This is a genomic window from Streptomyces sp. MBT53, from assembly GCF_016654115.1.
In the GTDB taxonomy this organism is placed as follows: Bacteria; Actinomycetota; Actinomycetes; order Streptomycetales; family Streptomycetaceae; genus Streptomyces.
Window position 1 is genome coordinate 1 of the sequence record NZ_JAEQAZ010000160.1, and the last position, 43101, is coordinate 43101.

General features: G+C 68.1%; 34 protein-coding genes and 1 pseudogene. 23 read left to right on the plus strand and 12 right to left on the minus strand.

All coding sequences use genetic code 11. From position 1 onward, the window contains the following. The coding region (locus JHN45_RS38850; RefSeq protein ID WP_236584594.1) for a hypothetical protein at nucleotides 1-1040 on the plus strand (1040 nt) is incomplete at its 5' end. 44 nt (nucleotides 1041-1084) lie between these two features. On the opposite strand, the gene JHN45_RS38855 is transcribed toward JHN45_RS38850, so the two are convergent. Continuing rightward, entirely contained in the window at nucleotides 1085-1609 is a 525-nt protein-coding gene (locus JHN45_RS38855; protein WP_201054259.1) for a sigma-70 family RNA polymerase sigma factor, read from the minus strand. A 434-nt stretch (nucleotides 1610-2043) separates the two neighbouring features. Between JHN45_RS38855 and JHN45_RS38860 the strand changes: the two genes are divergently transcribed. The 5 genes from JHN45_RS38860 (at nucleotide 2044) to JHN45_RS38880 (ending at nucleotide 5492) form a co-directional block, all read left to right on the plus strand. Continuing rightward, complete coding sequence (locus tag JHN45_RS38860) at nucleotides 2044-2589, plus strand: DUF4232 domain-containing protein (RefSeq protein WP_200713312.1); 546 nt, start codon at nucleotides 2044-2046, stop codon at nucleotides 2587-2589. Nucleotides 2590-2731: 142 nt separating this feature from the next. Next, nucleotides 2732-3208 carry an FAD-dependent oxidoreductase gene (locus JHN45_RS38865; protein WP_201054260.1) on the plus strand — a complete coding sequence of 159 codons (477 nt, stop codon included), beginning with the start codon at nucleotides 2732-2734 and terminating at the stop codon, nucleotides 3206-3208. Then, nucleotides 3193-4149, plus strand: a complete 957-nt coding sequence (locus tag JHN45_RS38870) for an NAD(P)/FAD-dependent oxidoreductase (RefSeq protein WP_201054261.1) — start codon at nucleotides 3193-3195, stop codon at nucleotides 4147-4149. Before JHN45_RS38865 ends, JHN45_RS38870 begins: the two co-directional genes overlap by 16 nt. Before the next feature lie 101 nt (nucleotides 4150-4250). Further along, entirely contained in the window at nucleotides 4251-5042 is a 792-nt protein-coding gene (locus tag JHN45_RS38875) for a hypothetical protein (RefSeq protein WP_201054262.1), read from the plus strand. A gap of 171 nt (nucleotides 5043-5213) precedes the next feature. Next, entirely contained in the window at nucleotides 5214-5492 is a 279-nt protein-coding gene (locus JHN45_RS38880) for a hypothetical protein (protein WP_201054263.1), read from the plus strand. A 10-nt stretch (nucleotides 5493-5502) separates the two neighbouring features. Here the strand turns inward: JHN45_RS38880 and JHN45_RS38885 are convergent, their stop codons facing one another. Genes JHN45_RS38885 through JHN45_RS38900 form a run of 4 tightly spaced genes read right to left on the minus strand, consistent with a single transcriptional unit; the run spans nucleotide 5503 to nucleotide 9343 of the window. Continuing rightward, nucleotides 5503-6273: a succinate dehydrogenase/fumarate reductase iron-sulfur subunit gene (locus JHN45_RS38885; protein ID WP_201054264.1), complete on the minus strand. Its 771-nt coding sequence runs from the start codon at nucleotides 6271-6273 to the stop codon at nucleotides 5503-5505. Then, nucleotides 6270-8213, minus strand: coding sequence for a fumarate reductase/succinate dehydrogenase flavoprotein subunit (locus JHN45_RS38890; RefSeq protein ID WP_200713307.1), 1944 nt, complete (start codon nucleotides 8211-8213; stop codon nucleotides 6270-6272). Before JHN45_RS38890 ends, JHN45_RS38885 begins: the two co-directional genes overlap by 4 nt. Then, a complete protein-coding gene (locus tag JHN45_RS38895) occupies nucleotides 8213-9034 on the minus strand; it encodes a hypothetical protein (protein WP_200713306.1) in 822 nt (273 codons plus the stop codon). The genes JHN45_RS38890 and JHN45_RS38895 overlap by 1 nt, the downstream gene beginning before the upstream one ends. Before the next feature lie 18 nt (nucleotides 9035-9052). Then, a complete protein-coding gene (locus tag JHN45_RS38900) occupies nucleotides 9053-9343 on the minus strand; it encodes a hypothetical protein (RefSeq protein ID WP_019058435.1) in 291 nt (96 codons plus the stop codon). A 292-nt stretch (nucleotides 9344-9635) separates the two neighbouring features. Here JHN45_RS38900 and JHN45_RS38905 point away from each other — a divergent pair, with 292 nt between their 5' ends. From JHN45_RS38905 to JHN45_RS38940, 8 genes and pseudogenes are all read left to right on the plus strand, one after another. Next, the gene (locus tag JHN45_RS38905; protein WP_201054265.1) at nucleotides 9636-11819 is read left to right on the plus strand and encodes an ABC transporter family substrate-binding protein; all 2184 of its coding nucleotides are present in this window, start codon (nucleotides 9636-9638) and stop codon (nucleotides 11817-11819) included. 76 nt (nucleotides 11820-11895) lie between these two features. Further along, nucleotides 11896-12501, plus strand: a complete 606-nt coding sequence (locus JHN45_RS38910; protein ID WP_307783320.1) for a hypothetical protein — start codon at nucleotides 11896-11898, stop codon at nucleotides 12499-12501. A gap of 153 nt (nucleotides 12502-12654) precedes the next feature. After that, on the plus strand, nucleotides 12655-14562 hold the full coding sequence (gene typA / locus JHN45_RS38915) for a translational GTPase TypA (RefSeq protein WP_200713303.1): 1908 nt from the start codon (nucleotides 12655-12657) through the stop codon (nucleotides 14560-14562). A gap of 836 nt (nucleotides 14563-15398) precedes the next feature. Beyond that, nucleotides 15399-16433: an ABC transporter permease gene (locus tag JHN45_RS38920; RefSeq protein WP_200713302.1), complete on the plus strand. Its 1035-nt coding sequence runs from the start codon at nucleotides 15399-15401 to the stop codon at nucleotides 16431-16433. 125 nt (nucleotides 16434-16558) lie between these two features. Next, nucleotides 16559-18364 (plus strand): ABC transporter substrate-binding protein, encoded by a 1806-nt coding sequence (locus tag JHN45_RS38925; RefSeq protein ID WP_200713301.1) that lies wholly within the window; start codon nucleotides 16559-16561, stop codon nucleotides 18362-18364. 93 nt (nucleotides 18365-18457) lie between these two features. Beyond that, nucleotides 18458-19438, plus strand: a complete 981-nt coding sequence (locus JHN45_RS38930; RefSeq protein WP_200713300.1) for an ABC transporter permease — start codon at nucleotides 18458-18460, stop codon at nucleotides 19436-19438. Between the two features lie 8 nt (nucleotides 19439-19446). Then, nucleotides 19447-20508: an ABC transporter ATP-binding protein gene (locus tag JHN45_RS38935; RefSeq protein ID WP_200713299.1), complete on the plus strand. Its 1062-nt coding sequence runs from the start codon at nucleotides 19447-19449 to the stop codon at nucleotides 20506-20508. A gap of 11 nt (nucleotides 20509-20519) precedes the next feature. Beyond that, a pseudogene (locus JHN45_RS38940) lies at nucleotides 20520-21640 on the plus strand (ABC transporter ATP-binding protein). Between the two features lie 51 nt (nucleotides 21641-21691). Here JHN45_RS38940 and JHN45_RS38945 read toward each other — a convergent pair. Next, the gene (locus JHN45_RS38945; protein ID WP_307783321.1) at nucleotides 21692-22453 is read right to left on the minus strand and encodes a class I SAM-dependent methyltransferase; all 762 of its coding nucleotides are present in this window, start codon (nucleotides 22451-22453) and stop codon (nucleotides 21692-21694) included. A 138-nt stretch (nucleotides 22454-22591) separates the two neighbouring features. On the opposite strand from JHN45_RS38945, the gene JHN45_RS38950 reads away from it, so the two are divergent. Then, entirely contained in the window at nucleotides 22592-22978 is a 387-nt protein-coding gene (locus JHN45_RS38950) for a VOC family protein (protein WP_201054267.1), read from the plus strand. Between the two features lie 134 nt (nucleotides 22979-23112). Here the strand turns inward: JHN45_RS38950 and JHN45_RS38955 are convergent, their stop codons facing one another. The 5 genes from JHN45_RS38955 to JHN45_RS38975 form a co-directional block, all read right to left on the minus strand. Continuing rightward, the gene (locus JHN45_RS38955; RefSeq protein WP_201054268.1) at nucleotides 23113-24159 is read right to left on the minus strand and encodes an ABC transporter ATP-binding protein; all 1047 of its coding nucleotides are present in this window, start codon (nucleotides 24157-24159) and stop codon (nucleotides 23113-23115) included. Between the two features lie 25 nt (nucleotides 24160-24184). Further along, nucleotides 24185-25225: an ABC transporter ATP-binding protein gene (locus JHN45_RS38960; RefSeq protein WP_201054269.1), complete on the minus strand. Its 1041-nt coding sequence runs from the start codon at nucleotides 25223-25225 to the stop codon at nucleotides 24185-24187. Nucleotides 25226-25275: 50 nt separating this feature from the next. Next, complete coding sequence (locus JHN45_RS38965) at nucleotides 25276-26256, minus strand: ABC transporter permease (protein WP_200714019.1); 981 nt, start codon at nucleotides 26254-26256, stop codon at nucleotides 25276-25278. Nucleotides 26257-26358: 102 nt separating this feature from the next. Continuing rightward, the gene (locus JHN45_RS38970) at nucleotides 26359-28089 is read right to left on the minus strand and encodes an ABC transporter substrate-binding protein (protein ID WP_234468901.1); all 1731 of its coding nucleotides are present in this window, start codon (nucleotides 28087-28089) and stop codon (nucleotides 26359-26361) included. A gap of 94 nt (nucleotides 28090-28183) precedes the next feature. Next, nucleotides 28184-29209, minus strand: a complete 1026-nt coding sequence (locus tag JHN45_RS38975) for an ABC transporter permease (RefSeq protein WP_200714017.1) — start codon at nucleotides 29207-29209, stop codon at nucleotides 28184-28186. 450 nt (nucleotides 29210-29659) lie between these two features. On the opposite strand from JHN45_RS38975, the gene JHN45_RS38980 reads away from it, so the two are divergent. The 5 genes from JHN45_RS38980 to JHN45_RS39000 are packed head-to-tail and all read left to right on the plus strand — an operon-like array spanning nucleotide 29660 to nucleotide 35253. Then, the gene (locus tag JHN45_RS38980; RefSeq protein ID WP_201054270.1) at nucleotides 29660-31300 is read left to right on the plus strand and encodes an ABC transporter substrate-binding protein; all 1641 of its coding nucleotides are present in this window, start codon (nucleotides 29660-29662) and stop codon (nucleotides 31298-31300) included. 6 nt (nucleotides 31301-31306) lie between these two features. Beyond that, a complete protein-coding gene (locus JHN45_RS38985; protein ID WP_200714015.1) occupies nucleotides 31307-32230 on the plus strand; it encodes an ABC transporter permease in 924 nt (307 codons plus the stop codon). After that, nucleotides 32223-33203, plus strand: a complete 981-nt coding sequence (locus tag JHN45_RS38990; protein ID WP_200714014.1) for an ABC transporter permease — start codon at nucleotides 32223-32225, stop codon at nucleotides 33201-33203. The genes JHN45_RS38985 and JHN45_RS38990 overlap by 8 nt, the downstream gene beginning before the upstream one ends. Nucleotides 33204-33212: 9 nt before the next feature. Further along, complete coding sequence (locus tag JHN45_RS38995; RefSeq protein WP_201054271.1) at nucleotides 33213-34199, plus strand: ABC transporter ATP-binding protein; 987 nt, start codon at nucleotides 33213-33215, stop codon at nucleotides 34197-34199. Beyond that, nucleotides 34180-35253 carry an ABC transporter ATP-binding protein gene (locus JHN45_RS39000; protein WP_201054272.1) on the plus strand — a complete coding sequence of 358 codons (1074 nt, stop codon included), beginning with the start codon at nucleotides 34180-34182 and terminating at the stop codon, nucleotides 35251-35253. Before JHN45_RS38995 ends, JHN45_RS39000 begins: the two co-directional genes overlap by 20 nt. A gap of 151 nt (nucleotides 35254-35404) precedes the next feature. Here the strand turns inward: JHN45_RS39000 and JHN45_RS39005 are convergent, their stop codons facing one another. Continuing rightward, entirely contained in the window at nucleotides 35405-37528 is a 2124-nt protein-coding gene (locus JHN45_RS39005) for a prolyl oligopeptidase family serine peptidase (protein WP_201054273.1), read from the minus strand. A 202-nt stretch (nucleotides 37529-37730) separates the two neighbouring features. Between JHN45_RS39005 and JHN45_RS39010 the strand changes: the two genes are divergently transcribed. The 3 genes from JHN45_RS39010 to JHN45_RS39020 form a co-directional block, all read left to right on the plus strand. Beyond that, entirely contained in the window at nucleotides 37731-37925 is a 195-nt protein-coding gene (locus JHN45_RS39010) for a hypothetical protein (RefSeq protein ID WP_019058412.1), read from the plus strand. Nucleotides 37926-38052: 127 nt separating this feature from the next. Beyond that, nucleotides 38053-41655: a DEAD/DEAH box helicase family protein gene (locus tag JHN45_RS39015; protein WP_201054274.1), complete on the plus strand. Its 3603-nt coding sequence runs from the start codon at nucleotides 38053-38055 to the stop codon at nucleotides 41653-41655. A gap of 86 nt (nucleotides 41656-41741) precedes the next feature. Then, nucleotides 41742-43101 (plus strand): restriction endonuclease subunit S (locus tag JHN45_RS39020; RefSeq protein ID WP_374195667.1); only part of this gene is annotated, 1360 nt, incomplete at its 3' end.

The following is a 43101-nucleotide window of genomic DNA, read 5'->3' on the forward strand; positions in this document are numbered from 1 at the left end:
CCACCAAGCCCGCCAACCGCACCCCGTCCCCCCGGAAGTGGGCCCGCTGGACCCGCCGTACCGCCATCGCGCTTGTCCTCCTCCTGCTTCTTCCCACTCTCGCCGCCGAGGTCGCCCTCCGTGTGAACTACGCCGGTGACCCCGTGGCCGGTACCTACACCAGGAACCAGGACGCGATCTGGCTGGGGCATGCCTGGGTGGACGGGCGGAAGACCGATGCGGATGTTGCCGCGCTGGCGCGTCGGTTGAAGGGGACCGGTATTCGTGATCTGTACGTCCATTCGGGGCCCCTGGAGCACGACGGCACCCTCCCTGAGGCGGACTACCCCAGGGCTACCTGGCTGATCGAGTCCGTCCACCGTGCGCTGCCCGGCGTACGCGTGCAGGCCTGGCTGGGGGACAAGCTCGCCACCGAGAGTCCGGACGGTCTGCGGCTGGAGCGCGCGAAGACCCGTACCGCGATCGTCGCCTCCACCCGTCAGATCCTCGACGCCGGTTTCGAGGGCGCCCACTTCGACCTGGAACCCCTGCACTCCGGCGACCGCGACTACCTCGACCTGCTCGACCGGCTGCACGACGTCACCGAGTCCCGGAACGCCCAACTCTCCGTCGCCGCCCACCAGATCGACCCGCTCCCCGCCTTCCACTCCTTCTGGGGCACCCTCACCGACCACCCCAAGTGGTGGTCGCAGGCTTACTTCGGCCAGGTGGCCCGTCGCGTCGACCAGATCGCCGTCATGTCGTACGACACCATGCAGCCCCTGCAGAGCCTCTACGGCGGCTATGTCGCCCAGCAGACCTCGCTCGCCCTGGAGGTCACCCCGGACTCCACCGATCTCCTCATGGGCCTGCCCTTCTTCCACGAGAACCGGTTCGGCCACCGGGGTGCCGCCGAGACCGTTCCCGCCGCCGTCCGGGGCGTACGCCTCGGCCTGTCCCGTACGGACGCGGACCGCGCGAACTTCGGTGTGGCCCTGTACGTGGACTTCGCGGCGACGGAGGCGGACTGGACGGCGTACCGGGAGGGTTGGGTGCGCTGAGCCCACGCCCAACTCCCCCGAGTGCGAACAGATCTGACAGGGAGTCAGGGGTGGCGTACCCGGCCCGCCAGGGCCGTCCTGAGGGCGCGCAGGGCGTAGTGCGTGCGGGACTTGACCGTGCCCGGCGGGATGTCGAGCAGTTCGGCGATCTCCGCTATGGGGCAGCCCCGGTAGTAGGTCAGGGCGAGGATCTGCCGTTGCTGGGCGGTCAGCCGGGGCAGTGCGTCCAGGACCAGCTGGGTGTCGAGGATGCGGTCGGCGGCGTCCTGCACGGGCAGGTCGAGGTCGTCGACGCTGTCGGTCTCCCGGGGGCGGACGCGGCAGGCCCGGTGGTGGTCGATGACGAGGTTGCGTACGACCGTGAAGAGCCAGGGGCGCAGTTCGGCGGGCCGGCCGTCGATGTGGTCGTAGCGGGTCCAGGTGCGCAGGGTGGCCTCCTGGACGACGTCCTCGGCCGTGTGCCAGTCGCCGTCGAGGAGGCGGGCGGCGTAGCGCAGCAGGGCTGAGCCGTGATGGTGGTAGACGGCGCGGACGAAGTCCTCTTTGTCCGCGCGGGCGGTGGATTTCATGGAGTGGGGCACCTTGTCGGGTGTCGAGCGGTGGCTGGGGGCGTGGGTGGGGGCCCGCACACCACGGCATGCACGCGTCGGTCTTCCGACGCCTTCGGGAGGCCGAGCATCGTCGCGCCGACTGCTCACTTCCCAGACCATTCGCCGCTCACTTGACCGGCCCCGGTGCATAGGGACACGGCCCTCGTACGGCCTCACGTGCCCCGCACATGTGCCGCTGCCGCACCGCGTATTCCAGTCGGCGTTCCAGGCTTCGGGGGAATTCGCAGGTCAGGCGCCATTCCGGTGTTCCAGCGTCCCGTAATCGGCTGTCGGTCTCGCGTCCGGGACGACCGCGCCCACAGTCTTGGGCCGTCCGACCCGGCAGCACTCGCCGTACCCGGGCATCCACAGAGCCGGCACAGAACCGGCATCCACAGAAAAGGCAGTCCGTCATGCGTATCTTCAGCCGCCGCACCGCTCGTACCCTCGCCCCCTCCGCGCTCGTCGCCGTCCTCGCCGCGGCCGGTGTGCAGGCGGCGGCGCAGTCCGCCGACGCCGCTCCCCAGCGGGCCGCGGCGATCACGGCCTGCACCACGGCCCACATGAAGGTGACCGTCAGCCCGGTGACCCGGCCCATCAACCACCTGCTGCTGAAGGCCACCAACACCGGCACCAAGCCGTGCTACGCCTACGGCGCCCCGTACCTGAGGGCCGGCGCCGATGCCCAGGCCGCGGTGTTCTGGGACGAGGACTCCGTCCCGCAGGCGGTGGTCACCGTGAAGCCCGGCAAGTCCGCCTACGCGGGGATCACCACCTCCACGCCCGACGGCAACAGCGGCCACAAGGTCAGGACGCTCGGCGTGCTCTTCGCCAACCGGGCGCTCAACGGCTCGGTCGGCCCGGAGAAGACCCTGAAGCTGTCGCACAACGGGGTCTACTTCAACAGCGCCGCCACTGTCACCTTCTGGCAGAGCAGCATCGACAAGGCGCTCTACTGAGCCACTGAGCCGTGGCCGCCGCCGTCCCTGCTCGCCTCCGTCCCTGCTCCCCGTCGTTTCTGACCAGTCAATCGGTCTGGGAAGTGAGCAGTTCCGCTGCCGAATCTGGACGCCTTGCCCTGTTCGAGAAAGAGGAACGACGATGCGTACGTTGGTAGTGGGCGCGGGCCCGACGGGCCTGGTCACCGCGATGCTGCTCGCGGCGGAGGGTGTGGAGGTCACGGTGGTCGACCGTGACCCCGTGCCGCCGGAGGCCGACGCCGAGGCGGTCTGGCAGGGGTGGCGGCGGCCCGGGGTCAACCAGTTCCGGCAGACGCACTGTCTGCTGCCGGGCGGGCTGCGTCTGCTGCGGGACGAGCTTCCGGGCGTCGTCGACCGGCTGCTCGCCCTGGGCGGGCGCCCGGGCCACAACATGATCGCCGGCACCTGGGGCCTGGCGGGCCTCGGTGGACGGCGCCCGGAGGACGTCCGGTACGAGACCGTGGCGGTCCGGCGCCCGGTCCTGGAGGCGGCCCTGCTGGCGGAGGCGGAACGGACGCCCGGCGTCACCGTACGACGCGGGGTGCGGGTGACCGACTGCTCACCGGCGACGCCCGTACCGCCGTGTCCCCGCAGGTGACCGGTGTGCTCACGCGGGACGGCGAGTCCCTGACCGCGGATCTCGTGGTCGACGCGGGCGGCCGCAACTTGCCGGTCGCCGAACTGCTCGCCGGGATCGGCGCGGCCCCCGACGAGCAGCGGGCCGAGACCGGATTCCGCTACTACACCAGGTTCTTCCGCTCGGCCGACGGCGCACCGGGACCGCAGGCGCCGTGGCCACTGTGCCACCACGACAGCGTCAGCGTGCTCTCCGCCCCGGGCGACAACGGCACCTGGTCGGTGACGCTGGTGACCTCGGGGCGCGACCAGGAACTGCGCGCCCTGACGGACGCCGACGCCTGGCAGCGGGCGCTGAAGCTGTACCCGTGGTTCGCGCCGCTGGGGGAGGCGGAGCCGCTCACCGACGTGCAGGCGATGGGCGGCACCGAGAGCCGGCGGCTTCGCGCGGGGGTCGACGGCCGGCCCCTGGTCGCCGGGATCGTCCCGGTCGGCGATGCCTGGGCCACCGTCAATCCGCAGTTCGGCACCGGCATGACCATGGGATTCCGGCACGCGGCACTGCTGCGCGACGCCGTGCGCGCGGTGGGCCTCGACGATCCGGTGGACCTCGCCCTGAGGTTCGACCGGGTCACCGAGACCTTCCTCGCGCCGGTCTGGGACACCTTCGCGCTCTGGGACCGGCACCGGCTGGCCGAGATCGACGCCGAGATCCGGGGCGGGACGTACACGACGGCGGACGAGGCCTGGAATCTGCAGGTCGCCGTCGAGGCCGTCCGCTGGATGGATCCCGAGGTGCTCCGCGGACTCGCCGAGGTGGCCTGCCTCCTGGCCACTCCGGAGGAGGCCCTGCTCAAGACCGGCCTGGTGGAGAAGGTGCTCGCGCTCGCACCGGGCACTCCCCGCTACGCCGAACCCGGCCCCACCCGCCGCGCACTGCTCAGCGCCGTGCAAGGCGCCTGACGACGTAGCCGACGTAATCTACGGCCCGCATCCACGGAATCTACGGGCCCGCATCCACGGATCCATTTCCACGGCCCACCGGGGGCGCGGACGCCGACCCCGTGGTGGCCGCGGCCTGGGCGCACGCCCGCGCCAACGAACCCCTGCGCGCCGGGGAGCACCTGGCCCTGGCCCGGTTCACCGTCGACCCCGCGCACTACCAGCGGCCCGGCCCGGCCACGACCCTCACGCAGTGGCGGGCGATGGGCGAGATCTTCCGCGCCGACCGGCTCGCCTGGTCGTTCGTCGTGATGCGCGACGACGGCTTCTGGGACGGGCACCTGGGCCATTTCGACATGCTCCCGACCGACACCGACCCGGTGGTGGGCGGGCATTCCTACCGTCTCTTCGCCCACGACTGGCGTGCCCAGCCCGTCGTCCCCTGGCTGGCGGCGAAGGCGGACGTCGCGCTGTCCGGCACCGGCTGCCCCGAACCGGAACCGGCCGCCGCCGCGGGCACGGCACCGCGGCCGACGGAGCCGACCGAACTCGTCGTCCTGTCCCGCCCGGAGTTCGACGCGGCGGTACGGGACGCCCTGCGTGCCCTGCGCCACCCCGCGCGGCCCGCCGACAACCCCCTCAACCGCAGCCGGGTCGTCGTGGCCGACGGCGGCACTCTCGCCGACGTCCTCGCCCGCGCCATGGACGCCCTGCTGCTGGAGCGCGGCGGCGACAAACGCCACCGTGCCCTCACCACCACCTACTTGAAGGCCGCGCCGACGCAGGAGGCCGCGGCCGAGCGCCTGGGCCTGCCGTTCAGCACCTACCGCCGCCACCTCACCTCGGCGGTCGAACGCGTCAGCGACATCCTGTGGCGCCACGAACTCGACGGAGAACCTCTCACCCGCCCCTGAACACGTACGACGGTCACGCGGCCTCCCTTCCTCCCGTCCGTCCGAAGCGCGTACCGACACCATCCCCCCGAGAACTGCTCACTTCCCAGACCGGATGACTGCTCGATGTAAAACGGGTGCTGTTCACAGCCAGGGGTGCGATGATCCGTCGAGCCTTGAGGGGGGTGGGCCATGCTGTGGACGGTGCTCGGTGGGCTGGCGTGTGTGCTGGCGGCGATACCCGGAACGATGGCGCTGACGACCGGTTGGCTCCCGTCGGGGCTGCGGGACAGTGTCGTACGACCGTGGCTGTGGGGATGCGGCGGACTGCTGACGGCCGCGGGCCTGGGGACGGAATGGTCCCTGCTGTGGCTTGGGTCCATCGACTTCTTCGGACCCCTGGGCCTCGCCCTGATCGTCCTCGGCTTCGTGTGCCAGTCCCGCGCCCGCCGGCATCCCACGCTCCGGTAACCGGAAGGTCCTACGAAGAACGCCTCCTGATCTTCGACCCCAGCCACACCAGCGGGTCGTACTTGCGGTCAACTGCCCGTTCCTTCAAGGGAATCAGGGCGTTGTCCGTGATGTGGATGCCCTCGGGGCAGACCTCGGTGCAGCACTTGGTGATGTTGCAGTAGCCGAGGCCGTGTTCGTCCTGGGCGGTCTTCTTGCGGTCGAGGCCGCTCTCGGCCGCCGCGTCCAGCGGGTGCATGTCCAACTCCGCGACCCGCATGAGGAATCGGGGGCCCGCGAACGCCGTCTTGTTCTCCTCGTGGTCACGGACGACATGGCAGGTGTCCTGGCACAGGAAGCACTCGATGCACTTGCGGAACTCCTGCGAGCGGTCGACGTCCTCCTGCATCATCCGGTACTCGCCGGGCGCGACGCCCTGCGGCGGCACGAACGCCGGAACCTCCCTGGCCTTCTGGTAGTTGAAGCCCACGTCCGTGACCAGGTCGCGGACCACCGGGAAGGCGCGCAGCGGGGTGACCGTGATGGTCTCCTCACGCGTGAACACCGACATGCGGGTCATGCACATCAGCCGGGGCCGGCCGTTGATCTCCGCCGAGCACGAACCGCACTTGCCCGCCTTGCAGTTCCAGCGCACGGCGAGGTCGGAGGCCTGGGTGGCCTGGATGCGGTGGATGATGTCGAGGATCACCTCGCCGTCGTTGACCTCGACCTTGAAGTCCTCCAGGCCGCCGCCCTTGACGTCCCCCCGCCACACCTTGAAGCGGGCCTCGTAGCTGTTCACTCGTAGAGCTCCTCTTCGGCGAGGTACTTGACCAGCTCTTCCTTCTCGAAGAGGGCGAGCAGGTCGGCGCGGATGGGGTCGGTCGTCTCACGGGTCAGGGCGATCTGCGCCGCCACCGGGTCCGTCGCCCCCAACCCGCCTGTCGGGTCGGTGAGTTGGCAGATCAGGTTGATGCGGCGCCAGTCGCGGTTCATGCCGGGGTGGTCCTCGCGGGTGTGCCCGCCGCGCGACTCGGTGCGCTCCAGGGCGGCCCGCGCCACGCATTCGCTGACCAGCAGCATGTTGCGGAGGTCGAGCGCGAGGTGCCAGCCCGGGTTGAACTGCCGGTGGCCCTCGACTCCCGCCCGGCGGGCCCGTACTCGAAGATCCGCCAGTTTTTCCAGCGCCTGCTCCATCTCGCCCTCGCGGCGGATGATGCCGACGAGGTCGTTCATGGTCTGCTGGAGTTCCTGGTGGAGGGTGTACGGGTTCTCCGGCGGGCGCCCGTTCTCCTTGCCGGGTTCCGGCCCTTCGGCGGAGAAGGGACGCAGCGCCTCCGCTGCCGCCAAGTCGACCTCTGTGTCGTCGACCTGCGGGCGGCTGTCCGCCAGGTCGGCCGCGTGATCCGCCGCGTGCCAGCCCGCCCTGCGGCCGAACACCAGGAGATCGGAAAGGGAGTTGCCGCCCAGCCGGTTGGAGCCGTGCATGCCGCCGGCCACCTCGCCGGCCGCGAACAGCCCCGGTACCCCGCGTGCCGCCGCCGTGTCCGACTCGACCGCGATGCCGCCCATCACGTAGTGGCAGGTCGGCCCGACCTCCATCGCCTCCGCCGTGATGTCGACGTCGGCCAGCTCCTTGAACTGGTGGTACATGGAGGGGAGTCGGCGCCGGATGACCTCGGCGGGCATACGCGTCGACACGTCCAGGAAGACTCCGCCGTGCGGTGAGCCGCGGCCCGCCTTCACCTCGGAGTTGATGGCGCGGGCGACCTCGTCGCGGGGGAGCAGCTCGGGGGGACGGCGGTTGTGGTCCGGGTCCTCGTACCAGCGGTCGCCCTCGGCCTCCGACTCGGCGTACTTCTCCTTGAAGACGTCGGGGATGTAGTCGAACATGAACCGCTTGTTCTCGGAGTTGCGCAGCACCCCGCCGTCGCCGCGCACCGACTCGGTGACGAGGATGCCCTTCACGGACGGCGGCCAGACCATGCCGGTCGGGTGGAACTGCACGAACTCCATGTTGAGCAGGGGCGCGCCCGCCAGCAGTGCCAGCGCGTGGCCGTCGCCCGTGTACTCCCACGAGTTGGACGTCACCTTGAAGGACTTGCCGATGCCGCCGGTCGCGATCACCACGGAGGGCGCTTCCAGGACCAGGAAGCGGCCCGTCTCGCGCTCGTAGGCGAAGACCCCGGAGACGCGGCTCCCGTCCTTCAACACCCTTGTGACCGTGCACTCCTGATAGACCTTCAGACGCGACTCGTACTCGCCGGTCTCCTTGTGGTCCTCCTGCTGGAGCGACACGATCTTCTGCTGGAGCGTGCGGATCAGTTCGAGTCCCGTACGGTCGCCGACGTGGGCGAGGCGCGGGTACTCGTGGCCGCCGAAGTTGCGCTGGGAGATCCGGCCGTCCTGGGTGCGGTCGAAGAGGGCGCCCCAGGTCTCCAACTCCCAGACCCGGTCCGGGGCTTCCTTCGCGTGCAGCTCCGACATGCGCCACTGGTTGAGGAACTTGCCGCCGCGCAGGGTGTCGCGGAAGTGGACCTGCCAGTTGTCGCCGGAGTTGACGTTGCCCATCGCCGCGGCGATGCCGCCCTCGGCCATCACCGTGTGGGCCTTGCCGAACAGCGACTTGCAGATCACCGCCGTACGGGCTCCGCGCTCGCGCGCCTCGATGGCGGCCCGCAGACCGGCGCCACCGGCACCGACCACGACGACGTCCCACTCCTGTCGCTCGACCACGGACATCAGAAGAACCTCGGATCATCGAAAGCGCCGGAGGCGACCAGGTACACGTAGAAGTCCGCGAGCGCCACGCTGATCAACGACGCCCAGGCGAGCTGCATATGACGGTTGTTCAGCTTCCCGACGAACTTCCACGCCTTGTAGCGCACGGGATGCTTGGAGAAGTGCTTGAGCTTGCCGCCGACGATGTGCCGGCAGGAGTGGCAGGAGAGCGTGTACGCCCAGATCAGCACGATGTTGGCCACGAAGACGAGGGTGCCCAGGCCCATGTGGCCCCAGTGGTAGTGCTCGTCGCGGAAGGTCAGCACGGTGTCGTAGGTGAGCGTGCCCGCCACCAGGAGGGCCGCGTAGAAGAAGTACCGGTGGACGTTCTGGAGGATGAGAGGGAAGCGGGTCTCACCCGTGTACTTCTTGTGCGGCTCGGCCACCGCGCAGGCCGGGGGAGAGGCCCAGAAGCCGCGGTAGTAGGCCTTGCGGTAGTAGTAGCAGGTCAGGCGGAAGCCGAGCGGGAAGATCAGGATGATGATGGCGGGCGAGATGCCCCACCAGCTCCCGAAGAGGTCGGCGTTCGGGCCCGCGTGCATGGTGCTGCACCGCTCGGCCAGACAGGGCGAGTAGAACGGCGAGACATAGGGCGCCGAGTAGTAGTTGCTGTCCGCGAAGGCCCGCCAGGTCGAGTAGACGACGAAGGCGAGCAGTCCGGCGGCGGTGACGGCCGGGGCCAGCCACCAGCGGTCGGTCCGCAGATGTGGGGCGTCGATGGCGGCGCGCGTACCGGTGCGTACGCCGCCGCTGTTCGGATGGGGTTCCGTACCAGTGGCCAACTCAGGACTCCGGTCGGTTCAGGGTGCGTGGCGGTCGTGGGCGCCGAGTCCTTCGTCGTCCGAGTCCGTCCACAGGGTGTTGTCGTAGGGGGTGTCGGGGATGGAGACGAGATCGGGGCGCCGGGGGCGCTCGATCCCTGGTGCGGCGTCGCGCAGCAGCGCCACGCTCTCGCGCAGCCGGTCGGCGTCGGCCTTGACCCTGCGCATCTCCAGGCCGCCGCTGCCGAATTGGTTCTCCAGCCGTCCCACCGACCTGAACAGGTCGTCGAGACAGCGCTGGACTGACGTCAGTTCGTCGTGCACGGACATGACGTGACCTCGCTTCCGTGGGCGTCGGCCCTGGACGGCAACGTTCATGCGCCTGCGAGTGTTGCGCGCCACACCTGCCGGTGGGAAGCGGTGTGCACGGATTGGCCGGGGTGCGTTGGTGTGTACGGGGGCAGATTCGAACATTGCGCCGCACGGGTGGGCTTCCCGGCGCCCCTCGCCGTGTCGTCCCCTGAGGCCGAACCGTTTCCTCTTCAGTGGCCGCATAGATCTGATCAGCTCCATATACCACCAAAAGCGATCAGAAGCCCGCGGCTTACCGGAGGTAGCAGTGATGTCCCACGACGGCGTCAGACTGCGCGCGGTCATGCGCTCGGTCGCCTTCCTCACCGCGGGCGCGCTCGCGGTGCCCACCCTCTCGGCGTGCAGCTCGGACGACGAGTCGGGCAAGCCGCTGGCCGGACAGGACATCGCGCCCGTCGCGCGTGACCTGGTCGCCGACGGCGGCACCCTGCGCTGGGCCGTCGACGACGTGCCCGAGACCCTCAACGCCTTCCAGTCGGACGCCGACGACGCCACCACCCGCGTCGCCCAGGCCGTCCTGCCCGCCATGTTCCGGCTCGACGCGCAGGGCCGCCCGCAGCGCGACGCCGACTACCTGGAGTCCGCGAAGGTCGTCGACACCTCGCCCAAGCAGGTCGTCCTCTACAAGCTCGACCAGCAGGCCGTGTGGAGCGACGGCCGGGAGATCGGCGCCGCCGACTTCGCCGCCCAGTGGCGCGCCCTGTCCGGCAAGGACTCCGCGTACTGGACCGCCCGCAACGCCGGCTACGACCGCATCGAGAAGATCGAGCGGGGTGCCAACAGCCTCGAGGTCAAGGTCACCTTCAGCAGGCCCTACGCCGACTGGAAGTCACTGTTCTCGCCGCTGTACCCCAAGGACGTCATGGGCACCCCGGACGCCTTCAACGACGGGGCGCGCCGCAAGCTGAAGGTCACCGCCGGCGCGTTCTCGTTGCAGAAGGTCGACCGCAAGGACAAGGAGATCGTCCTCGCCCGCAACCCGCACTGGTGGGGCAGGCCCGCGAAGCTCTCCCAGATCGTGCTGGCCGCCGTACCGCTGGACAAGCGGGCCGCCGCGCTCGCCGACGGCACGGTCGACCTCGCCGCCGTCGACCCCGCCGACGCGAGCCGGATCGCGCTCGCGGGCCGTGCCAAGGGAACCGGCACCCCGCTCCAGGGTGCGAGCGCGAGCGCCACGGACGACACGGAGAGCAAGGACGAGAACAAGGGCGAGAGCCCCAAGGAGAAGAAGCTCAGCAAGAAGGAGCGCAAGGCGCTCGCCAAGTACCTGCGCCAGCAGGACGAGTTGAGGGCCTTCACCGTCCGCCGCTCCTTCGAGCCCGCCTACACCCAGCTCGCCCTCAACGGCTCCGAGGGCCCCCTCGCCGACGAACGCGTCCGGCGCGCCGTGGCCCGCGCGCTCGACCGGGAGGCCCTCGCCAAGGTCGTCCTCACCCCGCTGGGCCTGCCCGCCGTGCCGGTCGGCAGCCACCTCGCGCTCGCCGGACAGGCCGCGTACGCCGACAACAGCGGCGCGCTCGGCGACCACGACACCGCGGAGGCGCAGGCGCTGCTCACCGACGCCGGCTGGGTGGCCGGCGGACCGGTCAAGGAGAAGGGCGAGAAGGCGGCCGGCGCCGAGGGCAGGAAGAGCAAGAAGGCCGACGACGACGCCGCCTCGGAGGGCGGCTCCGACGGCCAGTACATCGTCGGCGAGGACAACAAGGACCCGCAGGACCACACCAAGAAGCACGGGCACGGCGACGAGGGCTCCAAGCACCTCGCCGACGGCAAGCAGTACGACGGCCGCAAGGTGAAGCAGGGCGGGGCGCCCGGCGCGTACGCCCCGAAGGGCACGGCGGCCCCGGCCGGTGCGAAGACCGGCACGCTCGCCAAGGACGGCAAGCCGCTCACCCTGCGCTTCGTGCTCCCCTCCGGCACCGGCTCGGAGTCGCTGAGCGCGGTCGCCGACAGCATCTCCCGCATGCTGGAGAAGGTCGGCATCCGCACCGAGATCACCAAGGTGTCCGACGACAGCTACTTCAAGGACCACATCGCGTCCGGCCAGTACGACCTCGCCCTCTACTCCTGGCCCGCGTCCGCCTACCCCGCCACCGACGCCCGCCCGATCTTCGCCAAGCCGGTCCCGGCCGCGGACGGCTCCCTGAACGTCGAGCAGAACTACACCCGCGTCGGCACCGACCAGGTCGACCAGCTCTTCGACCAGGCCGCCTCCACCCTCGACGAGGACGAGTCCGCCGCCCTCGTCCGCAAGGCCGACGCCCGCATCTGGGCGGCGGCCGGCTCCATCCCCCTCTACCAGCGCCCCCAGCTCACGGCCGCCCGCAGGACGATCGTCAACGCGGGCTCCTTCGGCTTCCAGACCCCGGTCTACGAGGACATGGGGTTCCTGAAGAAGGGGGCCCACCCCTCGGCGAGCCCGTCCAAGGGCTAGCATCACCGCAGATGACGAGCACGGCCGCCGTCCCGCAGGTAGTCGCGGGGCGGCGGTTGTCGTACGGGGGTGGGCTGTGCGGAGCTGGAGTGCGGCGCTGACCGCGGTGGTGCTGCTGGGCACGGCCGGCTGCGGAGCCGTGGCCACGGACGACGGCCGGGCCGCCGCCGGGGCGGCCACGATCTGTACGCACGGGACCTACACCTGGTCCGGCATCCGGCACGTGGAACGGCTGACCGGACTGCCCGACCGGATCACCTACGCCGACGGCGGGTACCAGGGCGTCATCGAACCCGTCTCCGACACCGTCTACCGCCCGACCGTGACCCACCCGCCCGAGGGCGTCACCCCGGCCCGCGTGATCGAGGCGCTGGGCGCCCACCTCAAGACGGAGGACCCGCTCGCCGGACCGTCCGAGACGGCCGGGCAGGAGAAGACGGACTTCTTCGACGAGCTCACCGGCCCCCGGCAGCGCTACTACACCTGGGAGTCGGTCGACCTGATTGAGGCCGACTTCACTTACGCCTGCGGACTGAACCAGCCGGTACACGGTCACGTGCAGACCTGGGACACCTACGGCGGCGGGTTCCTGCCCTGCTCCGAGCCCTCCGAGGGCGTCCCGGCCAGGGTCGCCGCCGTGAAGCTCTGCCCCGCCGGATCCCCGGCCGTGACGGGCGTCTGACCGCTCCCGCCCCCACCCGCACTGCCCTGCGGAGGCCCCGTCCCCGTACGCCACGTACGATGGGGTAAGGCCGTGGCGTGTCCAGCCCGGCAGGGTCCGCGTAACACAGACGTACGCGCAGGCCTTCCTCACTCTCCGGGAGTACGCCGCAATATGGCCACGCGCCACGACATCCGCAACGTCGCAATCGTCGCCCACGTCGACCACGGGAAGACGACCCTCGTCGACGCCATGCTGAAGCAGGCCGGTGCCTTCGCTGCGCACGCCGCCGAATCGCTCGACGACCGCATGATGGACTCGAACGATCTGGAGCGTGAGAAGGGCATCACGATCCTGGCCAAGAACACGGCCGTGAAGTACCACCCGAAGGATGGCAGCGATGTCATCACCATCAACATCATCGACACCCCGGGCCACGCCGACTTCGGTGGCGAGGTCGAGCGCGGTCTGTCGATGGTGGACGCGGTGGTGCTGCTCGTCGACGCCTCCGAGGGCCCGCTGCCGCAGACCCGCTTCGTGCTGCGCAAGGCGCTCCAGCAGCGCCTGCCCGTCATCCTCTGCATCAACAAGACGGACCGCCCCGACTCCCGGATCGACGAGGTCGTCAACGAGACCTACGACCTCTTCCTGGACCTCGACGCGGACGAGGAGCAGATCGAGTTCCCGATCGTCTACGCGTGTGCGCGTGACGGTGTCGCCTCGCTGACCAAGCCGGAGAACGGCACGGTCCCGCAGGACAGCGACAGCCTGGAGCCCTTCTTCTCCACGATCCTGTCCCACGTCCCGGCCCCCGAGTTCGACGAGGCGGCCCCGCTCCAGGCGCACGTCACCAACCTGGACGCCGACAACTTCCTCGGCCGTATCGCGCTGCTCCGCGTCGAGCAGGGCGAGCTGCGCAAGGGCCAGACCGTCACGTGGATCAAGCGCGACGGCACCATGTCCAACGTGCGCATCACCGAGCTGCTGATGACCGAGGCGCTCACCCGCAAGCCGGCCGAGATGGCGGGCCCCGGTGACATCTGCGCCGTGGCCGGTATCCCGGACATCATGATCGGCGAGACCCTCGCCGACCCGGAGAACCCGATCGCGCTGCCGCTCATCACGGTCGACGAGCCGGCGATCTCCATGACCATCGGTACGAACACCTCGCCGCTGGTCGGCCGCGGCGGCACCGGCAAGGGCGCCTCCGCGAAGGCGGCCGTCAAGGACCGCAAGGTGACGGCCCGTCAGGTCAAGGACCGTCTGGACCGCGAGCTGATCGGTAACGTCTCGCTGCGCGTCCTCGACACCGAGCGTCCCGACGCCTGGGAGGTGCAGGGCCGCGGTGAGCTGGCGCTGGCCATCCTGGTCGAGCAGATGCGCCGTGAGGGCTTCGAGCTGACCATCGGCAAGCCGCAGGTCGTCACGCAGATCATCGACGGCAAGGTGCACGAGCCGGTCGAGCGCATGACGATCGACGTGCCCGAGGAGCACATGGGCGCGGTCACGCAGCTCATGGGCGTCCGCAAGGGTCGGATGGACAACATGTCCAACCACGGCTCGGGCTGGGTCCGTCTGGAGTTCGTCGTCCCCTCGCGCGGTCTCATCGGCTTCCGTACCGAGTTCCTCACCGGGACGCGCGGCACGGGCATCGCCCACTCCATCCACGAGGGCCACGAGCCGTGGTTCGGTGTGCTGACGACCCGTAACAACGGCTCGCTGGTCGCCGACCGCGCCGGTGCCGTCACCGCGTTCGCGATGACGAACCTCCAGGAGCGCGGTGTGCTGTTCACCGACCCCGGCACCGAGGTGTACGAGGGCATGATCGTCGGCGAGAACTCGCGCGCCGACGACATGGACGTGAACATCACCAAGGAGAAGAAGCTCACCAACATGCGCTCGGCCGCCGCCGACTCCTTCGAGGCGATCGTGCCGCCGCGCAAGCTCTCCCTGGAGCAGTCCCTGGAGTTCTGCCGCGACGACGAGTGCGTCGAGGTGACCCCGGAGGCCGTCCGCATCCGCAAGGTCGTCCTGGACCAGAAGGAGCGCGGCCGCTCCGCGAGCCGCGCCAAGCACGGCTGACGCACCGCCACGGCCCGACCGAGCCCGGGCACCCCCTTGTCGGGGGTGCCCGGGCTCGGTGCGTTCGCCGCGCCCGGCGCACGCGCGCGACGGGCTACAGGGTTTTCCCTATGATTTCGCCGTGGTGACCCCCGGGCCTGTGCCCAAGGTTGTCTCTAGGTAAAGTCGTCCGAATGCGGACCGGCGTTTCCGGCCGTCCGACGCTCTTCCGGCCTGTGACGTGGAGGTTGATCCTCCGTCGCCGGAAGCAAGCGAATTTCCCCCTCCGTTCGTCCGCAATGCGGAGAGCCGTGTCCGAAAGTTGTGTAACAAGTCCGTTTCGCAGGCATCTTTCGCCAAACCCTTTGTCCGGATTTTGGAAGATGTGAGCGTCAGCTGTGACTGAATTGAGATTTAAAGACAGTGGTCGGCACCTGGCACATGGCAGATAGTTAGCCGCGTAACGCTCGGGTCAATGGGTCATCGCGCCGTGGGGACGGCGCCGACTCGCGAGCACCAGGGGGTGTCTGACCCTCCGTCAGGGGTGACGGGGGAAAGGCGTCAACCCCCTCCTGTTGGTGAACACGTGGAGTCATGAGGAGGAGCCCCATGCGTGGTGTCACGAACGCCAGGTGGGACACGCCGTCCGTCAGTAGCAACTTCGGCCGCCCATACGGAGATTGGCTCTGAGGAGTCGGCCGGCTGCCTAGTGCAGCCGCTCAACTACGCGCGTCCGGCTGCGGGATCTCCCGCCGCCCGGGACGTCTCGAACCTCTCTCCTGGAACCGACCGGCGATCGCGCACACCCTGCGCGGATCGCCCGCTCGGCACACCCACACCTGTGAAATGGGCGAACAGTGACAAGTCCTATCGACATTGAGGGCGGCGGAACCTCGGTCGTCGTCGACGGCGAACCAGGGCCGAAGACCGAACCCGAGGCCAAGAAGCTGGAGGGCCGGTCGCCCGGCCAGCTGATGTGGATCCGCTTCAAGCGCGACCGCACCGGCGTCGTCTCCGCCTACGTGGTGGGCTTCTTCTTCCTCGTCGGACTCCTCGCTCCGCTGATCTCGAAGCTGTACGGCAAGGACCCGTACACCGTGTACGCGGACGAACGCCCCGAGCTCTTCGACAGCGCGGGTGTGCCGCTGCAGCCCAACGGCGGGATCAGCAGCCAGTTCTGGTTCGGCCTCGAACCGGGCAACGGCTACGACGTGTTCACCAAGCTGATCTACGGCATCCGCACCTCGCTGATGATCTCCGTCTGCGTGACGGTCGCGACCGTGCTCACCGGCATCCTGCTCGGTGTCGCGTCCGGCTATCTCGGCGGCAAGCCCGACTACTTCATCAGCCGGGTCATCGACTTCCTGCTCGCCTTCCCGGCCCAGCTCTTCTTCATCGCCAGCATGCCGGTCGTGGTCTCCCTCTTCGTGAGCCCGACCGACGAGACACCGACCTACGTCCGGGTCGTGGCCCTCATCGCGGTGCAGTGGTTCCTGGGCTGGATGAGCCTCGCCCGGATCCTGCGCGGCACCAGTCTGGCGCTGCGCGAACGGGAGTTCATCGAGGCGGCCAGGGTCAGCGGAGCCTCGTCCTGGCGGATCATCAGCAAGGAGATCCTGCCGAACGTGGTCACGCCGATCCTCGTGCAGTCCACGTACATGCTTCCCGGCTTCGTGACCGCCGAGGCCGGACTGTCCTTCCTGGGCGTGGGCATCGTCGAACCGACGCCGGACTGGGGACAGATGTTCTCCAAGGCGTCCACCGAACTCGTGATGTCGAACGACATCACCTACATGTTCTTCCCGGGTGTCTCGATGATCATCTTCATCGTGGCCTTCAACCTGCTCGGGGACTCGGTCAGGGACGCCTTCGATCCCAAGACGGCACGCTGACCGTCCGTTGGTGGGCGTCCGCGCCCGGATACCGCACGGCAACACAGCACAGCAATCCAGCACGGCGATCCAGCACGGGAATTCCTTTGTGCACTGGTGACACACAGATGGGTGGAAACTGAGTGATGAGTAGGGGCGGACGCCACGTATACGCCGCGCTCTCCGTGCTCGCGGCCGGGGCTCTTGTGCTCACCGGTTGCAGCAAGGGCGGCAGCGACGCGAGCGACAACAACAAGCAGGACAAGGAGAACGCGGCAAGACAGCAGAAGTCGATCAAGTTCGGCAACGCCGCCGACTCCACCGGACCGGCCGCGGCCGTGCCGGGCGCCAAGGCGGGCGGCACGATGGAGGTGCTCCAGCGTGACAGCTACGCCCACCTCGACCCGGCCCAGATCTACGTCTCCGACGAGGGCTCGCTGGCGACCCTGATCCACCGGGGCCTGACGGGCTACAAGGCGAGCGACAACGGCAAGACGCACGAGGTCGTCGGTGACCTCGCCACCGACTCCGGCACCCCCTCGGACGGCGGCAAGACCTGGAAGTACACCCTCAAGGACGGCATAAAGTTCGCGGACGGCACGCCGATCACGTCGGCCGACTTCCGCCAGACCTTCGAGCGGCTCTTCGCGTCCTACATCAACCAGGGCCCGACCTACCTCCAGCAGTGGCTGGCCGACACCTCCGGCGTCGACTACCGCAAGCTCCTGCCGGACGGCCCGTACAAGGGCAAGCACCTGCCGAGCACCGTCCTGGACACCCCGGACGCCAAGACCGTCATCTTCCACTTCAAGTCCCCGCACGCCGACCTGCCGTACGCCCTCGCCATGGCGGGCTACGCCGTCGTGTCGGCCAAGGGTGACACCCAGGTCAAGTACGACAAGGCACCGGTCACGAGCGGCCCGTACAAGATCCAGTCGTTCAAGTCCGGCAAGTCGATGGTGCTCGTGAAGAACACCAACTGGGACCCGAAGACGGACCCGATCCGCAACCAGTACGTGGACCAGTTCAACTTCACGTTCAACCAGCAGTACGAGACGTCGACGAAGGCGCTCCTCGCCGACAGCGGCGCCGACCAGGCCGGCCTCAGCTTCAACAACCAGGTCGACGCGGGCAACCTGTCCAGCGTGCTCAAGGACCCGAAGCTGAAGTCCCGCACCATCTCCGGCTACCAGCCGTACGTGGGCCAGATGAACATCAACCTGAGCCACGCGGCCCTGAAGGACAAGACGGTCCGCGAGGCCATCGCCTACGCGCTGCCGGTCACGCCGTTCCTCCGCGCCTACGGCGGCACCGACGCCATGGAGACCGCCGGCGGCACGATCAGCCCGACCGTCTCCGGCTACAACGCCGCGTTCGACCCGTGGGGCAAGAAGAAGAACCCCGCAGGTGACCCGGCCAAGGCCAAGGCGCTGCTGAAGAAGGCCGGCAAGCTCAACATGAAGCTGACCTTCGGCTACATCAACACCCCCGAGGGCCAGCAGTACTCCACCGCCATGGCGGCGGGCCTGAAGAAGGCCGGCTTCGACGTCCAGCGCCAGGAGATCCCGGCCGAGACCTACTACGACCAGGTCAGCAAGCTCAACAACAACTACGACATCTTCCACAGCGCGTGGGGTGCCGACTGGCCGTCCGCCTCGACCGTCATCCCGCCGCTCTACGACGGACGCGTCATCGCCGACGGTGCGCAGAACTACCCGCAGGTCAACGACCCCAAGGTGAACGCCGACATCGACGCGGCGAACAAGATCACCGACCCGGTCAAGGCCGCGGCGGCCTGGGAGAAGATCGACGAGTACCTCGTGAAGGACGTCGTCGCCTTCGTCCCGACCGCGTACTACAAGCAGACCCAGATCGCCGGCTCCAAGGTCGGCGGCCTCGTCTACGACGACGTCATCGGCGGCGTCGACCCGCGTCGCCTGTTCGTCAAGTAACCGCCGTCCGTCCGGCACCCGGTGCTCCCGTCGCCTCCGGGGCGACGCACCGGGTGCCGGGCGGCCCGCCGACGTCAGAGAGCTGCCCCTGTCATGCTGCGCTTCCTCGTCCGCCGGTTCCTCGGCGCCGTCGTCATCCTGTTCCTGCTGAGCATCGTCACGTTCCTGCTGTTCTTCGGGATGCCACGGGACCCAGGACTGCTGATGTGCGGCAAGACCTGCAATCCGACCAGCCTCGCGAACATCCACCATGTGCTCGGTCTCGACAAGCCGATCACCACGCAGTACTGGATCTTCCTCAAGAACCTCGTCATGGGCAGCAACGGCTTCGCCCAAGGCCCCTGCCCCGCCCCGTGCTTCGGGTACTCGTACCACACCAACGACCCGGTCTGGGGCACGCTGACCGACCGGCTGCCGACCACCGTCTCGCTCACCCTCGGTGGCGCGTTCTTCTTCCTGGTCATCGGTCTCGGTACCGGTCTGCTCGCCGCCTGGAAGCGCGGCACGCTCATCGACAAGACGGCCACGGCCGGGGCGATGGTGCTCAGTTCGATGCAGATCTACTTCCTGGGACCACTGGCACTGGCGCTGCTCGTCTACCAGACCCACATCTTCGACAAACCGGCGTACAACGACTTCACCGCGAACCCGGTCACCTGGTTCACGGGGCTGATCATCCCCTGGGTGGTGCTGTCCACGATCTTCGCCGCGCAGTACACGCGTATGGCGCGCTCGGCGATGATCGAACAGCTCCAGGAGGAGCACGTCCGTACCGCCAAGGCGAAGGGGATGTCCCGCAGATACGTCTTCTTCCGCTACGCCTGGCGCGGGTCCCTGATCCCCATCGTCACCATCTTCGGCATCGACCTGGGTGCGCTGCTCGGCGGCGCCATCATCACCGAGTACACCTTCAGCCTGCCGGGCCTCGGCCAACTCGCCGTACAGGCCGTGTTCTACAGCGATCTGCCGCTGCTGCTGGGCGTGATGATCTTCTCCGCCACCATGATCCTTCTCTTCAACATCATCGTCGACGCCTGCTACGCCTTCATCGACCCGCGCGTGCGGCTGGCCTAGGAGCACTCGTGACCACATTGACCAAGGAAGCCGGTGCTCCCTCGCCGGCCGACGCGGGTGCCCTTCTCTCGGTGCGGGACCTCTACGTCAGCTTCAAGACCGAGGACGGCATCGTGCGCGCCGTCGACGGTCTCTCCTTCGACGTCCAACGCGGCAAGACCCTCGGCATCGTGGGGGAGTCGGGCTCCGGCAAGTCCGTCACCAACCTGACGATCCTCGGCCTGCACAACCCGATGTTCACCACCGTCGAGGGCGAAATCCTCCTGGACGGCCAGGAGTTGACGACCGCCCGCGAGCCCGACCTGGAGAAGATCCGCGGCAACAAGGCCGCCATGATCTTCCAGGACCCGCTCACCGCGCTCTCCCCGTACTACACGGTGGGCCGCCAGATCGCCGAGCCGTACATGAAACACATGGGCGCCTCCAAACGGACCGCGTGGGACCGCGCCGTGGAGATGCTCGGCAAGGTCGGCATCCCCAACCCGAAGGAACGGGCGAAGGACTACCCCCACCAGTTCTCCGGCGGTATGCGCCAGCGCGCGATGATCGCCATGGCCCTGGTCTGCGACCCCGACCTGCTGATCGCGGACGAACCCACGACCGCCCTCGACGTCACCGTCCAGGCCCAGATCCTCGACCTGCTGAAGGATCTGCAGCAGGAGTTCGGCTCGGGGATCGTCTTCATCACGCACGACCTCGGCGTGATCGCCGACATGGCCGACGACATCATGGTGATGTACGCGGGCGGCGCGGTGGAGTACGGCACCACGAACGAGGTGCTCCGCTCGCCCCAACACCCCTACACCTGGGGCCTGTTGAACTCCATGCCGCGGCTGGACTCGGACCTGAGCGAGCCCCTGGCGCCCATCCCGGGCACCCCGCCGTCCCTCCTGAACCCGCCCTCGGGCTGCCGCTTCCACCCCCGCTGCACCTTCCAGGACCGGGTCGGCGGCGCCCGCTGCGTGAACGAACGCCCTCTACTCGCCCCCGACCGCTCCTCGGCATGCCACCTCACGGCGGACCAGAAGCGGACCATCTTCATCGAAGAGATCAAGCCCCGACTGGGCTAGGAGGAGACGTCATGACAGAGGACCTCGTCCTGCCCGCACCGCGCGACGCGGTACCGGAAGCCCCCAGTGACCCGTTGCTGGTGGTGGAGGGCCTGACCAAACACTTCCCGATCAAGGGCGGCTTCCCGATCCGCCGTACGGTCGGCGCCGTGCAGGCCGTCGACGGCCTCGACCTGACCGTGCACGTGGGCGAGAGCTTCGGCCTGGTCGGTGAGTCGGGCTGCGGCAAGTCGACCACGGGCCGGCTGATCACCCGGCTGCTGGAGCCGACCCAGGGCAAGATCTCGTACCGCGGCCAGGACATCAGCCATGCCAGCCGAAAACAGCTGGCGCCGATCCGCTCCGAGATCCAGATGATCTTCCAGGACCCGTACTCCTCGCTGAACCCGCGGCAGACGGTCGGGAAGATCATCTCGGGCCCGATGGAGATCAACAACATCAACCCGTCCGGTGGCCGCGAGGGCCGCGTCCGCGAGCTGTTGGAGATCGTCGGTCTCAACCCCGAGCACTACAACCGCTTCCCGCACGAGTTCTCCGGCGGCCACGTCGACGCATCGGTGTCGCCCGCGCGTTGGCCCTCGAACCGAAGCTGATCGTCGCCGACGAGCCGGTCTCGGCCCTGGACGTCTCCATCCAGGCGCAGGTGGTGAACCTCCTCCAGGAGGTCCAGAAGGAACTCGGCATCGCCTTCCTCTTCATCGCCCACGACCTCGCGGTCGTACGCCACTTCTCGCACCGGGTCGCGGTGATGTACCTCGGCAAGATCATCGAGGTCGGCGACCGCGACTCCATCTACACCCGCCCCCGGCACCCCTACACCCACGCCCTGCTGTCCGCCGTCCCCGAGGTGAACCTCGGCGACGAGGACACGGCGGGCCGTGAACGCATCCGCCTCGCCGGTGACGTCCCCTCCCCGATCTCTCCCCCCTCCGGCTGCCGTTTCCGCACGCGTTGCTGGAAGGCGCAGGACAAGTGCGCGGCCGAGGAACCGCCACTGATCCAGATCGAGGGCAACCGTGCCGCCCACCTGACGGCCTGCCACTTCCCGGAGGAGCCGACGATCGAGGCCCGGGACGAGGACATCGTCCTGGACCCGGCGCTGGCCGCGCTGGAGGACTCGGCGGACGAGTAGCAGAGGCGCCGTCGGGCCGCTCGCCGCTCCGCCGGTGGCCCAACGGCGCTGTCACGGCGCCCAGTTGTGCCGGTCCGCGGGTTCGGCCACGGTGACGATCTCGGGGGCGGCGACGGTCAAGGGCCCCCGCCCCCAGTCGCCGTACCGCTCGACGACGACGAACCCGGCCCCGCGGAGGAAGCGGTCCAGGGCGTCGGCCCCGAGGAACCGCAGGGTGGTCCGGTCGACCTGCGGCCGTGCCCAGCGGGCACCCTCGAAGGTCTCGGTGAACGTCACCCGCTCCCCACCCGCCGCCACGGACTCGACCTCGTGCCATACCCGTACGACCCCACCGTCCCCGTCGGGGATCTCCCGCACCCGGTCCGGCGTCCACCGCTCCCAGGCCCGCGCCCCCGGATTCCGCGTCTCGAACACGAACCGCCCGCCGGGGGCGAGCGCGGCGCGTACGGCGGCCAGCGCCAGGCGCAACTCCTCGTCGCCGAGCAATACTTGGAAGGCGTGCCCGGTCATCACGGCGAGTTCGAACTCGCCGTGCCACTCCCGCGACCGCAGATCCCCGAGCACCCACTCGACCCCGGGTTCATGCGCCCGCGCCCGCACCAGCATCGCGGCGGCGGGATCGAGCCCCATGAGCCGCCCCCGGTGCCCTTCCCGCCGGGCCCGCCCGAGCAGGCGCCCCGTGCCGCACCCGATGTCGAGCACAGTGCCGGCAGACATCACCTGCCCGAGACAGAAGTCGTCGCCGGGCCCCCAAGGGTTGAGGCTGTCGTACAGCGCGGCGAGCGAAGGATCCGTGAACGAACGATCGACCACTGCGGCAGCTTGCCACACGGGAAGCGGCCGGACGGCGGACCCGTTCATTTCTTGCGGACTTCCGAACTCCCGCCGACCCCAGGGGCCCAGCGTTTTAGCCGTTCGACATCGGCGCCGCCCTCCGGGATGCTCGGCGCGATGACAAATGCCTTGAACCCCAGCATCCGTACCCTCACCTTCGACTGCACCGGCGACCCCTATGAACTCGGCCTGTTCTGGAGCGAGTTGCTGGGGCGGCCGTTGGCCGACGACGACAAGCCCGGGGATCCGGAGGCGGTGATCGTCGACCCGGGCGGCGGGCCGACGCTGCTCTTCGTGCGCGTACCCGAGGCCAAGGCCGCGAAGAACCGCGTCCACCTGGATCTGCAGCCGCACGGACGGACCCGCGCGCAGGAAGTCGAGCGGGCACTGGAACTCGGTGCCACGAAGGTCGCCGACCACACCCGTCCGGACGGCGGCGGCTGGGTCGTCCTCGCCGATCCCGAGGGCAATGAATTCTGTGTGGAGCGGGGCGAGTTGGGCTGAGCCCCCGGGTACGGCGAAGGCCCGCGCCTGGGTGGGCGCGGGCCTTCGTCCCCTGGAACCGGACGTTCATGGGCTCGGGTCAATGGGCCGGAGAAAGTCCGTTCCTGAAGGGGGCGGCTGACTAAAGGGGTGTGTCAGGCCGCCGCCTCGGGGTCTTTGGCGAGACGGGGTGCCGGAACCGTGTCCGCCGTCTCGGGGTAGTGGCACGCGGTCAGGTGGCCGGGCTTGTTGCCCTCGACCTGCACCAGCGGGGGAGCCTCCGTCGCGCACTTCTCCGTCGCCTTCCAGCAGCGGGTACGGAAACGGCAGCCGGTCGGCGGGTTGATCGGCGACGGCACATCGCCGACCAGCCGGATGCGGTCCCGGGCCGGCGTCTCGTCCACCGTGGCCTCGGGCACGGCCGACAACAGGGCCCGCGTATAGGGGTGGCGCGGGTTGCCGTACAGGTCGTCGCGGTCGGCGATCTCCACGATCTTGCCGAGGTACATTACCGCGACCCGCTGTGAGAAGTGCCGGACGATCGCCAGGTCGTGGGCGATGAACACGAACGCGATGCCGAGTTCCTTCTGCACCTTCTGGAGCAGGTTGACGACCTGTGCCTGGATGGAGACGTCCAGCGCGGAGACCGGTTCGTCGGCGACGATCAGCTTCGGTTCGAGGGCCAACGCGCGGGCGACACCGATGCGTTGGCGCTGGCCGCCGGAGAACTCGTGCGGGAAGCGGTTGTAGTGCTCGGGGTTGAGACCGACGATCTCCAACAGCTCCCGGACCCGGGCCTCGCGGCCACCGGGCGGGGTGATGTCGTTGATCTCCATCGGGCCGGACACGATCTTCCCGACCGTCTGGCGCGGGTTCAGGGAGGCGTACGGGTCCTGGAAGATCATCTGGATCTCGGACCGGATCGGCGCCAGCTGCTTGCGGCCCGCGTGGGTGATGTCCTGGCCGCGGTAGGTGATGTTGCCGGCGGTCGGCTCCAGCAGGCGGGTGATCAGCCGGCCCGTGGTCGATTTGCCGCAGCCGGACTCGCCGACCAGGCCCAGGCTCTCGCCCTCGCCGACCTGGAAGTCGAGCCCGTCGACGGCCTGCACGGCGCCGACCGTACGACGGATCGGGAAGCCGCCCTTGATCGGGAAGTGTTTGGTCAGCCCGCTGACGTCCAGGAGGGGGGTTGTGTCGCTCATGATGGGAAGTCCCGTTTCTAGTACGTCAGTTGTGCTGGGCTACGGCGGTGAGGTCGGCGAAGAGCTCCTGGCGCTGCTCGGTGGTGAGGTGGCAGGCGGAGCCCCGGCCGTCGACCACGTCCAGCACGGGCTGTTCGCTGGCGCAGCGTCCGCCGGGGACCTTCTCGGCGAAGGCGCACCGCGGGTGGAAGCGGCAGCCGGACGGCGGGTTGAGCAGCGAGGGCGGCGAGCCGGGGATCGGCATCAACGGCACGTCGACCGGTCCTTCGAGGCTCGGCATGGAGCTGAGCAGACCGAGCGTGTAGGGGTGCTGCGGGTCCGTCAGCACCTCCTTCTTGGTGCCGCGCTCCACGCACCGGCCGCCGTACATCACCAGGACGTCGTCGGCGATGTCGGCGATGACGCCGAGGTCGTGGGTGATGAACACGATGGCGGTGCCGAACTCCTGCTGGAGGTCCTTCAGCAGGTCCATGATCTGGGCCTGGACCGTCACGTCGAGGGCCGTCGTCGGCTCGTCGGCGATCAGCAGCTCCGGGTCGCAGACCAGCGCCATGGCGATCATCGCGCGCTGGCGCATACCGCCGGAGAAGAGGTGCGGGTAGTCGTCCACCCGGACCTCGGGCTGGGGGATCCCGACCCGCTTCAGCATCTCGATCGCGCGCTCCCGGCTCTCCTTCTTGGAGGCGCCGGTGTGCTTGCGGTACGTCTCCGAGATCTGCTTGCCGACCGTGTGGTACGGCGACAGGGAGGCCAGCGCGTCCTGGAAGATCATGGCCATCTTGTTGCCGCGCAGCCGCTCCAGCTCCCGCTCGGAGGCGGTGAGCAGCTCCTTGTCGTCGAGCAGGATCTCGCCCTCGATCGCCGTGCGGTCGCGGTCGTGGAGGCCCAGGATCGTCAGGTTGGTGACGGACTTGCCGGAGCCCGACTCACCGACGATGCCGAGCGTCCTGCCCTTGGCGAGATCGAAGGAGAGCCCGTCGACGGCCTTGACGATGCCGTCCTCGGTGGAGAAATGGACCTTCAGATCCCTGACGGAGAGGAAGGGCTGCTGATCGGTGCTCGTCACGGGGACGCTCCTGGGGGGTGATGCGGGGGGTAGGGGTTACGGGCGGAGGGTCAGGCGAGCCGGATCCGCGGGTCGATGAAGGCGTAGGCGGCGTCGACGATGATGTTGAAGAACACGATCGCCGCCGCGGAGAGGACGGTGACGCCGAGCAGCATGGGCAGGTCGCTCTGGATGACGGAGATCACCGCGAGACGGCCGATGCCCTGGAGGCTGAAGACCTGCTCGGTGATGATCGCGCCGCCGATCAGGGTGCCCAGGTCGATGCCGAACACCGTGACGATCGGGCCCATCGCGCCGCGCCAGGCGAAGCGCAGGAACACGTTGGCGCGGGAGAGGCCCTTGGCGCGGGCGGTGCGGACGTAGTCCTCGCTGAGCTGCTCGACGAGCTGGGAGCGGGCCATACGCGTGTAGTTGGCGGTGAAGATGATCGACAGCACCAGCCAGGGCAGCAGCAGACCCGAGAACCAGGCGGCGGGGTTGTCGGTCAGCGGCGTGTACGAGGGCTGGTCGAGGATGCCGGTCTTGAAGACCAGGAAGTACAGCGCGATGTAGCCGACGAAGTAGATCTGCAGCGAGGAGCCGAGCAGCGAGGCCGAGGTCGCGAACTTGTCCAGGAACTTGCCCTGCTTGAGCGCCGCGATCATGCCGGTGCCGACACCGAAGATCAGGAAGATGACGGCCGAGCCGAAGGCGAGCGAGAGGGTCAGCGGCAGCCGGTCCATGATCGTGCCGAAGACGGGCTCGTTGTTGGCGAAGGAGTAGCCGAGGCACGGCGCGTTGCAGTGTCCGAAGCCGCTGTACTCACGCCCGACGAAGATGCCCTTGAGCCAGTACCAGTACTGGACCGGTATCGGATGGTCGATGCCCAGGTTGTGCCGGATCTGCGCCAGCGAGGCCGGCGTGCAGTTCTTGCCGCAGGACATCATGGCCGGGTCACGCGGGACGGCGTAGAAGAGCCAGAACGTGATGGCGCTGATGATCAGCAGAATGACCAGCGCGCCGATCGTACGGCGGACAAGGAAGCGGAACATGGGGTCAGGACTTTCCGGACGAGGCGCCGTTGCCGGGGCGTGAGGGGTGTGGAGCCGGTGGGGGGCGGCCCGGTGGAGCCGCCCCCTGGTGCCGCGTGGCGCCTATGCCTTGGCGTAGAGCCTCGTGAGCGCGATGCCGGTGTTGCCGGCGTCGTAGACGAAGCCGCCGACCTTCGTACCGTGCATCCAGTTGCGGATGGCGTGGTAGTCGGGGACACAGGCCGCGAGTTCCATGATCTGCTTGTCGATCGCGCCCCAGGCCTTGTTGGCCGCGTCGGCGTCGGTGATCAGGGAGGCCGCCGCGATGGCCTTGTCGACGCTCGTGTCCTTCAGCTGGGCGTAGTTGCTGCGGCCGTCGCCGATGTTGTCGCCGTCCCAGCAGGGGTAGAAGACCGAGTAGCCGCCCGGCCAGTCCGGGCTCCAGCCGGCCGCGAACAGGTCGTACTGGTTGTCGATCTTGCCGATCTGGGTGTAGAAGGTCGACTTGTCGATCTGCTTGTTGACGACCGTGAAGCCGGCCGCCTCCAGCGCGTTCTTGATCGCGACGGCCTGCTTCACCGCGTTGTCCGACGTCTGGTACGCGATGACCAGCTTCTGTCCGACCTTGCCGGCCTCCTTCAGGAGGGCCTTGGCCTTGACCGGGTCGCCGCCGGGCTTCGTGGTCTTGCCGTACAGGTCGAAGTCCGTGTAACCGGGGGTCACCGGGGAGAAGATCGTGGTGGCGATCTCGCTGGTGGACGCGCCGCCGCGGATGGTCTGCAGCTGCTGGTTCGGCCAGGCGTAGTTGATGGCCTGGCGGACCTTGACGTCCGTGATGCGGGTGGTGTTGATCGGCCAGTAGTAGGTGACCGTGTCGACCGCGGTGAGCACCTGCTGCTTGAGCTTGGTGTTGGTGAGGACCGTGGCGATCCGCTCGGGGGCGACCTCGTTGAAGATCGACATCGTGTACTGGTCGTTGCCCTTGTCCGCGATGTAGCGGTCGGTCGAGGCCAGCAGCTCGAAGCCGAACTGGAAGAGGTACTTGTCCGGGTAGGCGTTGCGGATCGGGTCCGTCGCCGCGTCCCAGTGCTCGTTGCGGGTGTACGTCATGGACTTGCCGACGTCGCGCGCGGAGATCTTGTACGGGCCGCAGGAGAACGGCTGCTTGTCGTACTTCTCCTTGGTGTCCTTCGACTTCTTCACGAAGGAGTACGCGCGCTCGGCGAGCGTGAAGTTGAAGTCACCGCGGGCCTGGTTGAGGCGGAAGGTGATGGTCTTGCCGTCGATCTCTATGGAGTCGAGGTTCTTGCCCTCGTAGGGACCCTTGTACTTGTCGCCGCCGACCAGGAACTGCTGGACGTAGCGCGGGCCCTCGGTGACGAAGGAGGCGAAGAGGCGCTCGAAGGTGTGGCGGACGTCGTCCATGGACAGCTCGGAGCCGTCCTCCCACTTGATGCCGTCCTTGATGGTGAACGACCAGGTCTTGCCGCCGTCCTTGGCGGTGCCCGCGTCCGTGGCCACGTCGCCGACCAGCGTGGCGCCGCCCTTGGAGTCGAGCTTGTAACCGGTCAGGCCACGCATGATCGGCGTGGTGATGAGGATCTCGGTGGAGACGTAGATCTGCGCCGGGTCCAGGTGGTCCATGTCGAACTGGTCGAGCCCGTAGATCGTCCCGCCCTTGACCGCGCCGGCGACCTCGGGGGCCGGGCCCGTCGAGTCGGCCTTCGTGCCGACCGCGATCTTGCTCTGCTTGGCCTTGCTGACCGAGGGGACCTTGCTCTTCGAGGTCGAGGTGCCGCCGCCACAGGCGGTCAGCACCGAGCTCGACGCGGCCACCACACCGGTGGCGATCATGAAGTTTCTACGGGAAAAAGACACAGTAGCCCTGCCTTATGGGTGGGACGGGACCAGCCGGACGACATTGACCGGACCGGAGATGAGAGATGGGTCAGCGCTTGGACTTCGGGTCGAGCGCGTCGCGCGCCGAGTCGCCGAGCAGGTTGAACGCCAGGACGAAGATCACCATGGCCAGGCCCGGGAAGAGCATGAAGGTGAAGTCCTGGGTGTAGAACTGGGCGCCCCGCTGGATCATGACGCCCCAGTCGGGGGTCGGGTCGATCATGCCGACGCCGAGGAAGGCGAAGCCCGCCTCCGCGGTCACATAGGCCGGGAGCATGAGCGTGGACTGGATGAGGATCGGGGTCCACAGGTTGGGCAGGAGTTCCTTGAACACGATGCGCATCGGTGACGCCCCGGTCACCTTGGCCGACTCGACGAACTCCCGCTCGCGCAGGCCGAGTACCTGGCCGCGCAGCAGACGGGCGATCGACGCCCAGCCGAAGAAGGACATCATCAGGATGAGCGCGGTGGCCCGCAGCCAGGTCGGGATGTTGTCGTCCGCGGCGACGAACAGCCCGAACACCACCGGCATGAAGGCGATGATGAACAGCGTCGAGGGGATCGACAGCACGATGTCGATGATCCGGCCGACGAAGTAGTCCGTCTTGCCGCCCAGATAGCCCGCGGTGACGCCGATCACGACGCCGACGACGGTCGTGATCAGGGTGGCGGCCAGGGCGATGCCCAGCGAGGTCCGGATGCCGTAGATCAGGAACGTGAAGACGTCACGGCCGAGCTGCGGTTCGATGCCGAACCAGAACTGCGAACTCATGCCGCCGTTCGGGCCCGCCGGGTACGAGAAGGCGTCGAGCAGGCTCGGGTCCTGGCTCGCGTACGTCGTGTACGGATCTTTCCCGTACAGCTTCGAGATCAGCGGCGCGGCCAGCGCGATCGCGAAGAAGAAGATCACGATGATCGCCGATATGACGCCCGTACGGTCGCGCTTGAAGCGGCGCCACGCGAGCTGTCCCGGAGACCTGCTCTCGGCGGCCTTCGAGTCGGGAGAAGTGATCGACTTCTCGTCGCTCTCGTCGGTCACCTCGAGCGGGGCCGCGGATGGGGTTGGGGGGGTCATGATGCTCCTGGCCCAAGGGCGGGTCCGATAAGACTCCGCAGGGCACTCCCTACGGGCTACGCCGGACTTTTTCAACGCAATTCATGCAGGGTCAATAAAATCTAGGGCGACTTGTGCTTCTCTTTACCTATTTTACGTCCCCTTGATCGTTCCGTAGCTACGCGGGTAGCGCGCCGTGATCGGTCCGTGTTTTATGTCGGGCCAAACGCGCGAAACGTGCAATGGGTTCGATATGCGGACGTCCCTGTATCGGAATGCGTACATCGGGGCGTCGTGATCCAACGGTTCTGCATCGCTTCGCGGTGACCCATTGTGCGCTATGCCGCGGATCGTCCGAACGGGGGTCGGAGGTACCCCGAAAGGGTGGGCCCAAAGGCGATGTTCTCCTTTTTGTGCCGATATTGGCCGGTAACGGATCGATCTGGACCGGCTTGCCTGAGGAGGCACTCGATGCGTGGAGCCACGCACGCCAAATGGGCCGCTTGCGCGGCGGCGGTAGCCCTCGCTGCGACCGCCTGTGGGAGCAGCGGCGGGGGCGGCAGCAGCAGCGGCGGCGGTGACGGCAGCGCGGTGCTCAGTGCCTCCTGGGGGGACCCGCAGAACCCGCTGGAGCCGGCCAACACCAACGAGGTGCAGGGCGGCAAGGTCCTCGACATGGTCTTCCGCGGCCTGAAGCGGTACGACCCGAAGACCGGCAAGGCCGAGGACATGCTCGCCGACAAGATCGAGACCACGGATTCGCAGAACTTCACGGTCACCGTGAAGAGCGGCTGGAAGTTCAGCAACGGGGAGGCCGTCACCGCGAAGTCCTTCGTCGACGCGTGGAACTACGGCGCGAGCCTCAAGAACAACCAGAAGAACGCGTACTTCTTCGGGTACATCGACGGCTACGACAAGGTCCACCCCGACAGCGGCTCGCAGTCCGCGACCACCCTCTCCGGGCTCAAGGTGACCGGCACCGACACCTTCACGATCAAGCTCACCCAGAAGTTCTCCACGTTCCCGGACACCCTCGGCTACGCGGCCTACTCCCCGCTGCCGTCGACGTTCTTCTCCGACCACGCGGCCTGGCTGAAGAAGCCGGTCGGCAACGGGCCGTACACGATCTCCTCCTACACCAAGGGCTCGCAGATGGAGCTCAAGAAGTGGGACGGCTACACCGGCGCCGACAAGGCGCAGAACGGTGGCGTGACCCTCAAGGTCTACACCGACAACAACACCGCCTACACCGACCTGATGGCCGGCAACCTCGACCTCGTCGACGACATCCCGGCCTCGCAGCTCAAGAACGTCAAGAGCGACCTCGGCGGCCGGTACATCAACACGCCCGCCGGGATCATCCAGACCCTCGCGTTCCCGTACTACGACAAGAACTGGAACAAGAGCGGCTCGGACAAGGTCCGCCAGGGCCTGTCCATGGCGATCAACCGGGACCAGATCACCACCACGATCTTCCAGAAGACCCGCACCCCCGCCACCGACTGGACCTCACCGGTGCTCGGCACCGCGGGCGGCTTCCAGGACGGGCTGTGCGGTGACGCCTGCAAGTACAACCCGACCGAGGCCAAGAAGCTGGTCCAGGAGGGCGGCGGGCTGCCCGGCGGCCAGGTCAAGATCACGTACAACGCGGACACGGGCTCGCACAAGGAGTGGGTGGACGCCGTGTGCAACTCCATCAACAACGCGCTCGGCAACGACAAGGCGTGCGTCGGCAACCCGGTCGGCACCTTCGCCGACTTCCGCAACCAGATCGGCCAGCACAAGATGACCGGGCCGTTCCGGGCCGGCTGGCAGATGGACTACCCGCTGATCCAGAACTTCCTCCAGCCGCTCTACTACACCAACGCCTCCTCCAACGACGGCCAGTGGTCCAACAAGGACTTCGACAAGCTCGTGAACCAGGCCAACGCGGAGACCGACACGGCCAAGGCGATCAAGCTCTTCCAGCAGGCCGAGGGGGTCGTCCGGGACAACATGGCCGCCATCCCGCTCTGGTACCAGAACGGCAGCGCGGGCTACTCGGACCGGCTCTCGAACGTGGCGCTCAACCCGTTCAGCGTCCCCGTGTACAACGAGATCAAGGTCGGCTGAGCCCGCATGGGACGGTACGTCGTCCGGCGTCTGCTGCAGATGGTCCCGGTCTTCATCGGCGCCACCCTGCTGATCTTCCTGATGGTCAACGTGATGGGCGACCCCATCGCGGGCCTGTGCGGAGACCGGCAGTGCGACCCGGCGACGGCCGCCCAGCTCAAGCGGGAGTTCGGCCTCGACAAGCCCGTGTGGCAGCAGTACCTGACCTACATGGGGAACGTCTTCACCGGCGACTTCGGTACGGCGTTCAACGGCCAGAAGGTCACCGAGCTGATGTCGACCGCGTTCCCCGTCACCATCCGGCTGACCGTCGTGGCGATCGTCATCGAGGTCGTCGTCGGCATCGCGCTCGGGGTCGTCACCGGCCTCAGGCGCGGCCGCCCGATCGACACGAGCGTGCTGCTGCTCACCCTCATCGTGATCTCCATCCCGACCTTCGTCACCGGTCTGCTGCTGCAACTGCTGCTGGGGGTGGAGTGGGGCTGGATCAAGCCGTCGGTGTCCACGGACGCGACGTTCAGCGAACTGATCGTGCCCGGGCTGGTCCTGGCCTCGGTCTCACTCGCGTACGTGACCCGGCTGACCCGGACGTCCATCGCCGAGAACCGCCGCTCCGACTACGTCCGTACAGCGGTCGCGAAGGGCCTGCCCAGACGCCGGGTGATCATCCGCCACCTGCTCCGCAACTCGCTCATCCCCGTGGTCACCTTCATCGGCACCGACATCGGCGCCCTGATGGGCGGCGCGATCGTCACCGAGCGGATCTTCAACATCCACGGCGTCGGCTTCCAGCTCTACCAGGGGATCGTCCGGCAGAACACGCAGACCGTGGTCGGCTTCGTGACGATCCTCGTCCTCGTCTTCCTGGTCGCGAATCTCCTCGTCGACCTCCTCTACGCCGTACTCGACCCGAGGATCCGCTATGCCTGAGCAGCCGTTCGAGCCGGATCGCGCCATCGCCGGCACCGGGGCGGGCGGGGCGATGGACCTCGCCACGAGCGAGGCGGAGACGCTGGAGAAAACACCTGGCGGCCCGGAGGGCACAGGCCCCCAGGAGAAGCCCCGCTCCCTCTGGTCCGACGCCTGGCGGGACCTGCGCCGCAACCCGGTCTTCATCATCTCCGCGCTCGTCATCCTCTTCCTGATCGTCATCTCCCTCTGGCCGTCCCTGATCGCCTCCGGCAACCCCCTCAAGTGCAACCTCGCAAAGGCCCAGGAGGGCTCCCAGCCGGGCCACCCCTTCGGCTACGACGGCCAGGGCTGCGACGTCTACACGCGCACGGTCTACGGCACCCGTACGTCGGTCACGGTCGGCGTCCTCGCCACGCTCGGGGTCGCGATCTTCGGCTCGGTGCTGGGCGGACTGGCCGGCTTCTTCGGCGGAATCTGGGACTCGATCCTGTCCCGCCTCACCGACATCTTCTTCGCGATCCCGGTGGTCCTCGGCGGCCTGGTCCTGCTGTCCGTGGTCACCAGCAACACGGTCTGGCCGGTCATCGGCTTCATGGTGCTGCTCGGCTGGCCGCAGATCTCCCGCATCGCCCGCGGCTCGGTCATCACGGCCAAACAGAACGACTACGTCCAGGCCGCGCGGGCGCTCGGCGCCTCCAACTCCCGCCTCCTGCTCCGCCACATCACCCCGAACGCGGTGGCCCCGGTGATCGTCGTGGCCACCATCGCGCTCGGCACGTACATCTCCCTGGAGGCGACCCTGTCCTACCTCGGCGTGGGCCTGAAGCCCCCCACGGTCAGCTGGGGCATCGACATCTCCTCGGCCTCCGCCTACATCCGCAACGCCCCCCACATGCTCCTCTGGCCGGCCGGAGCCCTGGCGATCACCGTCCTCGCGTTCATCATGCTCGGCGACGCGGTACGCGACGCCCTTGACCCGAAGTTGAGGTGAGGTGCCGTCATGCTGCTCGAAGTGCGGGATCTGCACGTGGAGTTCAGGACCAGGGACGGGGTCGCCAAGGCCGTCAACGGGGTCGACTACAGCGTGGACGAGGGGGAGACCCTCGCCGTGCTGGGGGAGTCGGGGTCCGGGAAGTCCGTGACCGCGCAGGCCGTGATGGGGATCCTCGACGTGCCGCCGGGGAAGATCACCGGCGGGGAGATCCTGTTCCGGGGGAAGGATCTCCTCAAGTTCAAGGAGGAGGAGCGGCGCAAGGTTCGCGGTGCCGAGATGGCGATGATCTTCCAGGACGCGCTGTCGTCGCTCAACCCCGTGCTCTCCGTGGGGGATCAGCTCGGTGAGATGTTCGTCGTGCACAGGGGGATGTCGCGGAAGGACGCCCGCGCCAAGGCCGTCGAGCTGATGGAGCGGGTGCGGATCCCGGCCGCCAAGGAACGCGTCCGGGACTACCCCCACCAGTTCTCCGGCGGTATGCGCCAGCGCATCATGATCGCGATGGCGCTCGCCCTCGAACCCGCGCTCATCATCGCCGACGAACCCACCACCGCCCTCGACGTCACCGTCCAGGCCCAAGTCATGGATCTCCTCGCGGAGTTGCAGCGCGAGCTCAACATGGGGCTCATCCTCATCACCCACGACCTCGGAGTCGTCGCGGACGTCGCCGACAAGATCGCCGTCATGTACGCGGGACGCATCGTCGAGTCGGCCCCCGTCCACGACATCTACAAGTCCCCGGCGCATCCGTACACCCGCGGCCTGTTGGACTCCATCCCGCGCCTGGACCAGAAGGGCCAGGAGCTCTACGCCATCAAGGGCCTGCCGCCGAACCTGATGCACATCCCGCCCGGCTGCGCCTTCAACCCCCGCTGTCCGATGGCCCAGGACGTGTGCCGGACCGACGAACCACCCCTGCACGAGGTGGACGAACACCGGGGCAGCGCCTGCCACTTCTGGAGGGAGTGCCTCAATGGTCGAGTCAACGGTTGAGCCGATCCTGGAAGTGACCGGACTGGTCAAGCACTACCCGTTGACCCAGGGCATCCTCTTCAAGAAGCAGGTCGGTGCCGTCAAGGCTGTCGACGGTGTCGACTTCACGCTGGGCAGGGGCGAGACCCTCGGCATCGTCGGCGAGTCCGGCTGCGGCAAATCAACTGTTGCCAAGATGCTGGTCAATCTTGAGCGGCCGACCGAGGGGTCGATCAAGTTCAAGGGCGAGGACATCAGCAAGATGTCCGGCCGCGCCCTGAAGGCCGCCCGCCGCAACATCCAGATGGTGTTCCAGGACCCGTACACCTCCCTCAACCCCCGGATGACGGTCGGCGACATCATCGGGGAGCCGTACGAGATCCACCCCGAGGTGGCGCCAAAGGGCGACCGGCGCAAGAGAGTTCAGGATCTGCTGGACGTGGTCGGGCTCAACCCCGAGTACATCAACCGCTATCCGCATCAGTTCTCCGGCGGCCAGCGCCAACGCATCGGCATCGCACGGGGGTTGGCGCTGCGACCCGAGGTCATCGTCGCCGACGAACCCGTCTCCGCGCTCGACGTCTCCGTACAGGCCCAGGTCATCAACCTCCTCGACCGCCTCCAGGACGAGTTCGACCTCTCCTACGTCTTCATCGCCCACGACCTGTCGATCGTCCGGCACATCTCGGACCGGGTCGGGGTGATGTACCTCGGCCGGATCGTGGAGATCGGCAGGGACGAGGAGATCTACGACCACCCGACGCACCCGTACACCCAGGCGCTGCTGTCCGCCGTCCCCGTGCCCGACCCGGACGCGCGGGAGCACCGGGAGCGGATCATCCTGTCCGGCGACGTGCCGTCCCCGACGAACGTCCCGTCCGGCTGCCGCTTCCGCACCCGCTGCTGGAAGGCGCAGGAGCGCTGCTCGCTGGAGGTGCCGCTGCTCGCCGTACCGGCCGAGTTCCGGCTCGCGAGCGGGCCCGCCGCGCACGACTCGGCCTGTCACTTCGCGGAGGAGAAGACGGTCGTACCGAAGGACGAGACCCCGGACGATCTTGGGAATGCGGCGGAATAAGGGTGCAAACAGGTATCAACCGCGTTAACACGCAGGCAACTCGGCCGACCCGATCTCGATATACGGACGAGTCAACCTGAACAACGTACGGCCGTGCGGGTGCCGTAAACGGACCGGGGCGCGCCATGTCGCCCCGGTCCGTTGCCCGTTGTCAGCGGGGGAGCCCCAACGAACGCCGCAGGAAGTCCAGTTGGAGCAGGAGCAGGTTCTCCGCCACCGTCTCCTGCGGGGTCATGTGCGTCACCCCGGACAGGGGGAGCACCTCGTGCGGGCGGCCGGCCGCGAGCAGGGCCGAGGACAGGCGCAGGGAGTGGGCGACCACCACGTTGTCGTCCGCGAGGCCGTGGACGATCAGCATCGGGCGGTGCGGCTCGGCCGCGTCCACCAGGCCCGCGTCGTCGATCACGGAGTTGCGCCGGTAGACCTCGGGCTGCTCGGCCGGGTGCCCGATGTACCGCTCCTGGTAGTGGGTGTCGTACAGCCGCAGATCGGTGACCGGTGCGCCGACGACCGCCGCGTGGAAGACGTCGGGGCGGCGCAGCGCGGCGAGGGCGGCCAGGTAGCCGCCGAACGACCAGCCCCGGATCGCGACCCGGTCGAGGTCGAGCGGGAAGTCGGCCGCGAGCGCGTGGAGCGCGTCGATCTGGTCCTCCAGGACGACCGCCGCGAGGTCGTCCCTGATCGCCTTCTCCCAGGCCGGTGAGCGGCCCGGTGTGCCCCGCCCGTCGGCGACGAGCACCGCGAAACCCTGGTCGGCGAACCACTGCGAGGTGAGGTGCGCGTTGTGCGCGGCGACCACGCGCTGACCGTGCGGACCGCCGTACGGGTCCAGCAGCACCGGGAGCGGACTGGTGCCGTCGTAGTCCCGTGGCATAAGCAGGGCGCACGGGACGCGCCGTGCGCCCCCCTCGGTGAACGTGATGCGCGGGGACATTCCGGGATCTTCGGCGTACGACGCGATCGTCACCGTCTTCTTGCCCTCGCGCAGCACCTGGACCTGCGTGCCCGGCCGGTCCGGCACCGCCGACAGCAGCACGGTCACGCCCCCGGCGCGCACCGCCGAGTGCACGCCGGGCTCCTGCGAGACGCGCTCCAAACCGAGTTCGTTGACCCGGTAGACGTGCACCTCGCCGATCTCCGGGGCGGCCGCGTCCTCGCCCGCCGAGGCCGCGACCAGCACATTGTCGTCCGAGACGTCCAGCACCGCGCGGACGTGCAACTGCGGTCCGGTGAGCGGGCGTTCGCCGACCGCGAGCACCCGGGCGCCTCCCTCGTCGGCGATCCGTACGAGCCGTCCGGAGGGGCTCCAGCACGGCAGGCCGGGGAAAAGATCAAGCCAAACTGGATCTTCGTCGGCGTGCACCATCCGGGTCGTCCCGGTGTCCGGGTCCACGGCCAGGAACAGCTGACTGCGCTGGTCCCGGGCCTGCACGAGCAGCAGTGGCGCACCCGCCGCTGACCAGTGCACTCGCGCCAGATACGGGTACCGTGCCCGGTCCCAGACGACCTCCGTGCGCACCCCGTTCAACGCGATCACATACAGCCGTACCTCCGCGTTGGCCGTCCCCGCCGCCGGATACGCGACCCGCCGCGGCTCGCGCTCCGGGTGGGCCGGGTCGGCGATCCACCAGCGCCGCACCGGCGTGTCGTCCGCGCGGGCGACCAGCAGCCGGTCCGAGTCCGGCGACCACCAGAAGCCGCGGGTACGGCTCATCTCCTCGGCCGCGATGAACTCGGCAAGTCCATAGGTGACTTGATCCGACTCCGGCTCGGCGAGCGCCCGGTCGCCCTCGCCCTCGGCGCCCACGACCCGCAGGGCGCCGCCTGCGACGTAGGCGATGTGCCGTCCGTCGGGGGCCGGGCGGGGGTCGATCACCGGCCCGGGGACGGTGAGTTCACGTGCCGTGCCGGCCCGCAGCTCGGCCGTGAAAAGCCGCCCTGACAAGGCGAAAGACGCCAACTCGACCTCGCTGTCGGTGGCGTAGCCGACGATCCCCGCACCGCCCTCGCGGGCCCGCTCGCGACGCGCCTGCTCCTCGGTCGAGAGGTGCTCCGAGGCGCCGCCCAGGAGGGCGCCCGGGTCGGCCGCGACTCGCTCCTCGCCGCCCGCCGGATCGAGGACCCACAGCGAGTTCGCGCGGTCCGTGCCGGAGGAGGAGCGCAGGAACACGATCCGGGAACCATCGGGCGCCACGCTGAAAGCGCGCGGCGCGCCGAGCGTGAACCGCTGGGTGCGGGCGTGCCGTCGGGGGAAGGAGTCGGTCTCGGTGGTCATGCCCCGACCATATTGGCCATGCGCCCCCTTGTGCGGCTGTGCGCCGAGCGATGCGCGAGCGCGGATAGTTATGATCACTGGCGTTGCGTGGGTATGAACCTGCTGGCTGCTGTATGGATTTGCTCTACGGATCCGAGCCATGGATCCATTGCCCCCATAGTCCGACCCCCCGAGTCCCTGGGATCATTGGAGGTGAGCCGCCGTGGCACTCTCGATTTCGGCGGTGGTGCTGCTGGCGATCGTCGTCTTCCTTCTGGTCAAGAAATCAGGGCTGAAGGGCGGGCACGCGGTCGTCTGTGTCCTCCTCGGGTTCTATCTGGCCTCCTCGACCATCGCGCCCACGATCAGCGATCTCACGACGAACATCGCGAGCATGATCGGCAGCATCAAGTTCTGACGGGTGCCGGCGCCCCGGGTTCCGAGGCGCCGGATGTTGTCCTGGCCCGTCCGGTTCTGCTGCCTCGGCGTGCTCGGCTCCGTAAGCTTGACGGACCGAGGACGAGCAAAGGCTGGGGCAGCGGCGCGTGGACAGACACAGCGGTGACGATCGGCTTCGAGAACTGGCGAAGGCATCGCCCAACTTCGGGCGCCTGTACGGGTATCAGCCTCTCCTGGCGATCTACGGATCCCAGGCGGAGCTCACCGTCCTGACCAACCCGAACGCCGCCTACGTCAGCGCGGGCCAGTTCGGCGAGGTGCTCGCCGAGGAGTTCGTCACCCGTACGGGAACCCGCCTCGAAGGCACTCGACAGATCGATCGCCTCAACGCGCTGACCCGACAGGGCGTCCTTGTCGGCTGGAGCCGTGACGCCTTCGACAAGCTGCGCCGGGGTCGCAACGACGCCGCGCACAACCACCTCTTCGACACGACGAAGGCGCTCGAAGCGCTGGAGTTGTGCTGGAAGTTGGGCGACCTCTTCGACCGGGCCATGGGCGGTACCCGGACCGTGGCCGCGTTCGTTCCGCCGACACTCCCGGTCGAGGTGACCTCGGCCGAGCCTGAGGAGATCGCGGAGCTTGAAGAGGCGTTGGCGGGGCATCGTCGCGCGCTGGCCGAGTCGCGTGTGAAGCTGTCCGAGACCAGCGATCGTCTGGAGGCCGAGCGGCGGGCGCGCGCCGAGACCGAGGCGCTCATCGCCAGTGCGGAACAGACCAAGGCTGCCTACGCCGCGCAGAACGAGGAACTCCGGACGCAGGTCGCGGAGTTGCGGGCGGCTCACCAGCAGCAGTACGACCGTGACCGCCTCCAGCCGCGCAAGGTGGCCTCCGCCGCACGCGAGGCCATCGTCGAGCGCGCGCAGCGCCCCGCGCCGCTCAACGAGGTGCAGGCACGAGCGAAGATCGACGCGATGCTGTCCAAAGCGGGCTGGCGGATCCAGGACAAGGCGGACACCAACCCGCTCGCGGGCAAAGGCGTCGCCGTTCGGGAGTTCACGGTGGCCACGGGCCGGGCCGACTACGTCCTCTACGTCGACGGGAAGATCGTCGGTGTCATCGAGGCCAAGCGGGAGGGAACACCGCTCGCCGGGGCCCTCGCCCAGAACGAGCGGTACGCGGCGGGTGTGCTCAAGGAACACGCGATGGCCGTGTGGCGTCGTGAGGAGCCCTTCGCGTTCCGGTACGCCACCACGGGCACGGAGACCTACTTCCTCAACCGCGTTGATCCGGAAGCCCGTTCGCGCGAGGTCTTCGCCTTCCACCGCCCCGAAACCCTCGCCGCCTGGATGAAGAAGGCCGACGAGAATCCGACGGCCCCCACGTTCCGCGCGGCCCTGCGCACGAGCATGCCGCTCCTGGAGACGCACGGCCTGCGCATGGCCCAGGTCGACGCCGTGACGGGCCTGGAGGGGTCCCTGGCCGCCGACCGGCCGCGCGCCCTGATCCAGATGGCCACGGGAGCGGGCAAGACCTTCACGGCCGTCACGGAGACGTACCGCCTGCTGCGCCATGCGGGCGCCCGCCGGGTCCTCTTCCTCGTCGACCGCAACAACCTCGGACGCCAGGCCCACGCGGAGTTCGACAAGTACCGCACTCCCGACGAGAACCGGAAGCTCACCGACCTCTACAACGTCGACATGCTGGGCCGCAGCGGGCTCCAGGACACGTCGGCGGTCGTCATTTCCACCATCCAGCGGATGTACGCGCTCCTCAAGGGCGAGGAACCGCAGGACGGTCCGGACGCGAACCAGGCGGAGGCCGGGGACCAGGAGGACGCGCGCGCCTCGACCCTGGACGAGACCTACGCGGCGGACGAGCCGATCACGGTCGAGTACAACCCGGACGTGCCGATCGAGGCGTTCGACGTCATCGTGATCGACGAGTGCCACCGCTCGATCTACGGCCTGTGGCGCGGCGTCCTGGAGTACTTCGACGCTCACTTGGTCGGTCTGACGGCCACCCCCACCCGTCAGACCCAGGGCTTCTTCGACCACAACATGGTGTCGCAGTACACGTACGAGCAGGCCGTGGCCGACGGCGTCAACGTCGACTTCGACATCGTGCGCCTCAACACCACGATCCGCGAGGACGGCGGCGCGAAGATCGAGAAGGGTACGACCGTCCGTATCCGGGACCGCCAGACGCGCGCCCAGCGCTACGAGCAACTGGACGAGGACTTCGAGTACACCGTGTCCCAACTCGGGCGCACGGTGATCACCGAGGACGAGATCCGGGCCGTCCTGACGACGTACCGCAACCACTGGAAGCGCTGGTTCCCGGGCCGCGCCGAGCTTCCCAAGACCCTCGTCTTCGCGGCCGGCGACGACCATGCCGAGGAAGTGTTGAAGCAGGTCAAGGAAGTCTTCGGCCGGGGCGACGAGTTCGCGAAGAAGATCACTTACAGGTCGCGGCAGAACGGCGACGACCCCGATGCCCTGATCAACGACCTGCGCAACTCGCACCGACTGCGGGTCGCCGTCACCGTCGACATGATCGCCACGGGCACGGACGTGAAGCCGCTGGAGTGCGTGATCTTCCTGCGGTCCATCAAGAGCCCGGTGCTCTTCGAGCAGATGAAGGGCCGGGGCGCTCGCTCCATCGACGCGGACGAGCTGAAGGCGGTGACCCCGGAAGCGGCGCCCGACCTGACGAAGGACCGTTTCGTCCTGATCGACGCGGTAGGCGTGACCGACTCGCCTCTGGTGGACGCCCGGCCGCTGATTCCGGCGGGGGAGAAGGGCGTCTCGCTGGCGAAGCTGCTCGACAAGACGGGAACGCGGTCGTTGACGGCGGACGAGGCGGAGACCTTGGCGCGTCGACTGGCCCGCATCGATCGGCAGTTGGGGGCGGAGGAGCGCGGGCTGCTGGCTCAGACGTCCGGGGGTGTGAGCCTGGCGGATCTGGCGCGCGGGATCACGGACGCGGTGGATGTGGACACGCAGGATCGCGCGCGGCACGAGGGTGGCCCCGAACTGGCCAAGAAGCTCGTACACGACGCGATCGCCCCGCTGACCTCCCGGCCGGAGTTGCGGAAGTTGATCCTGGAGATCAGACACCAACAGGACCTGACCTACGACGAGACGACCGAGGTCCGTGTCACCGAGATGCGGGAAATACCGCGAACGGAGCGCGCGGCCAAGGAACTTGCCGAGTGGAACTCCCTGCTGACGCAGGAGCAGCGGGACGAGAACGTGGCGATCCGCGTGGCGTTGGGCAGTGGTGCGCGGGTGAGTCCGCGTGAGGCGAGGGACGCGCTGAGGGAGCTGACGGGCCGGATTCGGGCGACGAACCGTTCCTGGACGACGGGTGTCCTGTGGGACCACTACGAGCAGCTCGGCCGTGCGGCAGCCGCTCCGGGCAAGGAGGCCGGTCTCGGCGACCTGGTGCGCCTCATCCGCTTCGAGCTCGGCGCCGACGACGAGCTGGTTCCGTACCGTACGGTGGTCGAGGAGCGCTTCGAGGGCTGGTTGTTGCGGCAGCGGCAGGCAGGTGTGCAGTTCACGGATGATCAGCTGTGGTGGCTGGAGCGCATAAAGGACGCCATTGTCGTCGACGTCGGCATCGAGCCGGGAGACTTCGCTGTCGCGCCGTTCACGGAACGGGGTGGCGGTCGGGGCTTCATGCAGGCGTTCGGGGACAAGGACAAGGCGTTGGAATTGTTGGATGAGCTGAATCAGGAATTGGGTTGAGTGTGGAATTGGGTGGCCTGCCGAACTCCTGGTCTTGGGTGTCTCTGAAAGATGTACTGAGCGAGCCTCTCATTAATGGGCGCTCTGTGAAGACGATGGGGGGTGGGTTTCCTGTCCTGCGTCTCACGGCCATTAAGGATGGGCGGATCGATCTCGCTGAGTCAAAAGAGGGAGCCTGGACCCACGAGCAGGCTCAGCCCTTTCTGGTTCACGAAGCAGACTTTCTGCTCAGTCGTGGCAATGGGTCCAAGCGTCTGGTTGGGCGTGGAGGCCTGGTTGGGAACGTGGGCAGCCCGATCGCGTTCCCAGACACGATGATTCGAGTCCGGCTGAATGCTGGACTTATTTCATCCTCGTACTTCTGTCTTCTGTGGGACTCTCCCCATGTGCGCACGCAGATCGAGGCGAAGGCGCGGACGACCGCGGGTATTTACAAGGTGAACCAGGCGCTGCTTGAGGCAGTGGGTTTGCCGCTGCCGCCCCTCGCGGAGCAGCACCGCATCGTTGAGGCGCTCGAAGAGCAGCTATCTCGACTGGACGCAGCCGAGAAGAACGTTCGCGAGGTTCTGAAGCGGATGAGCCGTCTGCTGGATCAAGCAACCGACTTCACGGGCTATGTGTCCCTCAGGCCTGACGAACCTGCTGCACAGGCACCCCCCGTGGCCAACTCGGTTGATGGAGAGCTTCCTCGCATTCCATCAGACTGGCGATGGATGCGTCTCGGGGATTTGGCTGAGGTGGTAGGTGGCGTGACGAAGGACAAGAAGAAGCAGTCTGATCCGGATATTCCCGAAGTGCCGTACCTTCGTGTTGCGAACGTCCAGCGCGGCCATCTCGAACTCGACCACATCACTATGATCCGTGTTCCCCAGAAAAAGGCGGATCAGTTGCGGCTGAAAGCCGGAGATGTGCTCATGAATGAGGGAGGTGACCGCGACAAGCTCGGCAGGGGTTGGGTTTGGGAAGGGCAGATTCCGGGCGCTATCCATCAGAACCACGTTTTCAGGGCCAGGATTCATGGGGATCTACTCAAGCCGGAACTCCTGTCATGGTTTGCGAATGGCGCGGCGAAATGGTTTGAAGTCAACGGTAAGCAGAGCACGAACCTCGCTTCCATCAGCCTGACCAAGATCAAAGACCTTCCGGTCCCTGTGCCTCCACAGGCGGAGCAACAGAGCATTGTGGAGCGGATCGAAGAGCGCCTCGCACAGCTCAGGCATGCGCGACAAACGAGTGAGCAAGTGCTGAGGCGGGGCAAGGCGTTGCGTAACGCTCTCTTGCGTAAGGCGTTCGGAGGAGGGCTCGTGCACCAAGACGAACATGACGAACCCGCCGCGGAAATGCTCGCCCGCATCACCGCCGAGCGCGCTGCCCAGTCAACCGCCAGGCGTGCCCGCCGGGCCACGGTCAAGCCCCCGCATCAGGCCGCCGCACCCGAACCAACCC

What these genes read in the sequence shown, in the direction of transcription:
- JHN45_RS38995 (WP_201054271.1), top strand. Translation starts at nt 33,213, where the DNA reads ATGCTGCTCGAAGTGCGGGATCTGCACGTGGAGTTCAGGACCAGGGAC.
- JHN45_RS39005 (WP_201054273.1), bottom strand. Translation starts at nt 37,528, where the DNA reads ATGACCACCGAGACCGACTCCTTCCCCCGACGGCACGCCCGCACCCAG.
- JHN45_RS38860 (WP_200713312.1), top strand. Translation starts at nt 2,044, where the DNA reads ATGCGTATCTTCAGCCGCCGCACCGCTCGTACCCTCGCCCCCTCCGCG.
- JHN45_RS38900 (WP_019058435.1), bottom strand. Translation starts at nt 9,343, where the DNA reads ATGTCCGTGCACGACGAACTGACGTCAGTCCAGCGCTGTCTCGACGAC.
- JHN45_RS38980 (WP_201054270.1), top strand. Translation starts at nt 29,660, where the DNA reads ATGCGTGGAGCCACGCACGCCAAATGGGCCGCTTGCGCGGCGGCGGTA.
- typA (WP_200713303.1), top strand. Translation starts at nt 12,655, where the DNA reads ATGGCCACGCGCCACGACATCCGCAACGTCGCAATCGTCGCCCACGTC.
- JHN45_RS38925 (WP_200713301.1), top strand. Translation starts at nt 16,559, where the DNA reads ATGAGTAGGGGCGGACGCCACGTATACGCCGCGCTCTCCGTGCTCGCG.
- JHN45_RS38950 (WP_201054267.1), top strand. Translation starts at nt 22,592, where the DNA reads ATGACAAATGCCTTGAACCCCAGCATCCGTACCCTCACCTTCGACTGC.
- JHN45_RS38955 (WP_201054268.1), bottom strand. Translation starts at nt 24,159, where the DNA reads ATGAGCGACACAACCCCCCTCCTGGACGTCAGCGGGCTGACCAAACAC.
- JHN45_RS38855 (WP_201054259.1), bottom strand. Translation starts at nt 1,609, where the DNA reads ATGAAATCCACCGCCCGCGCGGACAAAGAGGACTTCGTCCGCGCCGTC.
- JHN45_RS38965 (WP_200714019.1), bottom strand. Translation starts at nt 26,256, where the DNA reads ATGTTCCGCTTCCTTGTCCGCCGTACGATCGGCGCGCTGGTCATTCTG.
- JHN45_RS38865 (WP_201054260.1), top strand. Translation starts at nt 2,732, where the DNA reads ATGCGTACGTTGGTAGTGGGCGCGGGCCCGACGGGCCTGGTCACCGCG.
- JHN45_RS38985 (WP_200714015.1), top strand. Translation starts at nt 31,307, where the DNA reads ATGGGACGGTACGTCGTCCGGCGTCTGCTGCAGATGGTCCCGGTCTTC.
- JHN45_RS38890 (WP_200713307.1), bottom strand. Translation starts at nt 8,213, where the DNA reads ATGTCCGTGGTCGAGCGACAGGAGTGGGACGTCGTCGTGGTCGGTGCC.
- JHN45_RS38905 (WP_201054265.1), top strand. Translation starts at nt 9,636, where the DNA reads ATGTCCCACGACGGCGTCAGACTGCGCGCGGTCATGCGCTCGGTCGCC.
- JHN45_RS38975 (WP_200714017.1), bottom strand. Translation starts at nt 29,209, where the DNA reads ATGACCCCCCCAACCCCATCCGCGGCCCCGCTCGAGGTGACCGACGAG.
- JHN45_RS38880 (WP_201054263.1), top strand. Translation starts at nt 5,214, where the DNA reads ATGCTGTGGACGGTGCTCGGTGGGCTGGCGTGTGTGCTGGCGGCGATA.
- JHN45_RS38970 (WP_234468901.1), bottom strand. Translation starts at nt 28,089, where the DNA reads ATGATCGCCACCGGTGTGGTGGCCGCGTCGAGCTCGGTGCTGACCGCC.
- JHN45_RS38930 (WP_200713300.1), top strand. Translation starts at nt 18,458, where the DNA reads ATGCTGCGCTTCCTCGTCCGCCGGTTCCTCGGCGCCGTCGTCATCCTG.
- JHN45_RS39000 (WP_201054272.1), top strand. Translation starts at nt 34,180, where the DNA reads ATGGTCGAGTCAACGGTTGAGCCGATCCTGGAAGTGACCGGACTGGTC.
- JHN45_RS38990 (WP_200714014.1), top strand. Translation starts at nt 32,223, where the DNA reads ATGCCTGAGCAGCCGTTCGAGCCGGATCGCGCCATCGCCGGCACCGGG.